The organism is Micromonospora noduli, assembly GCF_003264365.1.
GTDB lineage: Bacteria > Actinomycetota > Actinomycetes > Mycobacteriales > Micromonosporaceae > Micromonospora > Micromonospora noduli.
Genome location: NZ_PYAK01000003.1, coordinates 225,416 through 282,487, shown reverse-complemented (window position 1 = coordinate 282,487; position 57,072 = coordinate 225,416). Strand labels below are relative to the sequence as shown.

The 57,072-nt window shown below is 71.1% G+C and carries 51 protein-coding genes and 1 tRNA gene (2 of these 52 only partly in view); 30 read left to right on the top strand and 22 right to left on the bottom strand.

Translation table 11 applies throughout. The annotated features are described in order from the left end of the window. Window positions 1–654 carry the 3' portion of an FHA domain-containing protein gene (locus tag GUI43_RS04290; RefSeq protein ID WP_181541694.1) on the top strand. The gene continues 501 nt to the left of window position 1, outside the view, so 654 of the gene's 1,155 nt are visible here — the last part of the coding sequence; the start codon falls outside the window, past its left edge; it ends in the stop codon at window positions 652–654. 53 nt (window positions 655–707) lie between these two features. Here the strand turns inward: GUI43_RS04290 and rocD are convergent, their stop codons facing one another. From rocD to GUI43_RS04275, 3 genes are all read right to left on the bottom strand, one after another. Next, complete coding sequence (gene rocD / locus GUI43_RS04285) at window positions 708–1,922, bottom strand: ornithine--oxo-acid transaminase (RefSeq protein ID WP_211326639.1); 1,215 nt, start codon at window positions 1,920–1,922, stop codon at window positions 708–710. Further along, a complete protein-coding gene (gene ddaH, locus GUI43_RS04280; protein WP_181518433.1) occupies window positions 1,922–2,737 on the bottom strand; it encodes a dimethylargininase in 816 nt (271 codons plus the stop codon). The genes rocD and ddaH overlap by 1 nt, the downstream gene beginning before the upstream one ends. A gap of 344 nt (window positions 2,738–3,081) precedes the next feature. Beyond that, window positions 3,082–3,993 carry a DMT family transporter gene (locus tag GUI43_RS04275; protein ID WP_249037646.1) on the bottom strand — a complete coding sequence of 304 codons (912 nt, stop codon included), beginning with the start codon at window positions 3,991–3,993 and terminating at the stop codon, window positions 3,082–3,084. A gap of 347 nt (window positions 3,994–4,340) precedes the next feature. On the opposite strand from GUI43_RS04275, the gene GUI43_RS04270 reads away from it, so the two are divergent. Further along, window positions 4,341–5,150, top strand: a complete 810-nt coding sequence (locus GUI43_RS04270; protein ID WP_112698037.1) for an Fpg/Nei family DNA glycosylase — start codon at window positions 4,341–4,343, stop codon at window positions 5,148–5,150. 137 nt (window positions 5,151–5,287) lie between these two features. On the opposite strand, the gene GUI43_RS04265 is transcribed toward GUI43_RS04270, so the two are convergent. Continuing rightward, a complete protein-coding gene (locus tag GUI43_RS04265) occupies window positions 5,288–6,169 on the bottom strand; it encodes an aminoglycoside phosphotransferase family protein (RefSeq protein ID WP_112698015.1) in 882 nt (293 codons plus the stop codon). A 99-nt stretch (window positions 6,170–6,268) separates the two neighbouring features. Between GUI43_RS04265 and GUI43_RS04260 the strand changes: the two genes are divergently transcribed. The 4 genes from GUI43_RS04260 (at window position 6,269) to GUI43_RS04245 (ending at window position 9,991) form a co-directional block, all read left to right on the top strand. Then, complete coding sequence (locus GUI43_RS04260; RefSeq protein WP_112583634.1) at window positions 6,269–7,120, top strand: LLM class flavin-dependent oxidoreductase; 852 nt, start codon at window positions 6,269–6,271, stop codon at window positions 7,118–7,120. Beyond that, a complete protein-coding gene (locus GUI43_RS04255; RefSeq protein WP_091405997.1) occupies window positions 7,117–7,542 on the top strand; it encodes a nucleoside deaminase in 426 nt (141 codons plus the stop codon). Before GUI43_RS04260 ends, GUI43_RS04255 begins: the two co-directional genes overlap by 4 nt. A gap of 236 nt (window positions 7,543–7,778) precedes the next feature. Next, window positions 7,779–9,044, top strand: a complete 1,266-nt coding sequence (locus GUI43_RS04250) for an AGE family epimerase/isomerase (protein WP_112698014.1) — start codon at window positions 7,779–7,781, stop codon at window positions 9,042–9,044. Then, window positions 9,041–9,991, top strand: coding sequence for a carbohydrate kinase family protein (locus GUI43_RS04245; protein ID WP_112698013.1), 951 nt, complete (start codon window positions 9,041–9,043; stop codon window positions 9,989–9,991). Before GUI43_RS04250 ends, GUI43_RS04245 begins: the two co-directional genes overlap by 4 nt. Here the strand turns inward: GUI43_RS04245 and GUI43_RS04240 are convergent. The 3 genes from GUI43_RS04240 to GUI43_RS04230 all read right to left on the bottom strand — a co-directional run bounded on the left by GUI43_RS04240 (window position 9,988) and on the right by GUI43_RS04230 (window position 13,574). Further along, the gene (locus GUI43_RS04240; protein ID WP_112583783.1) at window positions 9,988–10,956 is read right to left on the bottom strand and encodes a LacI family DNA-binding transcriptional regulator; all 969 of its coding nucleotides are present in this window, start codon (window positions 10,954–10,956) and stop codon (window positions 9,988–9,990) included. The two genes, GUI43_RS04245 and GUI43_RS04240, sit on opposite strands and share 4 nt — an antisense overlap. A 72-nt stretch (window positions 10,957–11,028) precedes the next feature. Beyond that, window positions 11,029–12,408 (bottom strand): FAD-dependent oxidoreductase, encoded by a 1,380-nt coding sequence (locus tag GUI43_RS04235; protein WP_112583631.1) that lies wholly within the window; start codon window positions 12,406–12,408, stop codon window positions 11,029–11,031. Between the two features lie 23 nt (window positions 12,409–12,431). Further along, complete coding sequence (locus GUI43_RS04230; protein WP_373861176.1) at window positions 12,432–13,574, bottom strand: carboxylate-amine ligase; 1,143 nt, start codon at window positions 13,572–13,574, stop codon at window positions 12,432–12,434. Window positions 13,575–13,731: 157 nt separating this feature from the next. On the opposite strand from GUI43_RS04230, the gene GUI43_RS04225 reads away from it, so the two are divergent. From GUI43_RS04225 to GUI43_RS04205, 5 genes are all read left to right on the top strand, one after another. Further along, window positions 13,732–14,025, top strand: coding sequence for a DUF6412 domain-containing protein (locus tag GUI43_RS04225; RefSeq protein WP_249037645.1), 294 nt, complete (start codon window positions 13,732–13,734; stop codon window positions 14,023–14,025). A 101-nt stretch (window positions 14,026–14,126) separates the two neighbouring features. Next, entirely contained in the window at window positions 14,127–14,879 is a 753-nt protein-coding gene (locus tag GUI43_RS04220; protein ID WP_112583630.1) for a YidC/Oxa1 family membrane protein insertase, read from the top strand. Window positions 14,880–14,945: 66 nt separating this feature from the next. Continuing rightward, window positions 14,946–16,361 carry a carbohydrate-binding protein gene (locus tag GUI43_RS04215; protein WP_373861050.1) on the top strand — a complete coding sequence of 472 codons (1,416 nt, stop codon included), beginning with the start codon at window positions 14,946–14,948 and terminating at the stop codon, window positions 16,359–16,361. A 122-nt stretch (window positions 16,362–16,483) separates the two neighbouring features. Then, entirely contained in the window at window positions 16,484–17,896 is a 1,413-nt protein-coding gene (locus tag GUI43_RS04210) for a chitinase (RefSeq protein ID WP_112698011.1), read from the top strand. Window positions 17,897–18,044: 148 nt separating this feature from the next. Next, entirely contained in the window at window positions 18,045–19,610 is a 1,566-nt protein-coding gene (locus GUI43_RS04205; protein WP_112698010.1) for a cellulose binding domain-containing protein, read from the top strand. A 12-nt stretch (window positions 19,611–19,622) separates the two neighbouring features. On the opposite strand, the gene GUI43_RS04200 is transcribed toward GUI43_RS04205, so the two are convergent. Both GUI43_RS04200 and GUI43_RS04195 read right to left on the bottom strand, forming a co-directional pair. Next, the gene (locus tag GUI43_RS04200) at window positions 19,623–20,294 is read right to left on the bottom strand and encodes a DedA family protein (protein ID WP_112583626.1); all 672 of its coding nucleotides are present in this window, start codon (window positions 20,292–20,294) and stop codon (window positions 19,623–19,625) included. A 69-nt stretch (window positions 20,295–20,363) separates the two neighbouring features. Further along, a complete protein-coding gene (locus GUI43_RS04195; protein ID WP_112583625.1) occupies window positions 20,364–20,978 on the bottom strand; it encodes a DUF1349 domain-containing protein in 615 nt (204 codons plus the stop codon). 86 nt (window positions 20,979–21,064) lie between these two features. Between GUI43_RS04195 and GUI43_RS04190 the strand changes: the two genes are divergently transcribed. Then, window positions 21,065–22,717 (top strand): alpha-amylase family protein, encoded by a 1,653-nt coding sequence (locus tag GUI43_RS04190; RefSeq protein WP_112583624.1) that lies wholly within the window; start codon window positions 21,065–21,067, stop codon window positions 22,715–22,717. Between the two features lie 43 nt (window positions 22,718–22,760). Continuing rightward, complete coding sequence (gene fabG, locus GUI43_RS04185; RefSeq protein ID WP_112583623.1) at window positions 22,761–23,519, top strand: 3-oxoacyl-ACP reductase FabG; 759 nt, start codon at window positions 22,761–22,763, stop codon at window positions 23,517–23,519. Between the two features lie 104 nt (window positions 23,520–23,623). Here fabG and GUI43_RS04180 read toward each other — a convergent pair whose 3' ends face one another. The 3 genes from GUI43_RS04180 to GUI43_RS04170 all read right to left on the bottom strand — a co-directional run bounded on the left by GUI43_RS04180 (window position 23,624) and on the right by GUI43_RS04170 (window position 24,926). After that, window positions 23,624–24,040: a hypothetical protein gene (locus tag GUI43_RS04180; RefSeq protein WP_091405972.1), complete on the bottom strand. Its 417-nt coding sequence runs from the start codon at window positions 24,038–24,040 to the stop codon at window positions 23,624–23,626. Continuing rightward, on the bottom strand, window positions 24,033–24,425 hold the full coding sequence (locus GUI43_RS04175) for a hypothetical protein (protein ID WP_181518429.1): 393 nt from the start codon (window positions 24,423–24,425) through the stop codon (window positions 24,033–24,035). Before GUI43_RS04175 ends, GUI43_RS04180 begins: the two co-directional genes overlap by 8 nt. Before the next feature lie 138 nt (window positions 24,426–24,563). Beyond that, a complete protein-coding gene (locus tag GUI43_RS04170; RefSeq protein WP_112583621.1) occupies window positions 24,564–24,926 on the bottom strand; it encodes a cupin domain-containing protein in 363 nt (120 codons plus the stop codon). A 258-nt stretch (window positions 24,927–25,184) separates the two neighbouring features. On the opposite strand from GUI43_RS04170, the gene GUI43_RS04165 reads away from it, so the two are divergent. Beyond that, on the top strand, window positions 25,185–26,087 hold the full coding sequence (locus tag GUI43_RS04165) for a Gfo/Idh/MocA family protein (RefSeq protein WP_167457764.1): 903 nt from the start codon (window positions 25,185–25,187) through the stop codon (window positions 26,085–26,087). Window positions 26,088–26,222: 135 nt separating this feature from the next. Here GUI43_RS04165 and GUI43_RS04160 read toward each other — a convergent pair whose 3' ends face one another. Continuing rightward, window positions 26,223–26,414, bottom strand: a complete 192-nt coding sequence (locus tag GUI43_RS04160; RefSeq protein WP_112583620.1) for a DUF2795 domain-containing protein — start codon at window positions 26,412–26,414, stop codon at window positions 26,223–26,225. Between the two features lie 127 nt (window positions 26,415–26,541). Between GUI43_RS04160 and GUI43_RS04155 the strand changes: the two genes are divergently transcribed. Beyond that, window positions 26,542–27,798, top strand: coding sequence for an erythromycin esterase family protein (locus GUI43_RS04155; protein WP_091405962.1), 1,257 nt, complete (start codon window positions 26,542–26,544; stop codon window positions 27,796–27,798). Window positions 27,799–27,850: 52 nt separating this feature from the next. Here GUI43_RS04155 and GUI43_RS04150 read toward each other — a convergent pair whose 3' ends face one another. From GUI43_RS04150 to GUI43_RS04140, 3 genes are all read right to left on the bottom strand, one after another. Next, window positions 27,851–30,052: an MMPL family transporter gene (locus tag GUI43_RS04150; RefSeq protein WP_112698009.1), complete on the bottom strand. Its 2,202-nt coding sequence runs from the start codon at window positions 30,050–30,052 to the stop codon at window positions 27,851–27,853. Next, the gene (locus GUI43_RS04145; protein WP_112698034.1) at window positions 30,052–30,639 is read right to left on the bottom strand and encodes a TetR/AcrR family transcriptional regulator; all 588 of its coding nucleotides are present in this window, start codon (window positions 30,637–30,639) and stop codon (window positions 30,052–30,054) included. The genes GUI43_RS04150 and GUI43_RS04145 overlap by 1 nt, the downstream gene beginning before the upstream one ends. A gap of 102 nt (window positions 30,640–30,741) precedes the next feature. After that, the gene (locus GUI43_RS04140; RefSeq protein ID WP_249037644.1) at window positions 30,742–31,176 is read right to left on the bottom strand and encodes a winged helix-turn-helix transcriptional regulator; all 435 of its coding nucleotides are present in this window, start codon (window positions 31,174–31,176) and stop codon (window positions 30,742–30,744) included. Window positions 31,177–31,250: 74 nt separating this feature from the next. On the opposite strand from GUI43_RS04140, the gene GUI43_RS04135 reads away from it, so the two are divergent. From GUI43_RS04135 to GUI43_RS04115, 5 genes are all read left to right on the top strand, one after another. Continuing rightward, complete coding sequence (locus GUI43_RS04135; RefSeq protein ID WP_249037643.1) at window positions 31,251–32,735, top strand: MFS transporter; 1,485 nt, start codon at window positions 31,251–31,253, stop codon at window positions 32,733–32,735. Between the two features lie 31 nt (window positions 32,736–32,766). Next, window positions 32,767–33,726, top strand: coding sequence for a DNA polymerase domain-containing protein (locus tag GUI43_RS04130; RefSeq protein ID WP_112698007.1), 960 nt, complete (start codon window positions 32,767–32,769; stop codon window positions 33,724–33,726). Window positions 33,727–33,829: 103 nt separating this feature from the next. Continuing rightward, a complete protein-coding gene (locus GUI43_RS04125; RefSeq protein ID WP_112583614.1) occupies window positions 33,830–34,279 on the top strand; it encodes a helix-turn-helix transcriptional regulator in 450 nt (149 codons plus the stop codon). A 5-nt stretch (window positions 34,280–34,284) separates the two neighbouring features. Beyond that, window positions 34,285–34,695 carry a VOC family protein gene (locus tag GUI43_RS04120; RefSeq protein ID WP_181518427.1) on the top strand — a complete coding sequence of 137 codons (411 nt, stop codon included), beginning with the start codon at window positions 34,285–34,287 and terminating at the stop codon, window positions 34,693–34,695. Between the two features lie 29 nt (window positions 34,696–34,724). Next, window positions 34,725–37,106, top strand: a complete 2,382-nt coding sequence (locus tag GUI43_RS04115; RefSeq protein ID WP_112698006.1) for an ATP-binding cassette domain-containing protein — start codon at window positions 34,725–34,727, stop codon at window positions 37,104–37,106. A gap of 20 nt (window positions 37,107–37,126) precedes the next feature. On the opposite strand, the gene GUI43_RS04110 is transcribed toward GUI43_RS04115, so the two are convergent. Further along, window positions 37,127–37,585, bottom strand: coding sequence for a hypothetical protein (locus GUI43_RS04110; protein ID WP_146765857.1), 459 nt, complete (start codon window positions 37,583–37,585; stop codon window positions 37,127–37,129). A gap of 319 nt (window positions 37,586–37,904) precedes the next feature. Between GUI43_RS04110 and GUI43_RS04105 the strand changes: the two genes are divergently transcribed. Continuing rightward, window positions 37,905–39,134 carry a tyrosine-type recombinase/integrase gene (locus GUI43_RS04105; RefSeq protein ID WP_211326638.1) on the top strand — a complete coding sequence of 410 codons (1,230 nt, stop codon included), beginning with the start codon at window positions 37,905–37,907 and terminating at the stop codon, window positions 39,132–39,134. Between the two features lie 219 nt (window positions 39,135–39,353). Here the strand turns inward: GUI43_RS04105 and GUI43_RS35065 are convergent, their stop codons facing one another. From GUI43_RS35065 to GUI43_RS04065, 5 genes are all read right to left on the bottom strand, one after another. Beyond that, on the bottom strand, window positions 39,354–39,701 hold the full coding sequence (locus GUI43_RS35065) for a peptidase inhibitor family I36 protein (RefSeq protein WP_428842201.1): 348 nt from the start codon (window positions 39,699–39,701) through the stop codon (window positions 39,354–39,356). Window positions 39,702–40,436: 735 nt separating this feature from the next. After that, window positions 40,437–40,511: transfer RNA gene (locus tag GUI43_RS04085), tRNA-Arg, on the bottom strand. Between the two features lie 92 nt (window positions 40,512–40,603). Then, entirely contained in the window at window positions 40,604–41,299 is a 696-nt protein-coding gene (locus GUI43_RS04080) for a winged helix-turn-helix domain-containing protein (RefSeq protein WP_091405941.1), read from the bottom strand. Between the two features lie 375 nt (window positions 41,300–41,674). Further along, entirely contained in the window at window positions 41,675–42,343 is a 669-nt protein-coding gene (locus GUI43_RS04070; RefSeq protein WP_091405938.1) for a DUF305 domain-containing protein, read from the bottom strand. Window positions 42,344–42,351: 8 nt separating this feature from the next. Further along, entirely contained in the window at window positions 42,352–43,149 is a 798-nt protein-coding gene (locus GUI43_RS04065) for a thioredoxin-like domain-containing protein (RefSeq protein ID WP_112583607.1), read from the bottom strand. Between the two features lie 97 nt (window positions 43,150–43,246). Between GUI43_RS04065 and argS the strand changes: the two genes are divergently transcribed. From argS to rho, 9 genes are all read left to right on the top strand, one after another. Further along, a complete protein-coding gene (gene argS, locus GUI43_RS04060; RefSeq protein ID WP_112583606.1) occupies window positions 43,247–44,914 on the top strand; it encodes an arginine--tRNA ligase in 1,668 nt (555 codons plus the stop codon). A 1-nt stretch (window position 44,915) separates the two neighbouring features. Further along, window positions 44,916–46,301, top strand: coding sequence for a diaminopimelate decarboxylase (gene lysA / locus GUI43_RS04055; RefSeq protein WP_112698003.1), 1,386 nt, complete (start codon window positions 44,916–44,918; stop codon window positions 46,299–46,301). Window positions 46,302–46,309: 8 nt separating this feature from the next. Continuing rightward, window positions 46,310–47,620, top strand: a complete 1,311-nt coding sequence (locus tag GUI43_RS04050; RefSeq protein WP_181541704.1) for a homoserine dehydrogenase — start codon at window positions 46,310–46,312, stop codon at window positions 47,618–47,620. A 139-nt stretch (window positions 47,621–47,759) separates the two neighbouring features. Beyond that, a complete protein-coding gene (gene thrC, locus GUI43_RS04045) occupies window positions 47,760–48,809 on the top strand; it encodes a threonine synthase (protein WP_112625875.1) in 1,050 nt (349 codons plus the stop codon). 141 nt (window positions 48,810–48,950) lie between these two features. Then, entirely contained in the window at window positions 48,951–52,229 is a 3,279-nt protein-coding gene (locus tag GUI43_RS04040; RefSeq protein WP_112698002.1) for an efflux RND transporter permease subunit, read from the top strand. A gap of 160 nt (window positions 52,230–52,389) precedes the next feature. Then, window positions 52,390–53,208 carry a polysaccharide deacetylase family protein gene (locus GUI43_RS04035; RefSeq protein WP_112583601.1) on the top strand — a complete coding sequence of 273 codons (819 nt, stop codon included), beginning with the start codon at window positions 52,390–52,392 and terminating at the stop codon, window positions 53,206–53,208. Window positions 53,209–53,219: 11 nt separating this feature from the next. Then, a complete protein-coding gene (locus tag GUI43_RS04030; protein WP_112583600.1) occupies window positions 53,220–54,464 on the top strand; it encodes an MFS transporter in 1,245 nt (414 codons plus the stop codon). A 64-nt stretch (window positions 54,465–54,528) separates the two neighbouring features. Then, window positions 54,529–55,473: a homoserine kinase gene (gene thrB / locus GUI43_RS04025; protein ID WP_112583599.1), complete on the top strand. Its 945-nt coding sequence runs from the start codon at window positions 54,529–54,531 to the stop codon at window positions 55,471–55,473. 297 nt (window positions 55,474–55,770) lie between these two features. Further along, window positions 55,771–57,072, top strand: the 5' portion of a protein-coding gene (gene rho, locus GUI43_RS04020; protein WP_112698001.1) for a transcription termination factor Rho. It continues 921 nt past the right edge of the window; the window shows 1,302 of its 2,223 coding nt (coding positions 1–1,302); the start codon lies at window positions 55,771–55,773; its stop codon lies off the right edge, out of view.

Sequence of the window (57,072 nt, the reverse complement as noted above, 5' to 3'; positions counted from 1 at the left end):
AAGCGGTCGCCGACCGGCGTCAAGCTGCTGGCCCGCCAGTGGCGCTGCCCGGAGTCGGGCTGCGCGCTGTTCGGCGGTGGCGGTGGGGGTGGCGCGTTCGCCGACCTGGCCGGGGGCGCAGACCGCAGCCCCGCAGCGCAGCCGCCGCCCGCCCTGCGCAACGGCGTGCCGACCTGCCCGCGGCACGGCGTACGGCTCGGTGACGGCGGCCCGCGTCCGCGTACCGAGGTGCTCGCGGTGCGCGTCGGCGGCCTGGTCCGGCGGCGGTTCGTGCTCAGCGAGGAGCAGCCGATCGTGGCCGGTCGGGCTCCGGAGCAGGACGGCGGGATCATGCTCGGGCAGTGGCTCAACGACGAGGCCCGTCGCTGGATCAGTCGTGGTCACGTCCGCTTCGAGCTGCGGGTCGGCGAGGTCATCGTGACCGACGTCAGCACCAACGGCTCCGGCATCCGCCCGGCCGGTTCGATGGCCGAGTCCGACCGGATCCCGCTGGCCCCGCAGCAGTCCCGGGTGCTGGGCGAGAACGACATGGTGGAGCTGTATCCGGGGGTGCAGATCGGTCGGGCCGAGGAGTTGCCCACCGGCGCCCCGTTCACCCCCACCTCGGTGATGGCCGAGGCCCCGACCATGGCCATGCGCCTACCCCGCCCCTGACACGAAAGGCGGGCGCCGGAACCCCGACGCCCGCCTTTCACCACGTTCCCGGGTCAGCCGGCCAGCACCTCGGCCAGCTGGGTCACCGCCAGGTCGATCTCCTCCTCGGTGATCACCAGCGGCGGGGCGAGCCGGATGGTGGAGCCGTGGGTGTCCTTGGCGAGGACTCCGCGCGCGGCGAGCCGCTCACACGCCTCCCGACCGCTCATCAGCGCCGGGTCGATATCCAGACCGGCCCACAGGCCACGGACGCGTACCCCCACGAGGCCCTTGCCGACCAGCCCTTCCAGGCCGGCCCGCAGCCGCTCACCCAGCTCGGCCGAGCGGCGCTGGAACTCGCCGGTGGCCAGCAGCCGGACCACCTCGATCGCCACCGCGCAGGCGAGCGGGTTGCCGCCGAAGGTGGAGCCGTGCTGGCCGGGCTTGAGCACGCCGAGCACGTCGGCGTTCGCGGCCACCGCGGACACCGGCACGATGCCGCCGCCGAGCGCCTTGCCGAGCAGGTACATGTCCGGCACCACGCCCTCGTGGTCACAGGCGAAGGTCGCGCCGGTACGTCCCAGACCCGACTGGATCTCGTCGGCTATGAACAGCACGTTGCGCTCGGTGCAGACCTGGCGTACACCCGGCAGGTAACCCTCCGGCGGCACCACCACACCCTGCTCGCCCTGGATCGGCTCCAGCAGCACGGCCACTGTGTTCTCGTCGATCGCGGCGGTCAGCGCGTCCAGGTCGCCATACGGCACGACAGTGAACCCCGGGGTGTACGGCCCGAAGTCGGCGCGGGCGTCCTCGTCGGTGGAGAAGCTCACGATGGTGGTGGTCCGCCCGTGGAAGTTGCCCTCGGCGACCACGATGTTGGCCTGCCCGGCGGCCACGCCCTTGACCTGGTAGCCCCACTTGCGGGCCACCTTGATCCCGGTCTCCACCGCCTCGGCGCCGGTGTTCATCGGCAGCACGAGGTCCTTGCCGCACAGCTCGGCCAGCTCCCGGCAGAAGTCGGCGAACTGGTCGTGGATGAACGCCCGGCTGGTCAGCGTCAGCCGGTTCAGTTGGGCGTGCGCGGCGGCGATCAGCTGCGGATGCCGGTGGCCGAAGTTCAGCGCCGAGTAGCCGGCCAGGCAGTCCAGGTAGCGGCGGCCGTCCACGTCGGTGAGCCAGGCGCCCTCGGCGGACGAGATAACCACCGGCAGCGGGTGGTAGTTGTGCGCAGTCCAGCGCTCGGCGTCCCGGACCGCTCCCGGCGTACGCAGCTTGTCATCCACTATCACTTGCTTGCCTTTCCCTGACGGAGTCGCAGCGTGCAGCACTTCGGTCCGCCGCCGGCCTTACGTAGCTCGGACAGGTCGACCCCGATGGTCTCGTAGCCCCGGTCGCGCAGCTTGGCGGCCAGGTCGGTGGCCTGCGCGGGCAGCACCACGTGCCGCCCGTCGCTGACCGCGTTCAGCCCCAGCACCTCGGCGTCGGCCATGGTGGCGTGCACCGCGTCGGGGAACAGCCGGCGCAGCACAGCCTGGCTGCCCGGGGAGAACGCCTCCGGCAGGTACGCCACGGTCCGCTCGTCGAGCACTGTCAACGCGGTGTCCAGGTGGTAGAAGCGCGGGTCGACAAGCTGCATGGTGATCACCGGGTAGCCGAAGACCTCCTGCAACTGGGCGTGTGCGGCGTGCGCCGTGCGGAAGCCGGTGCCGGCCAGCAGGTGGTCACCGGCCAGCAGGACGTCGCCCTCGCCCTCGTTGACGTGCTTCGGGTCGTACATCTCGAAGCCGGCGGCCTCGAACCAGGCCCGGTACGCCGGCGCCTCGTCGGCGCGCTGCGGGTCGCGGAACTGCACGGCCATCGCCTTGCCGTCGATCACGGTGCCGCCGTTGGCGGCGAAGACCATGTCGGGCAGGCCGGGCACCGGAGTGATCTCCTCGACGGTGTGGCCCAGGTCAAGGTACGTCTGGCGCAGCTGCTCCCACTGCCGGACGGCCAGCGCGGCGTCGACCGGCGCGCTCGGGTCCATCCAGGGGTTGATCGCGTAATCGACGGCGAAGTACGTCGGCCGGCACATCAACAGGCGCTGGCTGGTGGCGTCCATCGTCATTGTCCTGCTCCCAGGGGTCGGGCGCGCCCGGCCACCGTGGCCCACGGGCTGGCGCCGTTGCTCAACGGTATGCGGCGTCAGCGGCAGGATCCACCACCGAGAGTTGCGCAGACCGAATATTCGTTGCGTCTGGGCGCTCTCCAACTGTGAATCATTGCGTTGGGGCCCACCTGGGGCGGGAGTTGTGTTTCGGGCCTGGCCCCGGAAACACTTCAGGGGCGGCGAACCGCCGCCCCTGAAAGGGTGTCGCCCGGCCGGTGAACCACCGGATGAGATCGGGCTGCCGGCGAACCGCCGGCTGTTCGCCGGTGCATCACCGGCGAGCGGAACAGTGCCCGCTAGAAACGATCCACAAACTGTGAGTCAAGCCACTCTCGGAAGCGCGGCACCCAGTCGCCGTCGGTGGTTGGCCAGTCGAACTGGCCGGTCATCGCGAGCACCCCGATCACGACCGCGGCCAGCCCGATCAGCACGCCGAAGAGCGCGTCGGTCTTGCCGGCGACATGCCGACGACGGGTGGCCATCAGGCCGAGCACCGCGAGCACCGCACCGAACGCGCCGAGCCCGATGCCGTACCCGGCCAGGGTGCCGGTCAGCACGAACATCGCGCCGGCGACCGACACGATCAGGCCGAGGGTGGCGAGCAGGCTGGCCCGCGGCTTCGGGCCACGCGTCACCGGCGGCTCGGGCGTGCTCACGCCCGGGGTCGGGTCGACCGGGCGGTCGGTGGTGACCCGGTCGGTGGTGTCCGGCCGACGGGTGGTGCTGTCGGGGTCGGCGTCCCGCTCGGCGGCGCGCGCCGTGGTCGGGGCGACGGTGGGCCGGGACCCGGTCTCCACCTTGTTGGCGGTGCCGGTGCGGGGCTCGGGTGTGACCGGGCTGGTCGTGCCGTTCACCGGCTCGGGTGCGACCGGCCGTGCCGTGCCGCCGTTCACGGGCTCGGGTGCGACCGGGCGGGAAGCGGTGCCCCGCGACTCGGTCTCCACCGGTCGCGCGGTGGCGGCTCGGGCCACCGCCGCCCGCTCGTTGGCCCGCCGCTCGGCCTCGCTGGTCTGGCCGCCGGTCGCGCCGGCGCTGCGGTACGTCGTCTGGTCGGCGTCCCGGTCGGTGACCACCGGGCGGCCGACGCTGTCGTCGGACTGACCGGTCTCGGTGACCGGGGTGTCGCGGCCGTCAACGCGGCCGTCGAGGTTCTCGTCCCGCGTCGGTGCCGGCTCGGACCGGCGGGACAGCGAAGGAATCCTGACCACTACACACCTCCTGATGAATGCGTGGTGGCCGACGGAAAGGGTGGCACCCACGCGGTGTCGGCCCTCAAATACCCACCTGGGCGTTTCCTGACACCAATCCTGGGTACGGCCGCCGAGACCGGCCTTGACCGGCCCTGGTCCCGGTTGGGTCCGGCCTTGATCGACTCGCCTTCCTGGAAGTCGGGGTGTCCCGCTCCTTGCAACACCGCGGTTTCCTGGAGCCCGAGTCGATCAACGCCGCAGGGACCGAGTGGATCGACGTGGCGAGGGCTGGGTCGGTCGAGGCGGCGCTGGGCCGAGCCGATCAGCGCGCTCCCATCGGGCGGGGCTGGCTATCCTTGGCACCTGTGCCAGAGGGACACACGATCCATCGCCTGGCGGCCCGGCACGCCGAGTTGTTCGCCGGGGACAAGCTGCACGTCGCCAGCCCGCAGGGCCGCTTCGCCGAGGGTGCCGCCCGGCTCTCCGGGACGGTGCTGGAAGGCACCGAGGCGTACGGGAAGCACCTGCTGCACCACTACGCCGGCGAGCTGACGTTGCACGTACACCTCGGGTTGTACGGCAAGTTCACCGACGGGCCGGGGGAGCCGCCGGAGCCGGTCGGGCAGGTGCGACTACGGCTGGCCAGCGACCGGCACTGGCTCGACCTGCGCGGGCCGACGGCCTGTGAGCTGCTCACCCCACCCGAGGTGGCCGCGCTGCGGGATCGCCTCGGGCCGGACCCGTTGCGCGCCGACGCCGACCCGGAGCAGGCGTACGCCCGCATCGCCCGCAGCCCCACCCCTCTCGCCGCGCTGCTGCTGGACCAGTCGGTGGTGGCCGGCACCGGTTTGATCTTCGTGACCGAGGCGCTGTTCCGGGCGGGGCTGCCGCCGACGATGCCCGGCCGACAGTTGACCAGGACCGGCTGGGACGCGCTCTGGGGCGACCTGGTCGGCTTGATGCGGCTCGCGGTCGAGCACGGCCGGATCGACACGGTCCGCGACGCGCACCTGCCGGAGGCGATGGGCCGGCCGGCGCGGGTGGACCGGCACGGCGGCGAGGTGTACGTCTACCGCCGCCCGGGAGCGCCCTGCCACGTCTGCGGCACCGAGGTCAGTCGCGGCGAGTTGGCGGGCCGCAACCTGTACTGGTGCCGTACCTGCCAGGCCGGCTGAACCGCCCTGCCCGTCCCGCGCCCCGGTGCCCGCCTCGCGGCGATCTTGCAGTTTCTGTTGTTGGCATGGGTGGATATGCACCTTGGGTCGGGACAGCGAGTGCAAGATCGCGGAGCTGGGTCGGGCCGAGCCGGAGCTCAGTCGGTGTCGAGCAGCCAGCGGACCACTTCGATCTTCTCGGGGAAGACTGTGTCGTCGGCGACGCTCCAGGCCAGCGTGTGCCCGATCGTCCAACCTCGGACCCGTTCGGGGTCCAGCCCCAGTCCGGTGCTGAGCCGGTGCAGCCGATGCCGGACGGCGGCCGGTGAGTGGCCCAACTCCGGGCCGCGCACCATCGGTACGACCGAGAACTCCCGTTCCCCGGTCAGCGGCTTCGGGTCGATCGCCAGCCACGGCCCTCGGTAGGCGGCGAGCGTGTCGGTGGCGAGGATGTTGCCGGCGTGCAGGTCCTGGTTGACCAGCACCTGCTCGCCCTGGCTCGACGCCAGGCCGGTGAGCAGGTCGAGCGCCGCGTCGAGCAGCCGTCGCTCGTACGGTCGGCCGGCCCGTTCCCAGGCCCTGGGCATCCGGTTGATCCAACCGGCGGCCTCCTGTGCCAGCGGGGTGAACGGCGCGCCGGCCGGTCGCCAGAGCCGGGGGAGCAGTCCGATCACCACGTCCAGCGCTCGGTCCGGCGGAAGGTCGTGCAGGGGAGTGCCGGGCTGGCAGCGTTCGAGCAGCAGGGCACGCCGCCCGGGGTCGTGGGCGAGCAGACGAATCGCCGCGTCGCCGTCCCAGCGGGCCAGGGCGTCGGCCTCGTGCCGGCTTTCCTCGTCGGGGTACTGGAGTTTCAGCACCGCCGCCGTGCCGTCGGGCAGGTGGGCGGGGAGCGCCAGTGACGCGTACGCCTGCCGGAAGGGCGGGTCGACCCGCAGCGACCACCGTTCGGCGCACTCCGTCAGCCACGTCGGGAGTGCGGCCAGCCAGGCGCGACCGGCGGGTGTCCCGCGTACCCAGTCGAGTCCCTCGGGCAGATCCATCCGGCGCTCCTGAGTCGTACGGCGATTCGTGTCGGCTGCCAGGTGATTCAGCCGGGCCACGGCGTTCACACACCGGTCCGCAGTGGCTAGCGTGGACGGGTGCAGATTGGCGTGAACGTACCGAACTTCGCACCGGGCACCGACCCCGACGTCCTGCGTCGGTGGGCGCAGACGGTGGAGGGTCTCGGCTTCGACCTGTTGATGGTCTCCGATCACATCGTGGTGACCGCGGACGTGGCCGAGCAGTATCCGGCGCCGTTCTACGAGCCGTTCACCACGCTGTCCTGGCTGGCCGGGGTGACCAGCCGGGTTCGGCTGGGCACCACGGTGCTCATCGTCCCGTACCGGCACCCGCTGCTCACCGCCCGGATGGCGGCGAACCTCAACCGGCTCAGCGGCGGCCGGCTCGTTCTCGGTGTCGGCGTCGGCTGGGCCCGGCAGGAGTTCGAGGCGCTCGGCGTGCCGTTCCGGCAGCGCGGGGCGCTGACCGACGAGTACCTGCACACCATGCGCGAGGCATGGCAGGACACCGACGACTACGACACGGCTGCGATCCCGATCTGGGTCGGTGGCAACAGCGAGGCCGGCATGCGGCGCGCGGTACTGCTCGGTGACGCCTGGCACCCGCTGCGGGTCACGCCGGCACGGCTGGCCGAGGCTGTCGGACGGCTGACGGACATCGCTGACGAGTTGGGTCGTCCGGTGCCCGCGTTGGTGCCGCGGATCGCGCTTCAGGAGACCCGAGAACCGATCACCGACCCGGACCGGCTCGCCGGTGTCGGCACCATCGATCAGATCGTCGCCGACCTCGACCAGCTTCGTGCGCTCGGCGCGGAGACGGTGGTGCTGGACCCGTTCAACGGCGACCTGACCGAGATCCGCCAGCCCGAACGCGCCTGGCGGACCCTTGCGGCCGTGGCCGCACATCACGCAACCCAGGAGGACCGATGACCCCCGACGACGAGAAGTTTCTCCGCCACGCAGTGGAAATCGCGAGGCGGGCGGGGGCTTCCGGCGAACGGCCGTTCGGCTCTTTGCTGGTCGACGCGGCCGGCGTCGTCCTGATCGAGGACCACAACACAGTGGTCTCCGACGCGGACATCAGCGCCCATCCGGAGTTGAAGCTGGCCCGCTGGGCGGCTCGGGAACTCTCCCCCGAGGTCGCCGCCGGCACCACCATGTTCACCAGTTGCCAGCCCTGCGCGATGTGCGCGACGGCGATCGACCGGTCCGGCCTCGGGCGGGTGGTGTACGCGCTGTCCACCGAGCAGTTCGAGGAGGTCAAGCCGGCCACCCCACCGCTGCCCCCGGTCCGCTACGAGGGGCCGGCGCTGTTCGACGAGGCACGCCAGCCGATCGACGACTACTACTGACCGGAGCTGCCCCGGGGCGGTGTGACGCAGCCGGAATTGACAGTCGGCCGGCTGCCAGAGCAGGGTTGAACGGTGACAACGATGTCAACGGGCAAATGGGAGGAAAAGCCTCCCGCCGCGTGCCGACCCTGGCCAGTCGATTCGTGGCGTACCGTTGGCGGTTTTGCGGCGCGGACCCGGTCCGTCCGCCGATCCTGGCCGTATGTCCCTTTCCTACCCGACGGTGACCAGCTGAAATGACCGACGTGCCCCGATCCGACGCCGCAACGACCCCTGCTCCGGCGGGGTCACCAGACCTGCCCGATCTGGACGAGTTCCTCGTCGACCAGACCCGGACGCTGCTTGACACCGCCCGCCGCTCGGTCCGGCCCGAGGGCGGCTTCTGGTGGCTCACCGACGACCGCACTCCGGATCGCGGCGAACCGATCCACACCTGGATCACCTGCCGGATGACCCACGTGGCCGCCCTCGCCCACCGCAACGGCGATCCGGACGCCGCCGCCCTGGTCGACCACGGGATCGCCGCGCTCAGCACGCTGCTGCGTGACGACAGGTACGGCGGCTGGTTCGGCGCGGTGGACCAGCAGGAAGTGCCAGTCAACGACCGCAAGGCCGGCTACGACCACGCGTTCGTGCTGCTCGCCGCCTCCAGCGCCGTGCGCGCCGGACGGCCCGGCGCGGACCGGCTGCTCGCCGACGTGCTGACCGTCGTGCGGGACCGGTTCTGGGACGACGACGCCGGCGCGGTCCGCGAATCGTGGAACCGGGACTGGACGGTCACCGAGGACTACCGGGGCGCCAACAGCAGCATGCACATGGTCGAGGCTTTCCTCGCCGCTGCCGCCGCCACCGGCGACGCGAGCTGGGCCGACCGGGCCCTGCGGATCGCCACCCACCTCGTGCACGGTGAGGCGGCCCGACACGACTGGCGGCTGCCCGAGCACTTCACCACCGACTGGACGCCGCTGCCCGACTACAACCGGGACCAGCCCGCCGACCCGTTCCGGCCGTACGGCTCCACGATCGGGCACTGGCTGGAGTGGGCCCGGCTGCTGCTGGAGTTGGAGGCGGTGCTGCCGCAGCCACCCCGCTGGCTGCTCACCGACGCCCGCGCCCTGTTCGCCGCGGCCGTGCGGCGCGGCTGGGCGGTCGACGGCGCGGACGGCTTCGTCTACACCATCGACTGGGACGACCGGCCGGTGGTGCGCTCCCGGATGCACTGGGTTCTCGCCGAGGCCATCGGCGCGGCGATCACTCTGCACCGCCGTACCGGGGACACGGTCTACCTCGACTGGTACCGGGTCTTCTGGGCGTACGCCCGCCGCAGTCTCATCGACCAGACCGGATGGCGGCACGAGTTGGACGCGCAGAACCTGCCCGCCGACACGGTCTGGCACGGCCGACCGGACGTCTACCACGCCTACCAGGCGGTACTGCTGTCCCGCGCGGCCGACGGGCTCGGCGGCCCCGGCCCGCTCGCAGCGGGGGAGGTGACCGCGTGATCGTCGTCGCGGGTGAGGCGCTGATCGACCTGGTCGTCACCGCCGAGGGGCAGCGGGCCGTGCCCGGTGGCTCCCCGGCGAACGTCGCGGTCACCCTGGCCCGGCTCGACCAGCCGGTACGGCTGCTGGCCCGGCTCGCCAGCGACGACTACGGTCGGCAACTCGTCGAGCATCTGAGCGCCAACCGGGTGGACCTGGAGTGGGCGGTGCGCGCCGAGGAGCCCACGTCGGTGGCGGTGGCCACCCTGAACGCCGCCGGGCAGGCCAGCTACGAGTTCCGGCTGGCCGGTGCCGCGGACTGGCAGTGGACGCCGCAGGAGCTGCCCGAGCTGGCCGGGTCACCGGCGATCGCGCTGCACAGCGGCTCCCTGGCGCTCGCGTTGGCACCCGGCGCGGAGGCGCTGGAGGGCCTGCTCGCCCGGGAACGTCAGCGCGACGGGCTCACCGTCTCCATCGACCTCAACCTGCGCCCGAGCATCGTCACCGACCGGGCGGCGGAGCAGGAGCGGGTACGCCGGCAGATTCGCCTCGCGCACCTGGTCAAGGCCAGCGACGAGGACCTGGCCTGGCTCTACCCGGACCGTTCGGTGGCCGACGTGATGACCGAATGGCGTACGGCCGGTGTGTCCTGCGCCGTGGTGACCCGGGGCGGGGATGGCGCCTGGCTGCTCGCGCCGGACGGCTCGCTGCACGAGGAGCCGGCGGTCCGCACCACGGTGGTCGACACCGTCGGTGCCGGCGACTCGTTCACCGGTGGCCTGCTGGCCGCACTGGCCGACCTCGACGCGCTCGGCGACCGCCCGGCCGACCGGCTCGCCGCAGTGACCGGGCCGCAGTGGGGTGCTGTGCTCCGACAGGCCGCCAATGTGGCCGCGCTGACCTGCGCCCGCCGAGGCGCCAACCCACCGACCCGCGCCGAGGTGGAAGCACTGCTCGAGGCCGCTTAGGCCAGGCCGCGCTTCAGCAGTCTGGTGGGCAGGACCGTGGTGGAGGGTGGGGTGTCGTCGCCGGCTACTCGTTGGAACAGTCGCTCGGTGGCGACCCTCGCCAGCTCCCGGGTGTCGTACGCGACGACGGTCAGCGGTCGGGGCATCAGGTGGGCCAGCTCGAAGTCGTCGAAGCCGACCAGCGCGGCGTCACTGCCCCTCCGGTGCAGCTCCTGGAGCGCGCCGACGGTGAGCCGGTTGTTGGCGCAGAAGAACGCGGTGGGCGGCTCTGGAAGGTCGAGCAGCGCGGCCACCGCCCGGCCGGCCTCCTCGGGAGCGATGAGCCGCTCACGGATCAACGACTCGTCCGGCTCGACCCCTGCAGCGTCCAGCGCCGCCCGTGCCCCGGCCAGCCGCTCCCGCATCGTGGGCACGCTCGGAGCGCCCAGCAGCAGCCCCACCCGTCGGTGCCCCTCGTCGAGCAGCGCGCTCACCCCGGCGTGGCTGCCGCCCCGGTTGTCCAACAGCACGGCGTCGGCCTGCAGCCCCTGCGGCGGCCGGTCCAAAAACACCACAGGCATGCCCAGCTCGACCTCGCGACGCAGGAACGAGTGGTCGAGCCCCGCCGGCACCACGAGCAGGCCGTCGACCCGACGCTGGGTGAAGTCCTGGAGCAGGGCGCGTTCCCGCTCCGGGTCCTCCTCCGACGACGCGGTGATCAGCATGGTGCCGTGGGCGGCGGCGATCTCGGCGGCGACGCTGGCGATGGTCGCGTAGAACGGGTTGGCGATCTCCTCGATCAGCAGCCCGACGGTGGCGTTGAGCTGCCGGGAGCGCAGGTTACGAGCGATGTCGTTGCGCCGGAAGCCCAGCTCGGCGATCGCGGCCAGCACCCGGCCGACCAACTCCTGCCCCACCGGCTCGTCGTTGACGACCCGGGAGACCGTCTTCAGGCTGACGTCGGCCCGCCGGGCCACGTCGACCATCGTGGGACGCCGACGCACGGTCGGCCGGGTCGGGGTCTGGGTCACGGGGTGGTCCTCCACGGCGGGCGCGGGTCAACGGTCGAGGGCGGCGAGCGCGTCGACCGCTTTTCGGGCGGCGATGAGCACCGGATCCCACACCGGCGCGTACGGCGGAGCGTAGCCCAGGTCCAGCTGCGTCATATCGTCCACCGTCATGCCGTTCCACAGCGCCACGGCCAGCGAGTCGATCCGTTTGGCAGCCTCGGACCAACCGACGATCTGCGCGCCGAGCAACCGGCCGCTGGGACGCTCGGCGATCAGCTTGACCGTCATCGGCCGGGCACCCGGGTAGTAGCCGGCCCGGTTGGTCGACTCGGCGATCACCGACACGAACTCGAAGCCGGCAGCCGTGGCGTCGCGCTCGCGCAGACCCGTCCGACCCACCTCCAGGTCGCAGACCTTTGTCACCGCCGTGCCGATCACGCCCGTGAAGGTGGCGTACCCGCCACCGATGTTGATTCCGGCGACCCGGCCCTGCTTGTTGGCGTGCGTGCCGAGCGGCACGTGCACCGGCAATCCGCTGACCCGGTGCAGGGTCTCCACGCAGTCACCGGCCGCCCAGACCCCGGGGTGCCCGGGCACCCGCATCCGGCGGTCCACCCGGATCGCGCCGGTCGGCCCGAGGGGCAGCCCGGCCGCTTCCGCGAGCGCGGTGTTGGGGCGTACGCCCAGACCCATGACCACGACGTCGGTCGGAATCGGCCCCTCGGCGGTGACCACGGCGGACACCCGGCCGTCCCGCTCCTCCAGGCCGCTCACCGGCAGGCTGCCGCGGATCGTGATGCCGAGGCCGCGCATCGCCTCGGCGACCAGCTCGCCCATGTCGCTGTCGACAGTCGACATGGGCTGCTCGCCGGCTTCGACCAGGGTCACCGAGAGGCCGCGTTGGATCAGGGCTTCGGCGATCTCGACGCCGATGTACCCGCCGCCGACCACCACGGCCCGGCGCGGCTGCGGGTCGGCGTCCAACCAGTCGCGTAGCGCCGCACCGTCGTCGAGGGTCTGCATGCCGAACACGCCGCCCGCGTCGGTGATCGCCCACGAAGGTTTCACCGGCACCGCGCCGGTGGCGTACATCAGGTCGTCGAAGCGTTCGCGGACCTCGCCGCCGCCCTTCAGGTCCCGTGCCACGACCTCGCGGCGTTCCAGGTCGATGGCCGTGACCTCGTGGCGCATCCGGACGTCCATCGCGTACTCGGTGCGGAACGTCTCCGGGCCCCGGGCGATCAACGCCTCGGGGCCGGGCACCAGGCCGCTGATCCAGTACGGGATGCCGCACGCCGAGTAGGAGGTGAAGTGGCCCCGCTCGAAGACCACGATCTCCAGGTCGCCGCGGTCACGGCGGCGTCGGGCCTGGGACGCCGCCGACATTCCGGCGGCGTCCCCGCCGATGACGATCAGCCGTTGCGCCACGGGTTCATCCTGTCACGCGGTGATCAGCCGCGGGTCTGCCGTGCGACGTCCTGCACCACGTCGGTGAGTCGGCCGGTGCGCTCGAACACCGCGCGCTGCCGTGCCGCGCCGCTGCCGTGCCGCCGCAACCCACCCAGCAGGTCGGTCACCTCGGCCCAGTCGCCGTGCTGCTCCAGCGCCGGCCGCATCCGCTCCACGAACCGGTCCAACAGTTCCCACGCCGGGCGCAGCTCGCCGTTGGTGACGTCGACGGCCTCGCCTTCCAGCCCGTCATGGGCGGCCCGCCAGTGCGCGCCGACCAGCAGGTGGTGGTCGGTCTGCAACGCCGGCCGGCCCGCCTCGACATCCGCCATGGCGGTGGCCACCAGCGCCCGGACCAGCGCGGCGACCAGCACCGCGTCGTCCACCGACGGGCAGACGTCGCCGATCCGCAGCTCCACCGTCGGGTACTTCGCCGACAGGCGGGCGTACCAGTAGAGCATCCCCTCGTCGAGCATCACCCCGCTGGAGATCAACTGGCGGATCAGTCGCTGGTAGTGCTCGTGCGACTCCAGGAACGGCGTCGGCGCCACCGACGGCCAGCGTTCCCACTCCACCGAGCGCCAACTGGCGTAGCCGGTGTCCTCGCCCCGGGAGAACGGTGAGTTGGTGGTCACCGCGTGCAGCATCGGCAGCCACGGCCGTACGTGGTTGAGCACCTGCACGCCGGTGTCCGGGTCGGGCACCCCGACGTGTACGTGCATGCCGTTGTTGCCGGGGCCGGGGACGAGCAGCCGGAAGCGCTCGATCATCCGGTCGAAGCGGGGCTTGTCCACCACCGGCGGCACCGGGCCGTCCACCGGGCCGGTGCCGATGGCGAGCAGGCGTACGCCGGCCTTCTCGGCGGCGTCGGAGAGCGCCCGACGCAGGACCCCGAGGGAGTGCCGGATCGACGAGAGCTCCAGGCCGGGCGGGCTGCCGATCTCGATCTGACTGGTCTGGAACTCCCGCTCCACCTGCCCGCGAAGTTCGGCCGGCACCTGCTCCATGACCAGGTCCACGGCCGGAACCGCGGCCCCGGTGTGCGGGTCGACGAGCAAAAACTCCTCCTCGACACCCACGGTGAGCAACCCGGTCGCCGCAGCCATGTCGCTGGGCGCCTCCGCCACCTGACCGGTCATCGACATCACCCGTCCGTTTCCTGCCGTTCGCGGTCCGTCCGCGTTGGTCCGCCGTTGGTTACCCAACGTGGCGATGCCGGGAAACGTGGCGGCGGCGCGTCGTACTCGGGGCGGGCCGCCGGATTCGGCTGGCTGACGTGACAGCGGGTCCTATGCTGAGCACGTGCCGGTGCTGCTGGGCTATGTCGGGGTCGCGTGGATGTCCGCGTACGCCCAGCTCACAGTGCTGGCGGGCCGACCGGCCGACCTGCTGGCGGGCGCCGCGTTGACCGCACTGGTGCTGCTCGCGGTGGTGCTGGCGGCCCGGGTGCACGACCGGGCGGGCGCGCCCGGTGCCGGGCCGCGGTGGGCCGGCCTGCGGGCCCGCTCCCGAAGTCGCCGAATGCCTCGCCAGATCGACCCGGATGCGGCCGGTCGTCCTCGTCCCCGCGCCCCGGGGCACCCCTCGGCCGCGTAGCGCCTCGCCGCCGCGCGGCCGATCCCGCCGTCACCGGCCCCCTTGCTGAGCGGATACCGCCAGGGGGAGGGCCTCACCGGAATCGGACCGAGGGGTTTCCCATGCTTGCCTTCGCACCACTGCACGACACTGTCGCCGCTGCCGGCAGCGCGTTGTCCTGGCTCACCGAGTTGCTCGAACCACTGGCCGGCGGCGGAGCGACCGCAGCCGCCATCGTGCTCTTCACCATCGCCGTCCGCCTGCTGATCTCACCGCTGACCGTCGCGCAGGTCCGTGGCGAGCGGCGCCGCGCGGCGCTCGCCCCACAGGTGCGTGACCTCCAGCAGCGGTACGCGGACGACCCGGCGACGCTTCAGCGCGAGGTGTTCACGTTGTACCGCGAGGCCGGCGCGAACCCGATCGCCGGCTGCCTGCCGCTGCTCATCCAGGCACCGTTCCTGCTGGTGCTGTACCGGTTGTTCAGCACCAGTGAGGGCGGCACCGGGTTGCTGGACGAGCGGTTGGCCGGCGTGCCACTGGGTCACCATCTCAGCGACGGGCTGGCCGGTGCGGCCGGACCGCTGTTCGGCGTACTGCTATTGGTGTTGCTGGTGGTGGCCTGGTGGTCGTCCCGGCGGGCCCGCCGGGCGTCGGCGGCGGTGGGCACGGTGGCCGGTACGCCGACCGAGGGGCCGGGGGCGGCCACGCTCGGCCGGCTGCTGCCCCTGCTGCCGTTCACGACAGTGCTGGTGGCGCTGGTGCTGCCGCTCGCCGCGGTGATCTACCTGGTGACCACGAGCGTGTGGTCGGCCCTTGAGCAGGCGGTGCTCCGCCGCCCGCAGGCAACTCCAGCGGCCGACACAGATCGACGTTGACAACTGTGTTGACGGGACGTACAACTCTGAGAGAGCGCTCTCTCGACCCGTCCCCCGCAGAGAGGCATGTCAATGCCACCTCCCCTGGCGGTCACCGCCGCCCCACCCGTCCGCCGCCGATTGTTGGCGTCCGTCCTGCTCGCAGCTACCACCATCGCCCTGGCCGGCGTCACCATGACCGCGCAGGCCGCCGTCCCGCCACCGCCCGCCGGCTGGAGCACTGTCTGGAGCGACGACTTCACCGGCGCGGCCGGCACCCTGCCGTCGGCCGCCAACTGGATCATCGACACGGGGCACAACTACCCGGGCGGCCCGGGCAACTGGGGCACCGGCGAGATCCAGAACTACACCGCCAGCACCGCCAACGTGAGCCACGACGGCGGCGGCAACCTGCGGATCACGCCGCTGCGCGACGGAGGGGGAGGCTGGACCTCCGCCCGGATCGAGACCGTGCGCAGCGATTTCAAGGCCCCGGCTGGCGGCGTGCTGGCGATCGAGGGCCGGATCCAGATGCCGAACGTCACAGGTGCGGCGGCGTCCGGCTACTGGCCGGCGTTCTGGGCGCTGGGCGCGCCCTACCGGGGCAACTACCAGAACTGGCCGGGCATCGGCGAGTTCGACGTGATGGAGAACGTCAACGGCATCAACTCCGTCTGGGGCGTGCTGCACTGCGGCGTGGCCCCGGGCGGACCCTGCAACGAGTCGAACGGCCTCGGTGCGTCCCGGGCCTGCCCGGGCGCCAGCTGCCAGTCGGCGTTCCACACGTACCGGTTCGAGTGGGACGCCTCGATCAGTCCCCAGCAACTGCGCTGGTACGTCGACGGGCAGCTCTACCACACCGTGACGCAGAGTCAGGTCGGTGCGTCAGCCTGGTCGCAGATGACCTCGCACGCCGGCTACTTCCTGCTGCTCAACGTGGCGATGGGCGGCGCCTTCCCGAACGGGGTGGCCGGCAGCGGCACGCCGACCGCGGCGACCATCCCGGGTCGACCGATGCTGGTCGACTACGTGGCCGTGTACCGCCGGGGTGGTGGGACCACGCCGCCGCCGACCACCCCGCCGCCGGGCGGGACGAGGGACGCGTACGGGCAGCTCCAGGCCGAGTCGTTCAACGCCCAGAACGGGGTGGCTGTCGAGGCGTGCGCCGAGGGCGGGCAGAACATCGCCGCCCTGCGTAACGGGGACTGGGCGCGCTACGACGGCGTCGAGTTCGGCTCCAGCGGGCCTCGCGACTTCGTGGCCCGGGTCGCGTCCGGCGCGGCGGGCGGGGTGAGCGGTCTGGTGGAGGTGCGGCTGGACAGCCCGACCGCGGCTCCCATCGGCAGCTTCGCGGTCGGCAACACCGGCGGCTGGCAGAGCTGGCGCTCGGTGCCCGGCAACGTCGGCGGCGGGGTGACGGGCCGGCACACCGTCTATCTCACCTTCACCAGCGGCCAGCCCAACGACTTCGTCAACGTCAACTGGTTCACCTTCCGCCGCTGAGGCGGACGCCCTGCGGCCTCCCGTCGCGCCGCCCGCGCGACGGGAGGTCCGCTCACCCGGGCCACCCCTGGACAGAAACAGTTAACTGTCTTAATAATTAGCAGTGACGTTGACGTCCATGGATGCCCGTTGCCGGGCGTGGAGGGTCGCATGAAGCTGCCAGATCCCTTGTCCTGTCCCTCGTCGCCGCCCTGGCGGCGACACTCGGCGCGGCCTGGGTGGCGCTGCCCGCGTACGCCGCCGGGGCCACCGCCAGCTTCGTCAAGACCGCCGACTGGGGCTCTGGCTGGGAGGGGAAGTACACCATCACCAACGGCGGCAGCTCGACCATCAACGGCTGGAGCCTCGCCTTCGACCTGCCGTCCGGCACCACCCTCGGCAGCTACTGGGACGCGTTGCTCAGCTCATCCGGCCAGCGGCACACCTTCACCAACAGGTCCTGGAACGGCACGATCGCCCCGGGCGCGTCGGTCTCCTTCGGCTTCCTGGCCAGCGGCTCCGGCTCACCGGGCGGCTGCCAGCTCAACGGCGCGTCCTGCGGCGGCGGCACCCCGCCCACCACGCCGCCGCCCACCACCCCACCGCCCACCACGCCGCCCCCGACGACCCCGCCGCCGACCGACCCGCCCACCGGTGGACTGCCGAAGCACCTGCTCACCGGTTACTGGCACAACTTCGACAACCCCGCCGTCGAGCTGCGGCTACGCGACGTGCCCGCCGAGTACGACCTGGTGGCGGTCGCCTTCGCCGAGGCCACCGCGACGCCGGGAGCGCTCACCTTCGGCATCGACCCCGGCCTGGCCGCCGCGCTGGGCGGCTACACCGACGCGGACTTCACCGCCGACGTGCGCACCCTGCACAGCCGGGGCAAGCGGGTCATCCTCTCCGTCGGTGGCGAGACCGGCCGGGTCGCCGTGAACAACGCCGCCTCGGCCACCGCGTTCGCCGACACGGCCGCCGCGTTGATCGCCCGCTACGGCTTCGACGGGATCGACATCGACCTGGAGAACGGGCTCAACCCCACATACATGGCGCAGGCGCTACGCGCGCTGCGGGCCACTGTCGGGTCGGGGCTGATCATCGCGATGGCGCCGCAGACCATCGACATGCAGAACCCGGCCGGTGGCTACTTCAAGCTGGCGCTCGACATCAAGGACATCCTCACCGTCGTCAACACCCAGTACTACAACTCCGGCGCGATGCTCGGCTGCGACCAGAACGCCGCGTACGGCCAGGGCACCGTGAACTTCATCGTCGCGTTGGCCTGCATCCAGTTGGAGGCCGGGCTGCGCCCCGACCAGGTCGGTCTCGGCCTGCCCGCCGGAGCGGGGGCGGCCGGCGGTGGCATCGTCGCGCCCAGCGTGGTCAACGCCGCCCTGGACTGCCTGGCCCGGGGCACCAACTGCGGCAGCTTCCGGCCGCCGCGCACCTATCCCGGCATCCGGGGCGCGATGACCTGGTCGGTGAACTGGGACGTCAGCAACGGCAACGGCTTCGCCCGCACTGTGGCCCCGCACCTGGACACCCTGCCCTGAGCAGTGCCGACGCCCGCACCGGCGTCGGCGCCACCACCTGCGCGGCCGGCACTCCCGCTCGCGCACGGCATCGGCACCATCCGCCCGCGCCGAGCGCCGCTCGACGACGCAGGCGAAACCCCCACCACACCGGTCCCTGGAGGCCACCATGAAACTCCGATCCCCCCGCGCGGCGACCTTCGCCGTCGCGCTGGCCGCCGCACTGGTGGCGGCCACCGTCGTGGCACCGCAGGCCGCGTCCGCCGCCACCGCCGCCTTCGCCCGCACCAGCAGCTGGAGCAGCGGGTACGAGGCGAAGTTCACCGTCACCAACAACACGTCCACGGCGATCACCTCCTGGGACGTCCAGTTCGATCTGCCCGCCGGCAGCACGGTCGGGTCGGCGTGGGACGCCCTGGTGAGCAGTTCGGGTCAGCACGTGACCGCCCGAAACCAGTCCTGGAACGGCGCGCTGGGGGCTGGCGCGAGCACCTCGTTCGGCTTCATCGTCGCCGGCACCGGTGACCCCACCAACTGCACTGTCAACGGTTCGCCCTGCGCGGGCGGCCCGACCACCCCACCAGGTGCCCCCGGCACTCCGGGCGGCCTGCGCGTCACCGGCACCACCGCTTCGGCCGTCTCGCTGGCCTGGAACGCCGTCGGCGGCACGGTGACCGGCTACCGCGTGTACGAGGGCTCGACGGTCCGCGCCACCCTCACCGGCACCTCGACGACCGTCTCCGGCCTGGCCGCTTGCTCGGCGCACAGCTACACGGTCGCCGCGTACAACTCCGCGGGGGAGTCGGCGCGGTCGACGGCGGTCGCCGCGAGCACCACCGGCTGCACCGGTGGCGGCGGTTCGATGGCCGTCGCGCCCTACCTCTACCCGGGCTGGGGTGACCCGCCCGCCCCGGCGACGGTCATGTCGGCGACCGGCGTGAAGTGGTTCACCATCGCGTTCGTGCTCTCCGGCGGTGGCTGCACCCCGGCCTGGGACGGCGGTGGCCCGCTCACGGGGGGCGCGCACACCAACACCATCGCGGCCATCCGGGCGGCCGGCGGCGACGTGATCCCGTCCATCGGCGGTTGGAGCGGCAACAAGCTCGGCCCGAACTGCTCATCGGCCAGTGCCCTGGCCGGGGCGTACCAGCAGGTGATCAACGCGTTCGGGCTCAAGGCGATCGACATCGACATCGAGAACAGCGACGAGTTCGAGAACGAGGTCGTGCAGGACCGGATCCTCGGCGCGCTGAAGATCGTCAAGCAGAACAACCCGGGGCTGAAGACCATCATCACGTTCGGCACCACGACCACCGGCCCGTCGTACTACGGCACCCGGCTGATCAACCAGGCCGCCGCGCTGGGCGTCAACATCGACACCTTCACGATCATGCCGTTCGACTTTGGTGGCGGGGCCAACATGTACCAGAGCACCGTCAACGCCGCCGAGGGGCTGAAGAACACGCTGAAGACGGCCTTCGGTTGGTCCGACGCGACGGCGTACGCCCACATGGGCATCTCCGGGATGAACGGGCTCTCCGACCAGCAGGAGCTGACCTCACCGGCCACCTGGACCCAGGTCCGTGACTGGGCGAAGGCACGCGGGCTGAGCCGGTTCACGTTCTGGTCGGTCAACCGGGACCGGCCGTGTCCGGGCGGGGGCGTCGTCTCCAACTGCTCCGGCATCGCACAGAACACGTGGGAGTTCACGTCGATCAGCGCCCAGTTCGGCTGAGCGGGACGCGGATCAGCGACCGGCGGTCACCGACCGCCGGTCGTCGCGTGCCCGACGCTTGCGAACCTTGCGGATCACCCAACTGGCCACCATCACGACGAAGACGGCGACGATCGCGTAGTTGAACCAGTCGCTGTAGCGCTCGACGTCCTGCCAACGGCTCCCGAGCGCGTAACCCGCGCCCACGATGAGACCGTTCCACACCCCGCTGCCGATGGTGGTGAGCAGGATGAACTCACCCAGCGGCATCCGGTTGGCCCCGGCCGGCACGGAAACCAGGCTGCGGACCACCGGCACCACCCGGCCGATCAGCACCGCCCACCGACCGTGCCGCTCGAACCACTTGTCGGCCTTCTCCAGGTCGTCGCTGTCCACCAACGGGATGTGGTCCAGCCAGCGCTTGAGCCGCTCCTCGCCCAGCGCCGCGCCCAGCCAGTAGAGCACCAACGCGCCGACCAGCGAGCCGACCGTCGCGGCCAGCACCACGACGACGACGTTGAACTTGCCCTCGTGGGCCAGGAAACCGGCGAGCGCCAGCACGATCTCGCTGGGGATCGGCGGAACGATGCTCTCCAGCGCCACCAGCAGCGCCACGCCGACCGGGCCCATCACCTCGATCACCGAGGCCACCCAGCCGGTCAACCCGGTGAACTCGGACGGGTCGCCAGCCTGGGCGTACGCCATGGTCGTCCTTCCGGTCGGCTGTCGGGGATCGGAGGGTCATACCCAGCGGGCCCCGAACTACACCTGCACTCAGTGCTCCGGGTGCAGTGCGGTGTCCGCCGGTCCCTGCCGCCAACCGGTGAACACCACTGTCAGACCGGCGCGGGACGGCGCACAGCAGAACGGGCCGGCGACGGCCTCGGCCGTCGGGTCCAGCGGGGCGAGCCGGACCAGTTGCCACGGCTCGTCGTCGACCCGGGCGCGGATGGTCAGCGCGTCGCCGGCCCGGCTGACCCGGACTGTCACCTCCCGGCCCGCCCACTCCGGCACCGGCCCCACCGACCAGTCGGAGAACTCCCGGGTCACCACCGCGCCGAGCTGCACCTCGCCGTCGCTGATCTCCACACCGGCCTTGGTCCAGGTCCGTTCGTCGACGCGGACGAACGCACCGGCCTGGTCGAACTGCGCCGAGAAGTCGAGCCGGAAGCTCACCTCCATGGCGGCTCCCACCGGCAGCGGCGCCAGCAGGGCCGGGCCGTTGTCGTGCACGAAGCCGTAGCTGGTCCGACGCCAGAAGTCGCTGTCCGCGGCCGGCTCGACGACCAACTCGCCGGCCGGGCCCTCCTCGACGCGTACCGGCGGGTGCAGCCAGCTGCCCCGGGACCAGTCCAACAGTTCGCTCGGCGGTACGAGGTCGTTCTCCATGACCGGCACGGTAACCAACGCCGCGCGCCGCCCGGCGCCCGCCGGACGGGTTTGCCGCGGTGATCGAACGGAGATGTTCCTTCGGCATGGGTGACCGTTGGTATTCCGAAGCCGTCGTCTACTGCCTCGACATCGACACGTACGCCGACTCCGACGGCGACGGGGTCGGTGACATCCGTGGGCTGATCGGGAGGCTGGACTACCTGGCCCGACTCGGGGTGACCTGCCTGTGGCTGCACCCGATCCACCCGTCGCCCAACCGCGACGACGGCTACGACGCCACCGACTTCTACAACGTGGACCCGCGCTTCGGCACGCTGGGCGACTTCGCCGAGCTGCTGCACCAGGCGCAGAACCGGGGCATCCGCGTGATCATCGACCTGGTGGTCAACCACACCTCCGACGAGCACCCGTGGTTCCAGTCCGCCCGCTCCTCGCCGGACTCGCCCTACCGGGACTGGTACGTCTGGTCCGACACCGAACCGGACGACCGGCACCAGGGCATGGTCTTCCCCGGCGAGCAGAACGAGACCTGGAGCTACGACCGGACCGCCAAGGCGTGGTTCTACCACCGGTTCTACAAGTTCCAGCCGGACCTCAACTTCGCCAATCCGCAGGTCCGGGACGAGATCAAGAAGATCATGTCGTTCTGGCTCCAGCTCGGCGTCTCCGGCTTCCGGATGGACGCGGTGCCGTTCATCATCGAGCTGACCGAGCCGGGCAACCCGAACTCCCCGAAGGACTTCGAGTTCCTCACCGAGATGCGCCAGCACATCCAGTGGCGTCGCGGCGACGCCGTCCTGCTGGCCGAGGCGAACGTCGAGCCGGACCAGCTACCGACGTTCTTCGGCGACGCCAGCGGTTCCGGCAACCGGATCCACATGCTCTTCGACTTCATGCTCAACGGTCGACTCATGCTCTCCCTGGCCCGGCAGGACCCGGAGCAGCTGATCGACGCGTTGCACGACACCCCGAAGCTGCCGGTCGGCGGGCAGTGGGCCACCTTCCTGCGCAACCACGACGAGATCGACCTGTCCCGGCTGACGACCGAACAGCGCAACCAGGTGTACGCCGAGTTCGGCCCGGACGAGAACATGCGCATCTACGACCGGGGCATCCGTCGCCGGCTCGCCCCGATGCTCGGCAACGACCGACGGCGCATCGAGCTGGCGTACGCCCTGCAGTTCTCGATGCGCGGCACGCCGGTTCTGCGCTACGGCGAGGAGATCGGGATGGGCGAGGACCTGTCGCTGCGCGGTCGGGACGCGATCCGTACGCCGATGCAGTGGTCGTACCAGCCGAATGCCGGCTTCTCCACGGCGGACCCGGAGAAGCTGGTCCGCCCGGTGATCGACAAGGGTGAGTTCGGCTACCAGAACGTCAACGTCACCGCCCAGCGCAGCGACGCCAAGTCGCTGCTCGCCTGGTTCGAGCGCATGATCCGTACGCTGCGGGAGGCGCCGGAGATCGGCTCCGGCTCGACCAGCCATATCGACGTGCCGGTGCCGCCCGGCGTGCTGACGCACCGGGCGGACGGGCCGACCGGGACGATGGTCTTCGTGCACAACCTGGGCACCGACGACGTCGAGGTGGATCTCAGCAGCCTCGAACCGGAGGCCGACCTGCCGATCGACGTGCTCGCCGACCGTGGCTACGGAGAGTTGGGCAAGCTCGGTGCGGTGAAGGTCTCCGGCTACGGATACCGGTGGATTCGCCTATGCCGAGGGTCGGCCTGTTGAGGTTAAGCTCCTCCGATCGACCCCAAGTTACCGGGAGGTAATCATGTCGGAGGAGTCCCGCGTCGCCATCGTCACCGGAGCCGCACGCGGCATCGGCGCGGCCACCGCCCGACGGCTGGCCGCCGACGGAATGGCTGTCGCCGTGGTCGACATCGAGGAGGCGGCCACCAAGGAGACGGTGGACGCCATCGCCGGTGCCGGTGGCCGGGCGCTCGGGGTGGGCGCCGACGTGTCCGACCGGGACCAGGTCGAGGCGGCGGTGAGCCGGGTCGCCGCCGAGCTGGGCGCACCCACAGTGCTGGTCAACAACGCCGGTGTGCTCCGCGACAACCTGCTGTTCAAGATGACCAACGCCGACTGGGACACGGTGATGGGCGTGCACCTGCGGGGCGCGTTCCTGTTCAGCCAGGCCGCCCAGAAGCACATGGTGGACCGGAAGTGGGGGCGGATCGTCAACCTCTCCAGCACCTCCGCGCTGGGCAACCGGGGCCAGGCGAACTACGCCGCCGCCAAGGCCGGTCTGCAGGGCTTCACCAAGACGCTCGCCATCGAGCTGGGTCCGTTCGGGGTGACAGTGAACGCGGTCGCGCCCGGCTTCATCGTCACCGACATGACCGCGGCCACCGCGGCCCGCATGAAGGTCGACTTCGAGGACTTCCAGAAGCACGCCGCCGCCGAGATCCCGGTACGTCGCCCGGGCCGGCCGGAGGACGTCGCGCACACCATCTCGTTCCTGGCGAGCGAGGGCGCAGGCTTCGTCTCCGGTCAGGTCATCTACGTCGCGGGTGGCCCACGGGACTGACCCGTACTCCCGACGAGGGCGCTCCGGCAGGTGAGCCGGCGCCCTCGTCGCCGGTCTGCGCCCGATCGGGCGCAGGTGCGCGGCGGGTCAGCGGGTGCGGCGGATCAGGCGGGTGCGCGGCGGGTGCGCCAGAGCCAGATCAGGCCGAGCACCGGCAGCACCAGTGGGATGTAGCCGTACCCGCTGCCGAACTGCGACCAGACCGTCTCGTCCGGGAAGAGGTCCTTGTCGACCAGGCTCAGGATGCCGACCGCGACCACACCGACCAGCTCCACCGAGCAGCACGCCAGCGCGACCCGACGGCCGGTGTGCCCGGCGCGGGCCAACCCCACCGCCGCCACGATGTAGATGAGCGCGGCCACCCCGGAGAGCAGGTACGCCACCGGCGCCTCGTCGAACTTGGTGGCGAGCTGCAGACCCGCCCGACTCGTCGCCGCGATCGCGAAGAGCAGGTAGACCGCGATCAACAGCCGACCCGGGCCGGAGTTCGTACGCTGCCGAGCCGATCCTGTCTCAACCACCGAGCACCTCCCAGGTCTGCTGCAACCGGACCACCACCACCGGGGCCACCAGGCAGACCGCGCACACGATCGCCGAGCCCCAGCGGGTCGGTTCCATCCGGGCCAGCACCCAGGCCAGTGGCGGCAGGCACACCAGCGTGACCAGGTAGCCGAAGAAGGCGCCGGGCTCGCCGGGCCGATCCCCGCCGCCGACCGCGACGAGCGCCAGCACGCTCAACACCAGCAACGCCACTTCGAGTACGGCCAGACCGACGAACTGCACCCGGTCCGGCGGCCGGTGGCGTACCGCCGCCACCAGTGCCCACACCGCCACGAGCAGCGACAGCACGATCGGCACGGTCGCGACGATCCCGTCCACCGGAGAGTCGGCGCCCACGCTGGTCACCGGCACCACCCGGTCGTTGCCTCGGTCACCGGCACAGCCTACTAACCGTCGTAGTAAACGGGTGCCCTGCCTCTCCGCGTGTGACACGCGCCCGTCGAGGTGCCCGCAGTCCCGGTGCCCGCGCCTCTCGGGTGGGCGTCAGTCGTCTGCTTGCAGCCAGTAGACGGAGATGGCAACGAGCGGGTCCGGTCCGTCGTTCCGAATCTGGTGCGGCACCCTGCTGTCGAACGCCGCGACGTCGCCGGCCCGCAGGACGCCCGTCTGGTCGGCGAACGTCAAGGTTCCCGTCCCGGACACGATGATCCACACCTCACGAGACCGATGGACGTCGAGGTCGTTGGAGGTGTTCGGGGCCACCGACCAGCGAGCGACCTCGAACGGGGCGGGCGCTGTTGACGGAAACGGCAGCAGCGCGCGGTGCACCGGGCCGCCCTCGGTGAAGTCGTACCAGTGGTCGAACGTCGCGACACCGCTGGTGGTCGCTGGATTCGTGCTCTGCATGCCGTCGAGACTGCCTCGCCGCACCTGGTGCGTCTGGCGGCGATCGGACCTGACGCTACCGAGAGCGGTGCAGGCGGTGCCGGCAGACCACGGGCGGACCGCTGCACCGACAGCCGGGCGGGTAGCTCGACCACCGACCCGGAAATGAAGGTGAGCTGCTTCGATTGGTCGAACCCGCCGCCGTCATGGCCGCCCGGGCGACTAGCGTGGATCACGTCCGTGGCGTTGCCGCGGTGCGGGGAAACAGCGGAGGTACACGTGCTGCGGTTCGGCTTGTTCGGCACCGGTCACTGGGCGATCGAGACGCACGGGAAGGCGCTGCACGCACATCCCGACGCGGAGCTCGTCGGTGTGTGGGGTCGCAACCCGGAGCGGGCCTCCGCGCTGGCCGAGCGCTACGGGGTGCCCGCCTACGCCGACGTCGACGCGCTGATCGAGCAGTGCGAGGCGATCGCCGTCGCGCTGCCGCCGGACATCCAGGCCGACATCGCCGTCCGGGCCGCCCGCGCCGGTCGGCACCTGCTGCTGGACAAGCCGCTGGCGCTCAGCGTGGCCGACGCCGACCGGGTCGTGGCCGCCGCCGAGGAGTCCGGGGTCGCCTCGGTCGTCTTCTTCACCCAGCGGTTCCAGCCGAACGTGACCGCGTTCCTCGCCGCCACCGCCGCCGCCGGGGGCTGGCAGCACGGTCGGACCACCGCGTTCGCCTCGATCTTCCAGGACGGCAGCCCGTACGGTGGCTCGTTGTGGCGTCGGGAGCACGGGGCGCTCTGGGACATCGCCCCGCACGCGCTCTCCATCCTCCTGCCGGTGCTGGGCCGCGTGACGCAGGTGGCGGCGATGGACGGCCCGAGCGGGATGGTGCATCTGCTGCTCACCCACGAGGGCGGTGCCACGAGCAGCGCCTCGCTCTCCCTGGATGCCCCGACCGAGTCGATGGCCCGGGAGTTCGTGTTCTACGGCGAGAACGGCATCGAGAACGTCCCGTTCGGCGAGAACGACGCCGCCACCGCGTTCGGCGTCGCCATCGACCAGCTCGTCGAGCAGGTTCAGGCCGGCACCCGGGACCACCGTTGCGACGTCCGCTTCGGCCGCGAGGTCGTCGCCATCCTCGCCGCCGCCGAAACCGCCCGAGCAGAAGCCCGCACAATCCAGATCCCCTAACCCCACCCCACCCCCACCCCGCCAGCCCAGGTTGATCAAGAGGTTTGCGTCACGGCACACCGCTCGGCATGACGCAAACCTCTTGATCACCGGGCCAGGCTCGGGCCGGGCCGGGGCCGGGCGGGGTTGGGCCGGTCAGGAGGAGGTGGAGAGGGCGGCGTTCAGCTCGTCGGGGGAGTTGAACTGCTCGGGTGGTAGGGCCTGGAGCATCTGCAACATCGCCGTGCTGGCCCCGTTCTCCTGACCCCAGCGGATCAGGTCCTCGCGGGAGACCGGGTAGTCGAGCCCGGCGAGGTACTCCTGCAACTGAACCCCGGTGACGGTCATGTCGGCCGGCTACCCGCTCGCGGTGGTCGTACACCGGCTTGGTTGGGGCCCACGACGGCCCGGCGGCCGGCGTGTCGCCCGCGACGCGCGCACGGTTTGCCGCAACGGCGGCCGGGTAGCCGCTGACATGCTGGTTCAGCGGCTCGGCGCGCCGAGCGATTTCGACCCGTTGCTGGAGCGCGTCCGGAACGCCAGGGTGGTGATGATCGGTGAGTCCACCCACGGCAGTTACGACTACTACCGGTTGCGCGAGCAGCTCACCCGCCGGTTGATCGCGGAGTGCGGTTTCTCCTTCGTCGCCGTGGAGGGTGACTGGCCCGACTGCGACCGGGTGCACCGGTCGGTGACGGCCGCGCCGGGCGGCGCGCTCGAACCGCAGGTCGCACTCAACCAGTTTGAGCGATGGCCGACCTGGATGTGGGCCAATGCCGAGGTGGCCCGGTTCGCCAGTTGGCTGCGGGCCTGGAACGTGGAGCGGCCGGAGGAGCAACGGGCCGGGTTCCACGGCCTCGACGTGTACAGCCTCTGGGAGTCGATGCAGGCGATCTTCGACTACCTGGGGGAGGAGGACCCGAAGTCGCTGGAGGCGGCGCAGGACGCGTACCGGTGTTTCGAGCCGTACGGCAAGAGGGTCGAGGAGTACGGCGCGGCCAGCCGGTTCGTCTCCGCCCGGTGCGAGGAGGAGGTTGTCCGGTTGCTCGCCCGGACCCGCGAACACGCCCTCTCCGACGGGCCGGACCGCTTCTCGGCCTGGCAGAACGCGGAGGTGGTGGCCGGCGCCGAGCGGTACTACCGGGCGATGGTGGCCGGCGGGCCGGACTCGTGGAACATCCGCGACACCCACATGCAGGACACCCTGGACCGGCTGCTGGACCGCTACGGTCCCGACGCCCGGGGCATCGTCTGGGCGCACAACACGCACGTCGGGGATGCGCGGGCCACGGACATGGCCGCCGACGGGATGATCAACATTGGTCAGTTGGCTCGGGAGCGGCACGGCGAGGACGCGGTGGCCCTGGTCGGCTTCGGCAGCTACCGCGGCACGGTGATCGCCGCGCCCCGCTGGGGCTCGCCGCCCGAGGCGATGGTGGTGCCCCCGGCTCGGGAGGGCTCGATCGAGCGGCGGTTGCACGAGTTGATGCCGGAGCGGGCGGTGCTGATCTTCGGCGGTGACGACCAGCCGGGCTGGGTCACCGAGACCGTTGACCACCGGGCGATCGGGGTCGTCTACGACCCGTCGTTCGAGTCCTGGGGCAACTACGTGCCCACCCGGCTCGGCGACCGCTATGACGCCTTCATCTGGTGCGACGACACCACGGCCCTGCACCCGCTACCGGTGCCAGCGGCCCCCGGCGAGATGGAAACCTACCCGGCGGGCGTCTGACGCAGTGGAGGTGTGGTGCCCACCGGGCACCACACCTCCACCTTCGGGTGGGTCAGACCCTCGTGGGGGTCCGGTCCTCCAGGTGTTCGCGCAGGCCCTCGCCCTCGATGTCCACGTTGGGCAGGGCGCGGTTGAGCCAGCGGGGGAGCCACCAGGCACGGTCGCCGAGCAGGGACATCACCGCCGGGACGATGGTCATCCGGACCACGAACGCGTCGATTGCCACGCCGATGGCGAGCGCGAAGCCCATCGACTTGATGATCGGGTCGTCGAGGAACACGAAGCCGCCGAAGACGGACATCATGATCAGCGCGGCGGCGGTGACCACCCGGGCACCGTGGCCCATGCCGCTGATCGTGGCCTCACGCGCGGTCTCGCCGTGCACGAAGTCCTCCCGCATCCGGGAGACCAGGAACACCTCGTAGTCCATGGCCAGGCCGAACAGGATGCCGATCAGCAGGATGGGCAGGAAGCTGACCAGCGGGGCCGGGCTGTCCAGGCCGACCAGGTCGGCGAGGTGGCCCTGCTGGAAGATCGCCACCGTGATGCCGAACGTGGCGGCCACGGTGAGCAGGAAGCCCAGCGCCGCCTTGAGCGGCACCAGCAGCGAGCGGAACACCAGCATCAGCAGCAGTACCGAGAGCCCGACGACCAGCAGCAGGTAGATCGGCAGCGCGTCGGAGAGCTTCTCCGAGACGTCGATTCCGATCGCCGTGGCGCCGGTGAGCAGCACCTCGGCGCCCTTGACCCCGCCGACCGCGTCGCGGACGTCGTGCACCAGGGTCTCGGTGGCCTCGTCGGTCGGGCCGGTCTTCGGCACCACGCCGAGCAGAGCGGTCCGACCGTCCGGACTCAGCTGCGGTGGCGCCACCGCGAGGACGTTCTCGGTGCGCTGGATCATCGCGGTCACCTGCGGCACCGCGGCTGCGGTCGCCTGCGCGTCGTCGCCCGCCACGACCACCGCGAGCCGGCCGGTGAAGCCGGGACCGAAGCCCTCGGTGGTGAGGTCGCTCGCCACCCGGGCCGGGGAGCCCACGGTCGCCGTGCTGGCGTCCGGCAGGGCCAGCCGCATGTCCGGCGTGGGCAGCGCGAGCAGCCCCAGGCCGAGCAGCGAGACCAGGATGACCGGCACCCGGAAGCGGGTGACGAACCGCGCCCAGCGGAAGCCGAACCCGGAGCGGTCCTCGACCGGCAGCGTCTCTTCGCCCACCGGCTCACCCGGCGCGGCGGAGGCGACAGTGGAGCGCAGCCGGCGCGGGAGCACCCGGTTGCCGGCGAAGCCGAGCAGTGCGGGCTGGAGGGTGATCGCCACGAGCACGGCGATGGTGACCGTACCGGCGGCGGCGAGACCCATCACGGTGAGGAACGGAATGTTCACCACGGCCAGGCCGGCGAGGGCGATGACCACTGTGGCGCCCGCGAAGACGACAGCGGAGCCGGCGGTGCCCACGGCCCGGCCGACCGCCTCCTCCGGAGACAGGCCTTCGAGCAGGTTCTGTCGGTGCCGGGAGGTGATGAACAACGAGTAGTCGATGCCGACGGCGAGGCCGAGCATCAGCGCCAGGATCGGCGCGGTGCTGGTCAACTCGACGACACCGCTCAGCGCGAACAGACCGGCCATGCCGACGCCCACGCCGATCAGCGCGTTGAGCATCGTCATGCCGGCGGCGACCAGGGAACCGAACGTGATGATCAGGACGATCGCGGCGACCAGCACGCCGAGCGCCTCGGTCGAGCCGATCTCCGGCTCACCACCCAGCACCTCGCCGCCCGGGGCGACCTGCCAACCCTTCGCCTCGGCGGAGGCGCCGACCTCCTCGTACGCGGTGCGCTGCTCGTCGGTCACCTCGTCGCCGCCGGTGGCGAACTGAACCTGGACCAGCGCGTACCGGCCGTTGGGTGAGACCGCGCCGACCTGGAGCGGGTTGACCGCGCCGACCACGCCGGGCAGTGTCGAGGCCTCCTGGACGAGCTCCTGCACCACTGCCTGACCCTGCGGGGTGGCCAGTTGGCCGTCGGCGGGCGCCTTTACCGCGATGGTGCCGGTGGCGCCGCTGGCCGCGGGGAACTGGTCGGCCAGCAGGTCGAGGGCGCGCTGGCTCTCGGTGCCGGGCATGGTGAAGTTGCTCGCCGTCGGGCCGCGCAGGGTCGCCGCGGCCAAGCCGGCGACGACGAGTACGACGAGCCAGAGCGCGACGACGAGCCGTCGCCGGCGCAACGCGCCCCGGCCGAGCCGGTAGAGCAGGGTGGCCATCAGGAGTCCTTGTCCTCGGTCGTGGGTTGTTGGGGCGGGAGTGCGTCGACGGGTTCGACGGCCCGTCGGACGAGGGTGAGCAGGGCGAGGCGCAGTTCGTCGTCGGTGATGTCGGCGAACTCGCCGCACGCCTCGGAGATGCCGGCGAGCAGCACCAGCGCGGCGATCCGGGCGCCCGGCCGGTCGGAGTGCCCGGCCAACGCGTCGCGCAGCCGGTCGGAGATCTCCTGGATGTGCGCGAAGGCCGGCTGGCACAGCAGCTCCGGGAACTCGCCGCGCAGTACCGCGATCTCCTGCCGGAACCGGACTGCGAGGTCGACGAAGCCCTGTGCGGCGACCTCCTGGGCGGCTGCTCCGGTCAGGCCGGTGAGCTGCTCGTCGAGGCTGCGGAGCACCTCGATCGCGGGGGCCATCAGCTCGGCGAGCAGGGCTTCCTTGTTGGCGAAGTGGTAGAGCACTGTCGCCTTGGAACAGCCGACCTCCCGGGCGATGTCCTGCAGGGAGGTGCCCCGGTAGCCGGTCACCGTGAACTGCCGCGCCGCTGCGGCGAGGATCTCACCGTGCGTGTCTGGTACCGCTCTGACCATGCGCTGGTCCACCTCCCGCAGACCAGCATGCCTGACCGATCGGTCAGACCCTGACCGATCGGTCAGATGGAAGCGGTGGCGTTCACCACACCACTGGTCGGTTTATTCCGCGTGCTGGGCGTCGTACCTGGTCCGCGCCTCGGCGATGGCCCGGCGATGCCGCTCGGCCCAGCTGGTCAGCGCGACCAGCGACTCGTATAGCTCCAGCGCCATCGGGGTGGCGGTGTACTCGACCTTGGGTGGAACGGTCGGGTAGACCGTGCGGTGCAGCAGGCCGTCCCGTTCCAGGTTGCGCAGCGTCAGCGTGAGCATCCGGCGGCTGATGCCCTCGATGTGCCGCTCCAGCTCGGTGAAGCGCACCGGCCCGTGCGAGGCGGCGACCAGGATGCCAATGCTCCACTTGCCGCCGACCCGGTCGAGCACCTCGCGGACGGTGCACGCCCGGGCCTGACCCGGGGTGAACGGCACGTTCTCGGCCGCGCAGGTTAGCTCGGCCTCGACCAGCGCGGACACATCGCTGTTCCTCTGGGACATCAAAGTGCCTCCTTCCGCTCCGGTTCATGGTCACAGACGATGACCTCGGTAACAAACCGTGCACCAAGGAGGGTTCCGTGGAGCGTGTCGTCCCATCCCGTTGGCCGGCGTTGCTGGTGCTCTGCGCCGGCAGCCTGATGATCATCCTGGATGGCACCGTCGTCGCGGTGGCGCTGCCCGCCATCCAACGCGACCTGGGCTTCAGCGCCGCCGGCCTGGCCTGGGTGGTGAACGCCTACCTGGTCGCGTTCGGCGGGCTGCTGCTGCTCGCCGGCCGGCTCGGTGACCTGCTGGGCCGGCGCAGGGTCTTCCTGGCCGGCGTCGCGCTCTTCACGGTGGCCTCGCTGGCCTGCGCGGTCGCCACCGGGCCGGCCCTGCTGGTGGGCGCGCGGTTCGGGCAGGGCGTCGGCGGCGCGTTGGCCATGGCGGTCAGCCTCGGCATGATCGTCCGGCTCTACCCCGAAGCGGCCGAGCGGGCCCGCGCCATCGCCGTCTTCAGCTTCACCGGCGCGGCCGGTGCGTCGGTCGGCACGGTCGCCGGAGGGGTGCTCACCCAGGCCGCCGGGTGGCGGACGATCTTCCTGGTCAACGTGCCGATCGGGGCGGCCATCCTCATCGCTGCCGTCCGCCGGCTCCCGGCCGAACGAGGGGTCGGCCTGCGCGCCGGCCTGGACCTGCCCGGCGCGCTTCTCGCCACCGCCGGTCTGATGGCCACCGTGTTGGGCATCGTCGGAACGGGAGAGCACGGCTGGACCAGCCCTCGGACGCTCGGCGCGGTGGCCCTCGCGGCGCTGCTGCTCGGCGGGTTCGCGCTGCGCCAACGCGTGGCGGCGGCCCCGCTGGTGCCGTCCCGGGTGCTGCGCGTCCCGGGCCTGGTGGCGGCGAACGCCGTCCAGTTCCTCATGGTCTGCGCGTACTTCGGGTTCCAGTTCCTGCTCGCCGTGGAGCTGCAACTGGTGCTGGGGCTGGACGCCGCCGCGACCGGCTGGGCCTTCCTGCCCACCCCGGTCGTGATCGCCGTGGTCTCGCTCGGCCTGGCCGGTCGGCTGATCGCCCGCTTCGGTGCCCGGATGGTTCTGCTGGTCGGGCTCGGCCTTGCGACCGTCGGTTTCCTCCTGCTCGCCCGGCTGCCCGCCGACGGCGCCTACCTCGCGGACGTACTCCCCGCGATGTTGATCTTCGGGGTGGCCGGCGGCCTGACCCTGCCGGCGGTCACCACAGTCGCCATGGCGGGCGCGACCGACACCGACGCCGGGCTCGCCTCCGGCCTGGCCAACACCACCCAACAGGTCGGCGGAGCGGTCGGCCTGGCCGCGCTGGCCACCCTGGCCGCCACCCGCAGCGACGGGCTGCGGGCCGCCGGCTGGGCCGAGACGGCAGCGCTTGCCGGCGGCTACCGGACCGCGTTCGCCGTGGCCGCCGGTCTGGTGGTCGCCGCGTGGCTGGTGGCGCTGACCACAGTGCCCCGACATTCGGCCCGGCCGTCGTCGGTCACCGATCCATCGGGACCGGCCGGGGTGGGTGCCGGAACAGATCCGTACGGAAGCGCCGCGTCCAGTTGACCGACGGCAGCGGGGCCGGGAGGGTGGTCGGGTGAGCGAGGCTGACGAGACCCGGGACGGCGTGGCCCTGACCAACCTGGACCAGCCGTTGTCCGACCGCGATGACGCGACAAAGCGTGACCTGGTGGACTACCTCGACGCGGTCCGGGACCGGCTCCTCCCGCAGCTGCGGGGCCGACCGCTCTCGGTGATCAGGGTCCGCCCCGGCCAGCCGCCGTTCATGCAGAAGAACCTGCCCCGCTACACCCCGGACTGGGTCGGCCGGGCGCCGGTCTGGGCGGAGGCGTCGCATCGGGAGATCTCGTACGCCCTCTGCGACGACCGCCGCACCCTGCTCTGGTTCGCCAACCAGCGGGCGGTGGAGTACCACCCGACGCTGGCCACCGTGGCGGATCTGCACCGCCCGACCCACCTGGTCCTCGACCTGGACCCGCCGGACGGCGACGGGTTCCGCGCGGCGGTCGCCGCCGCCCTGCTGGTCCGTCAGGCGCTCGCCGATGCCGGCCTGGCCGGTGCCGTCAAGACCAGCGGCGCCAAGGGTGTGCACGTCTTCGTGCCGGTGACGGACGAACCGACGGCCGAGGAGTTGGCCGCCGCCACCCGGGCGCTCGCCGTCCGCGCCGAGCGGCTCGACCCGGCGCTGGCCACCACGGCGTACATCAAGGAGGACCGGGGTGGCCGGGTCTTCGTGGACGCCACCCGGGCGGGCGGGGCGACAGTGGCCGCCGCGTACAGCCCTCGCCTGCGCCCGGGGATGCCGGTCTCGTTCCCCGTCGACTGGGCCGACCTGACCGAGGTGACCCCCGCCGACTTCACCATTCGGACCGCGCCCCCACTGCTCGCCGACGGCGACCCGTGGGCCGCGCTGATGCCGGCCCCGCAGTCGCTCCCCGCCGAACTGGTCGCCGAGGGCCGGACCATCCCGGTGGCCCGGGTGCAGGCCATGCATGAGGGGAAGCGCCGGGCCCGCGCCCGCCGCGAGGCCGGCTGACCGGCGCGTCGGCCCCCGGCTCGGCCCGTGCTCGGCCCCGGATCGACCCCGCTCGCGCCCGGCGGGCGGCCGATTGTCGGTGGGTTGTGGCACGATTTCGCAGGTGAGCAGCAAAGCCGACGCGACCCAGCGACTGGCCGACCTGGCGCGGCTGCGCCGGGTCCGCGACCGGATCGACCGGGAGTACGCGAAGCCGTTGGACGTCGAGGCGCTCGCCCGTGGCGCGCACATGTCGGCCGGGCACCTCAGCCGCGAGTTCCGCCTCGCCTATGGCGAATCTCCGTACAGCTACCTGATGACCCGACGGATCGAGCGGGCGATGGCCCTGTTGCGCCGTGGCGACCTGAGCGTCACCGACGTCTGTTTCGCGGTCGGTTGTTCGTCGTTGGGCACCTTCAGCACCCGCTTCACCGAGCTGGTCGGCGTGCCGCCCAGCGTCTACCGGCGGCAGGCGGCGCAGGCGACGGCGGGGATACCGTCGTGCGTGGCGAAGCAGGTGACCAGACCGGTCAGGAATCGAGAAGCGCGGGCCACCGAGCCGCAACTAGCGTGACCAGCATGGACATCACCATTCACTCGAGTTTTCTTCCGCACACCGATCCGGAGGCCTCGCTGGTCTTCTACCGCGACATCCTCGGCTTCGAGGTCCGCCTCGACGTCGGGTACGAGGGGATGCGGTGGATCACGGTGGGGCCGCCCGGCCAGCCCAGCACGGCCATCGTCCTGCACCCGCCGGCCGCCAATCCGGGCATCACCGACGACGAGCGGCAGACCATCCTTGAGCTGATGGCCAAGGGCAGCTACTTCGGCGTCAACCTCGCCACCACCGACCTCGACGCCACCTTCGCCAAGCTGGAGGCCAGCGACGCCGAGGTCGTCCAGGAGCCGACCGAGCAGCCGTACGGCGTGCGCGACTGCGCCTTCCGGGACCCGTCGGGCAACATGGTCCGCATCCAGGAAGTGCGCTGAGTCCTGCGCGCCCGACAGATGGAGTCACGATGAGCACGGCCAGCCAGCCGTCCGCGCCGCACGTCGCCGACAGCCACGACCTGATCCGGGTGCAGGGCGCGCGGGTGAACAACCTCAAGGACGTCAGCGTCGAGATCCCGAAGCGGCGACTGACGGTGTTCACCGGTGTCTCCGGCTCCGGCAAGAGTTCGCTGGTGTTCGGCACCATCGCGGCCGAGTCGCAGCGGATGATCAACGAGACCTACAGCGCCTTCGTGCAGGGCTTCATGCCGACGTTGGCGCGGCCGGAGGTCGACCTGCTGGATGGCCTGACCACGGCGATCATCGTGGACCAGGAGCGGATGGGTGCCAACTCCCGCTCCACCGTCGGCACCGCCACCGACGCCAACGCGATGCTGCGCATCCTGTTCAGCCGGCTCGGGCAGCCGCACATCGGCTCGCCCAACGCGTACTCCTTCAATGTTCCCTCGGTGAAGGCGACCGGGGCGATCACCGTCGATCGCGGCGCAGGCAAGACGAAGACCGAAAAGGCGACCTTCAACCGTCTCGGCGGCATGTGCCCGCGGTGCGAGGGCATGGGTGCGGTGACCGACATCGACCTGTCGGCGCTCTACGACGACAACCTCTCGCTCAACGAGGGCGCGATCACCATCCCGGGTTACAGCATGGAGGGCTGGTACGGCCGGATCTTCCGGGGCTGCGGCTACTTCGACCCGGACAAGCCGATCGCCAAGTTCAACAAGCGGGAACTGCAAGACCTGCTCCACCGGGAGCCTACCAAGATCAAAATCGACGGGATCAACCTGACGTACGCGGGCCTGATCCCGTCGATCCAGAAGTCCTTCCTCGCCAAGGACATCGACGCGTTGCAGCCGCACATCCGCGCCTTCGTGGAGCGCGCGGTGACCTTCACTACCTGCCCCGAGTGTGCCGGCACCCGGCTCAGCAAGGAGGCCCGGTCGTCGAAGATCAAGGGCAAGAACATCGCCGACGCGTGCGCGATGCAGATCAGCGACCTGGCCGCCTGGGTGCGCGGGATCGAAGAGCCGTCGGTGACCCCGTTGCTGGCCGGCCTGCAACACCTCCTCGACTCGTTCGAGGAGATCGGGCTGGGCTACCTGTCGCTCGATCGACCGTCGGGCACCCTCTCCGGCGGTGAGGCGCAGCGCACCAAGATGATCCGCCACCTCGGCTCCTCGCTCACCGACGTCACCTACGTCTTCGACGAGCCGACGATCGGGCTGCACCCGCACGACATCCAACGGATGAACGAGCTGTTGCTCCAGCTGCGCGACAAGGGCAACACCGTGTTGGTCGTGGAGCACAAGCCGGAGGCCATCGCCATCGCCGACCACGTCGTCGACCTCGGGCCCGGCGCGGGCACGGAGGGCGGGACCGTCTGCTACGAGGGCACCGTGGAAGGTCTGCGGGCCAGCGGCACCATCACCGGTCGCCACCTCGACGACCGGGCGGCTCTCAAGGAGACGGTGCGGACGCCCACCGGCAAGCTGGAGATCCGGGGCGCCACGGCCAACAACCTCCAGGACGTGAACGTCGACGTACCCCTCGGGGTGCTCGTCGTCGTGACCGGCGTCGCCGGCTCCGGCAAGAGTTCGCTCGTGCACTCCTCGATTCCAGCCGGCGCGGGCGTCGTTTCGATCGACCAGGGGGCGATCCGCGGTTCACGGCGCAGCAACCCGGCCACGTACACCGGGTTGCTCGACCCGATCCGTAAGGCGTTCGCAAAGGCCAACGGGATGAAGCCGGCGTTGTTCAGCGCCAACTCCGAGGGTGCCTGCCCGAGCTGCAACGGTGCTGGCGTCATCTACACCGACCTGGGGATGATGGCGGGCGTCGCCGCACCCTGCGAGGACTGCGAGGGCAAGCGGTTCCAGGCATCAGTGCTGGAATACCGCTTCGGCGGTCGCGACATCAGCGAGGTGCTCGCGATGTCGGTGACGGAGGCCGAGAAGTTCTTCGGCGCCGGCGAGGCGCGTACGCCGGCAGCGCACGCCATCCTCGACCGGCTCGCCGACGTCGGGCTCGGTTACCTGAGCCTGGGGCAGCCGCTCACGACTCTCTCCGGCGGGGAGCGGCAACGGCTCAAGCTGGCCACTCACATGGCTGAGAAGGGCGGCGTCTACGTCCTCGACGAGCCGACCACCGGCCTGCACCTGGCCGACGTCGAGCAACTGCTCGGCCTGCTCGACCGCCTGGTCGACGCCGGCAAGTCAGTGATCGTCATCGAACACCACCAGGCGGTCATGGCGCACGCCGACTGGATCATCGATATCGGTCCCGGCGCCGGCCACGACGGTGGCCGGATCGTCTTTGAGGGCACACCTGCGGACCTCGTCGCCGCCCGCTCCACCCTCACCGGCGAGCACCTGGCGGCGTACGTCGGCACCTGACCCGCCGCCTCCGGCGGCGCTCACGTCACCGCTTGTCGGGCGCGCCGAGCCGTCGTGGTGGCGAGGACTCCGCAGGTGGCGGCGACCAGACCGAGGCCGGTCGTGCCCGGGTTGACGTACCCGGGCACGGACGAGGTGACGTACGTGCCGCCACCGCTGAGGCGGCACTCGAAGTGGAGCGGTAGGAAGCTGATGTCGTAATCGACGACCCGGCTCGCCACCTGTGGTCCGGCCTGGCGACAGGGTCCGACCGGGGCGGATCCGGCACCACCGTCCTCGGCCTGCATCACCGCGTAGCCGAGGTGGAGCAGACCCCAGGCGTACAGGGCGACGGCACCCGCGCCGACGAGCAGCGCGGCGGTGCGCACGCGACCCGATCGTTCGCTGTTCCTGAGCATCGCGCGGAAGCCACGGACGGTGAGGACGGTCGCGATGACCGCCCCAGCCAGCGCGGCGAGGAGCAGACCGAGAAACAGCATGATCGACATTCTGGCGGATGTTCCACCAACACGATGAAGGCCCCTGACCGAATTTCTGGTCAGGAGCCCCTGGTGCTGGTCGAACTTTTTAGCAAGTGTGCCCCCGGCAGGATTCGAACCTGCGCCCCCGCCTCCGGAGGGCGGGCACTTTGCGTGCCTCAACCCGTCTCCGACCTGGGGAAAGTCATCCCACGGCCGAAAGCTCAGGCAACTTTGGCACGTATATGGCACAACCCGCCTCGGCTCACGCGCGGGCGGACGGGCGGGATGTTGAACGTGCTGAAAAGTCTTCGGTGCAAGCAGGAGTGCGGCCCGCACAGTGAACCAAAGCCTGGTAACGGCTTCCCGAAAGGGTGAAGCGTTTGACGTTGAGTCGGGGCGTCCGGTCACCATGCGGCGTGAAACAGTCGCCATGTCGTGGTATGACCTGGCGTGTTCTTTCGCCGACATGAAATGGCCGCACGTAGCCGCCACGACTAGGCGCACTCACGCCGAAGCACTGACCGCGCTTACCGTGCTCATGCTGACCAATGGAAAGGGTCGACCGGACGGCAAGTTACTTCGCCACGCGCTAGGCCGGTGGGCATTCAACACTGCCCGCCGCAGCGCTGAAAACATGCCCGCCGACGTGGCGAAGGTGCTCAGTTGGGTGAAGCGGAACGCCCGAGACGTGGCAAGCCTTAGCCGCCCGGAAGTGCTGCGGCCGGTGCTGGATGGCCTCACAGTGCGACTCGACGGCGCACCGGCCGCGCCGAGCGTCATCAGTCGCCGCCGGAAGATTTTCAACACGGCAATCGAATACGCAGTGGAAAGACGTGCGCTGCTGGCAAACCCGCTGCCGCAACTGAAGTGGAAGCCACCAAAAACCGTTGTGACGATCGACCGGCGATCAGTGGCAAACCCGGTTCAGGTACGGACTCTGTTAAACGGGGTCCGAGAGCAGGGGCGCATCGGTCCGCGCATGGTCGCCTTCTACGCCTGCCTCTACTACTCGGCTATGCGACCGGAGGAAGCGGTTCACCTCGCAAAGCCGAACCTTCACCTACCGGAGAAGGGCTGGGGAGAATTCACGCTCGACGGAGCTAACCCACACGCGGGTCGGGAATGGACCGACAGCGGAAAGAATCGGGACAGCCGCCAACTCAAGCAGCGCGCCCGAGGGGAGACACGAACGGTTCCCTGCCCACCCGAACTAACCGCAATCATCAACGCCCACATCGAGCTATTCCGATACGGCCCGGACGGCCGGTTGTTCGTGGGGGAGCGCAACAAAGAGGAATTGCCCAAGGGGACAATCAACCGCGTCTGGCGGGGGGCGCGCGCGGCCGTGTTCACGCCCGAGGTCTACGCCTCCCCGCTGGCACGCACCCCGTACGACCTGCGGCACGCCGCCGTGTCGACACAGCTCAACGGGGGAGTGCCGCCGACCCAGGTAGCCGACTGGGCCGGACAGTCAGTGGAGGTGCTGCTCAGGATCTACGCCAAGTGCCTAGACGGCGGTGAGGCTGCTCTCCGGCAACGCGTCGAACGAGCGTTCGGCCACGGCTGACCCGTGCCGAACTTCGGCACTCAGGACTGCGATGGCCGGCCGCTTGCGTGCGGGCGATTGCGCGACGTATAGCCGATGCTAACAAGCCGAGAGCCGCCCTACTGGTACTCGATTCGGGCGGGTCCATCCGTCCACCCTGATTCCTGAGGTGACTGGACGACGCGCGGTTGGACGCGTCGTCCAGTACCACCTTGTGAGTTGCCAGCCGTCAGGTAGGGATCATTGCCAACGGTGTGACCGTGCGTAGTAGTAAACGTCGCTGCTTTTCAAGCCTTGCGCAAGATAATGTTGAACAGTCACATAATTCGCGCCTTGGTAGAGTGTGACGCCACGGTAGGCCGAGCTGGTCCCGCGGTTGTAGACCGAGCGCACTGGCCAATTGAGAGACCAGGAGCAAGTGATACCGCTGCGCCAGTCGGGGTCGGCGTCACTCCAAAGGCAGCGCGCGCCCGTTCCACCCGTGCCGTCCCAGACGCAGAGGTTTCCGGAGGGGCAATCCCAAGCTGCCAGGGCTGCTGCCGGCTGCGGGGTGGCGGCTTGAGCGGCTACGGGTGGCGCGACGGCCATGCCTAGCGCTATAAAGCCCAAAACGGCAATGGCTTTTCGGATGATCCTCATATGCGCTCCCCGTTCGTTGTGCCCGCACTCGATTTTCCGGCGATCTCAAGCTGAAGATGCTGCGAAGTTATCAGTACACCAGACCTTCACTATTGATTCCGCGCCATATATCGAAATATAGAAGTTCACAAGATCCTACTAAGGGTATTTTGATGTGTCAAGGACTGGGGCGGAGGTAGCAAAGCGCTCTCGTGCCCACTTCACGCGTCGGCGCGCCGGGTATTCGGCGAAGCTGCCGCACACCGAGCCGTCGATGTTGAGCAGCGCCGCGCCTACCTCGCCGAGCAGCCGCCCGAGGTAGGCGTTCATCCATCGTGCCGGAAGGTGACGGTCGGCCATGCCGAGTCGAACCACGCTGGCCCCTTAACGGCCGGCGATACATGCGCCGTGTTGACCTGGTTCAACGGGGGAGTCTTGCCGATCCAGGTAGCCGGCTGGGCCGGGCAGTCGGTGGAGGGGGTGCTGCTCAGCATCTACGCCAAGTGCCTAGACGGCGGTGAGGCTGCTCTCCGGCGACGCGTCGACCGAGCATTTCGGCCACGACTGACCGAGCGGCCGAACTTTGGCACGGATATGGCACAGACGCCCGCCACGCGCCGCTGACGGCCGGACACAGCCGGACACACGAGTAAGGCCCTTGACCGGGTTTCCCCTGGTCAAGGGCCTTTTCGTGCTGGTCATTGATGGTGCCCCCGGCAGGATTCGAACCTGCGCCCCCGCCTCCGGAGGGCGGTGCTCTATCCCCTGAGCTACGGGGGCTCAGCGACTGGAGAAGACTAGCAAACCTCCCCTGCGTACGCCGAATCGGTATCGGGTGAGCCGATCGTGTCGGCAACCGGCTCACCCGGTGCTCAGGCCGCCGCGATCGCCCGCCCGCAGCTGGGCAGTGGGTGCAGGACGATTCGCCGAGGGAGCCGGCGCGGCCACTCGTTGCGCGGCCAGGAGCCGTCCACAATCAGGTGGACGGTGCGCTGCTCCTCGCCACTGAGCCGCAGCACGAAGTCGCGGGGGAGCGGCGGGTCCACCGTCGGCGTAGTGATCATGAAGCGCACCCGACCGCGGGACGAGACAGCGGAGATCACGTCGGCGGCCGGCATCGTGCCGCGCAGCCGGACCCGGCCGATCCAGTAGACCTCCGCGAGGTGCTCCTGGGCGGCCCGGGTGATCCCCGGGTACTCGCTGCGGACCCAACGCTCGACCGCGCTGACGCAGAGCCCGCAGGCCCGCTCGCGCGGCTCCCGCGGACCCAACCCCCAGGCCCGCAGGTACGCCCCGACCGCGCCGGTGTCCAGCGGCAGCTCGAAGCGCCGCTGGATGAGCGTGGTGAGGCTCTGCCGCGTCCACAGCTCCTCGTCCAGGCCGAACTCGTCGGGATGGACGCCCCGCAGCGTGTCGATCAACTCGAGTTCCTGTTCGCGGCTGAGCATTCCCGGCTCGCCCTGCCGCTGTCCGCGACGGACGGCTGCCACCGCCCCGTCACCACCGATGGTGTGGCGTCGGCACCAACTGGTGACCGAGCGCCGTGCGTCTCTGAGTGCAACCCCCACGTCTTGGGCAACGAGCCCGAATCGCAACTGGTCACGATATGTGGGGAGAAAACTCTCTAAGCAACGTAATCGCCTGTGCCACGCAAAACGCCCACAAGGGACGAGAGGGGTGTTCAGGTCATACGCGACGGGCGGCCGCCTTGATCGACTCGGGTTCCTGGAAACCGGGGTGTCCCGATGGCGTCGACCGCCCGGTTTCCTGAAAGCCGAGTCGATCAAGGCCGGGGCTTGCGCTGGGGCCCCGGCGGGGGCGAGGGCTCGCGTCGGTGGCGGGCGGCGCAGGTCGAGCGGCGTGGTGCGTTGCGTCGGCACGGTGCGGCACGCGTCACCGCCACGGAGCAGCGGGGACGCGGGCCGGGTGCGCCGTCCGGTCGGTCAGCCCTTGGCCTGCGCCTGGAGCTGCCGGAGGTTGTTCAACTCGGTCTGCTGGGTGGCCTTCATGGTGTTCGCCACCCGCAGCACCTCGGCGTTGTCGGTCGCGCCGAGCGCCGCGTCGATCATGTGGATGCCGCCCAGGTGGTGGGCGTACATCAGGGTCAGGAACTGCCGGTCGACCTCGATGCCCTGAGCGTTGCGCAGGGCGGTCATCTGTTGCGGCGTGGCCATGCCCGGCATCAGGCCGTCCTTGACGGTGGCCCCGTCGGACATCCACGACATCGGCGGCTTGGACCCGGTCGGGCTGAGGCCCCATTCGCGCAGCCAGGTCTGCATCGCGCCGATCTCGCCCTGCTGCCCGGTGGCGATGTCGACGGCGATCTGCCGCACCTCGGGGAGGGTCGCCGACCGGTACGCGATCAGGCTCATCTCCACCGCCTGCGCGTGGTGGGTCGTCATGTCCCGGGCGAAGCCCGCCTCGACCGAGGCGTCACCGGGCCGGGTGATCCGTGGGGTGAGCAGACCGCCCGCGTACCCGAGGAGGAGCCCCACCACCAGCATGATGGCGAGCGCCAGCACGCCGTAGCGCGACGCCGGGGCCCGGCCGCCCTCGTCCGGGGCGGCCGGGATCTCGTCGTACTCGCTGTCGGTGGTTGCCGGAGCGGTCATTGCCGTCCTTACTGGGTGGGCTGCTGCTGGAGTTCACGCGGCGTGGTGCCGGTGGCGGTGATGCCGGTGTTGCAGAGCGCCGTCGGGCCCTCGACGGAGGCGTTCACCCGCAGGTCCTTGATGAACTCGTCGATCCGCGAGTCGTCAGCGTTGTCGACCTTGAGCTGGTAGCCCCAGGCCTGAAGCGAGATCGGCTTGTCCAGGCCCTCGTACGGGCTCATCAGCGTCTTCTCGACGCCGCGCACCTTGCTGGCGAGCTTGTCGACCTGGTCCTTGGGCAGGTCCGGGCGGTAGGTGATCCACACCGCGCCGTGCTCCAGGCTGTGCACCGCGTGCTCGTTGGCGATCGGGGCGTCGTACACGTCGCCCATGCAGTTCTGCCAGGCGGCGTTGTGCACCCCGCCCACCGGCGGCGAGTAGTTCCAGGTCAGCGGACCCGACTTGTGCGACTCGTACTTCAGGCTGTCCGGGTCGGACTTGCGGATGTTGGCGATGCCGTCGATGGCGTTGGCCCGCTTGTCCCACGGCTTGGAGCCCTGGAACGACGCCCAGGCGCCGTAACCGATGATGCCGGCCGCGAGCACGCCAACCGCGACGAAGAGCGCGATCGGCCCCCACGCGCGGCCCTGGCTCACCTTGACCGGGGTGACCGGCTTGCGCGGGCCCTTGCCCCCGGCCCGGGGGGAGCCCGTCGGCTTGCCGGAACCGGCCTTGGCGCCGGACGCCGGCCGGCCCGCGGCCGGCTTCTTGCCGGTGCTGACCACGGTCGGGCGGCGCTCAGGGCCACCCGGGGTGCTGATGCTCATCGTGCCTCGTCAAGTCGGTCGGTCAGGGGAGTGGCGGGCCGGATGACGCGCAGGGGAGCCGCCGAGTGCCCGAGTCTACCCCCGATAACATGGTTGGGTGACTCCTGCAGAACTAGCCTCGGTCGTCCTTGCCGCCGCCCACGCCGTCTTCGAGCAGCGTGGGCTGGACCGCGCCGCGCTGCCGGCGAGCACGGTGGTGGAGCGACCGCGCAACCCCGAGCACGGCGACTACGCCTCGACGCTCGCGCTGCAGTTGAGCAAGAAGGTGGGCGTTCCGCCCCGGGAGCTGGCGACAGCCCTGGCCGACGAGCTGGGCCGGGCACCGGGGGTCAAATCGGTGGAAATCGCCGGGCCTGGCTTCCTGAACATCCGGCTCGACGCCGCCGCGGCCGGTCAGCTCGCGCGGGTGATCGTCGAGACCGGCGCGGAGTACGGCCGCAGCGACCGGCTCGCCGGCGAGAGGATCAACCTGGAGTTCGTCTCGGCCAACCCGACCGGGCCGGTGCACATCGGCGGGGTCCGCTGGGCGGCCGTCGGTGACGCGCTGAGCCGGCTGCTGCGGGCCACCGGCGCCGACGTCGGCACGGAGTACTACTTCAACGACGCCGGTTCGCAGATCGACCGGTTCGCCCGGTCGCTGCTCGCCGCCGCGAAGGGTGAGTCGGCGCCGGAGGACGGCTACGGCGGGGCGTACATCGCCGAGATCGCCAGCGAGGTGCAGGCCCGCCGGCCGGAGGTGCGCTCGCTCGACGACGACGCCGCCCAGGAGGTCTTCCGGGTCGAGGGCGTCGCGCTGATGTTCGACGAGATCCGCACCTCGCTGCGCGACTTCGGGGTGGAGTTCGACACCTACTTCAACGAGAAGGACCTGCACGACCGGGGTGAGCTCGACCTGGCGTTGAACCGGCTGCGCCAGCAGGGGCACCTCTACGAGTCCGAGGGCGCCACCTGGCTGCGCACCACCGACTTCGGCGACGACAAGGACCGGGTGCTGCGCAAGTCCAACGGCGAGTGGACGTACTTCGCCGCGGACTGCGCCTACTACCTGGACAAGCGCGAGCGCGGCTTCGATCGGGTCGTGATCATGCTGGGCGCCGACCACCACGGCTACATCGGCCGGATGAAGGCGATGTCCGCCTGCTTCGGCGACGACCCGGAGCGCAACCTGGAGATCCTCATCGGGCAGCTGGTCAACCTGCTGCGCGACGGCGCCCCGATGCGGATGAGCAAGCGGGCCGGCACCGTGATCACCCTGGAGGACCTGGTCGACGCGATCGGCGTGGACGCCTCCCGCTACGCGTTGGCCCGTTACTCCAGCGACTCCCCGATCGACATCGACATCGAGCTGTGGACCCGGGCGACCCGCGACAACCCGGTCTACTACGTGCAGTACGTGGCAGCCCGGACGGCGGGCGTGGCCCGCAACGCCGCCGAGGTGGGGCTGGTTCCGGGCGACGCCGACGCGTTCCGCCCCGAGCTGCTCGACCACGAGAAGGAGAACGAGCTGCTCAAGGCCCTCGCCCAGTTCCCCGCGGTGGTGGCGACGGCCGCCGAGCTGCGGGAGCCGCACCGGGTGGCCCGCTACCTGGAGGAGAGCGTCGCCGCCTCCTACCACCGGTTCTACGACAACTGCCGGGTGCTGCCGCTGGGCGACGAGGAGATCACCGACCTGCACCGCGCTCGGCTCTGGCTCAACAACGCCACCCGCACGGTGATCGCCAACGGCCTGCACCTGCTCGGCGTCTCCGCACCCGAGAGGATGTGACATGAGGGCTCATGAGGCCGGTGCGCTGCACGCGGACATCAGCAACCAGGGGCCGGCCTGGCTGCGTACCCCGGCCGACGTCAACGCCCTCGTGCCGGCGCTGTGGCCGCGGTCGGTGACGCGTGGCGCCGACGGCGCGGTCGCCGTCGCGGGCCTGAGCGTCCGCGACATCGCGGCCGAGTTCGGCACCCCGGTGTACGTCCTCGACGAGGCCGACCTGCGCTCGCGCTGCCGCGACTTCCGGGCGGCCTTCCCGACCGAGGACGTGTTCTACGCGGGCAAGGCGTTCCTCTGCCGGGCGGTGGTCCGGATGATCGCCGAGGAGGGGCTGCACCTGGACGTCTGCACCGGTGGCGAGCTGGCCACCGCGCTGTCGGCCGGAATGCCGCCGGAGCGGATCGGCTTTCACGGCAACAACAAGTCGGTCCCCGAGCTGGGCCGGGCGCTGGACGCCGGGGTGGGCCGGATCATCGTCGACTCGTTCACCGAGATCGACCGGCTCACCGCGCTGGCCCGCGAGCGCGGGGTCCGGCCCCGGGTGCTGGTGCGGGTCACTGTGGGCGTCGAGGCGCACACCCACGAGTTCATCGCCACCGCCCACGAGGACCAGAAGTTCGGCTTCTCGCTGGCCGGCGGTGCCGCCGCCAACGCCGCGTTCAAGATCCTCGACGAGGGTGTGCTGGAGCTTCGCGGGCTGCACTCGCACATCGGCTCGCAGATCTTCGACGCCAGCGGCTTCGAGGTCTCGGCCCGGCGGGTGCTCGCCCTTCAGGCGCAGATCCGCGACGCGCGCGGAGTGGAGCTGCCCGAGCTGGACCTGGGCGGCGGCTTCGGCATCGCGTACACCACCCAGGACGACCCGGCGACGCCGCAGGATCTGGCCAAGCGGCTTCGCAAAATCGTTGATTCGGAGTGCGCGGCGGAGAACCTGGCCGTGCCGCACCTGTCGATCGAGCCGGGCCGGGCCATCGTCGGGCCGGCCGTGTTCACCCTCTACGAGGTCGGCACGGTCAAGGACCTCGACGGCCTCCGGACCTACGTCAGCGTCGACGGCGGGATGAGCGACAACATCCGCACCGCCCTCTACGACGCGTCCTACTCGGCGACGCTGGCCTCGCGGGCCTCGACCGCGCAGCCGTTGCTCGCCCGCGTGGTGGGAAAGCATTGTGAGTCCGGGGACATCGTGGTGAAGGATGAATTCCTGCCCGCCGACGTGCAGCCCGGAGATCTTGTCGCAGTGCCCGGCACCGGTGCGTACTGCCGAAGCATGGCCAGCAACTACAACCATGTGCCCCGGCCACCGGTGGTCGCGGTGCGCGACGGCCAGGCGCGCCTGATCGTCCGGCGGGAAACCGAAGAGGACCTGCTCGCATTGGATGTTGGATGACGTCACCTGTGCGCTTGGCGCTGCTCGGCTGTGGCACTGTCGGCCAGGAGGTGGTCCGGCTGCTGCACGAGCAGTCGGCCGACCTCACGGCACGGATCGGCGCTCCGCTGGAGATCGCCGGCATCGCCGTCCGTCGGCTCGGCCGCGACCGAGGTGACCTGCCGGTCGACGAGGACCTGTTCACCACCGACGCGCTTGGCCTGATCAAGCGCGACGACGTGGACGTGGTGATCGAGGTGATCGGTGGTATCGAGCCGGCCCGGAGTTGGCTGGTCGAGGCGCTGCGCGCCGGCAAGAGCGTGGTCACCGCCAACAAGGCGCTGCTCGCCGAGGACGGCGTGGCCCTGCACGAGGCGGCGGCCGAGGGCGGCGGCGACCTCTACTACGAGGCGTCAGTGGCCGGGGCCATCCCGCTGCTGCGTCCGCTACGGGAGTCGCTGCACGGCGATCGGATCAACCGGGTCACCGGCATCGTCAACGGCACCACCAACTTCATCCTCTCCGCGATGGACGCGACCGGCGCCGGCTTCGCCGAGGCTCTCGAAGAGGCCACCGCCCTGGGGTACGCGGAGGCCGATCCGACCGCCGACGTGGAGGGCTTCGACGCGGCGGCGAAGGCGGCGATCCTCGCCTCGCTGGCGTTCCACACCCGGGTCGGCGCCGCCGACGTGCACCGTGAGGGCATCACCGAGGTGACCGCCGCGGACATGGCCAGCGCCCAGGCGATGGGCTGCACGATCAAACTGCTCTGCATCGCGGCCCGGGGTGTCGACCCCACCGGCCGGGAGACGGTCAGCGTCCGGGTGCACCCGGCGATGATCCCGCGCAGCCACCCGCTGGCCAGCGTCGGGGACGCGTTCAACGCGGTCTTCGTGGAGGCGGACGCGGCCGGGCAGTTGATGTTCTACGGTCGGGGCGCCGGTGGCGCGCCCACCGCCAGCGCGGTGCTCGGTGACGTGGTCGCGGTGTCCCGCAACCGGCTCGCCGGGGTGCGCGCGGCCAGCGAGAGCGCGTACGCGGACCTCGCGGTCCGGCCGATGGGTGAGGCGTTGACCCGCTACCACGTGAGCCTCGACGTGGCCGACCGCCCGGGTGTGCTGGCCTCGGTGGCGAGCGTGTTCGCCCGGCACGACGTGTCGATCGCGACGGTGCGGCAGGGTTCGGCGGGCGGGCCGGCGGGCCGCGACGGCGACGCCGAGTTGGTCATCGTCACGCATGTGGCACCGGACGCCGCGCTCGCCGCGACCGTCGGTGAGCTGCGCGGTCTGGACATTGTCCGTTCGGTGACCAGTGTGCTGCGGGTCGAGGGCGGCGCCTGAGTCGTTGCATCATCGACGGGGTGGCTCGCGCGTCCCGCCAGGTGGGTAAGCCGGGGTGTGCCATTGACCACTCCAGCGGGCTGGTCCAAGGTGGCCCTGACAATCGGGTGGGCGCGGCGGTAGAGGCGAGGAGAGCGACATGTGGCGGGGTCTGATCGAGGCGTACCGGGATCGGCTGCCGGTCACCGCGGCCACGCCGGTCGTGACGCTGCACGAGGGCAACACCCCGCTGTTGCCGGCGCCGGTGCTGTCCGCCCGGCTCGGTTGCGACGTGCACCTCAAGGTGGAGGGCGCCAACCCGACCGGCTCCTTCAAGGACCGGGGGATGACCCTCGCGGTGTCCAAGGCGGTCGAGGCCGGCAACAAGGCCATCATCTGCGCCTCCACCGGCAACACCAGCGCCTCCGCCGCGGCGTACGCGGCCCGGGCCGGATTGACCTGCGCCGTGCTGGTGCCGCAAGGCAAGATCGCGCTGGGCAAGCTGGCCCAGGCGCTGGTGCACGGCGCGAAGCTGCTCCAGGTGAACGGCAACTTCGACGACTGCCTCGCGACTGCCGCCAAGCTCGCCCAGGACTACCCGGTCGCGTTGGTCAACTCGGTCAACATCGACCGGCTGCACGGCCAGAAGACCGCCGCCTTCGAGATCGTCGAGGCGCTCGGTGACGCGCCCGACATCCACTGCCTGCCGGTCGGCAACGCCGGCAACATCTCCGCGTACTGGATGGGATACGCGGAGGAGTTGGCCGCCGGCGCCACCACCCGCACCCCGAAGATGTACGGCTTCCAGGCCGCCGGGGCGGCCCCGATCGTGACCGGTCAGGTGGTGCCGGAGCCGTCGACCATCGCCACCGCGATCCGGATCGGCAACCCGGCGAGCTGGACCAAGGCGTTGGATGCCCGGGACGCCTCCGGTGGCCTGATCGCGTCGGTGACCGACCGGGAGATCCTCTCCGCGTACCGTCTGCTCGCCCGTGAGGTGGGGGTCTTCGTCGAGCTGGGCAGCGCGGCCAGCGTGGCCGGCCTGCTGCAGCAGGCCGCGGCGGGCGCGGTGCCGCCCGGTTCCACGGTGGTCTGCACGGTGACCGGCCACGGGCTGAAGGACCCGGAGTGGGCGATCTCCACCGCGCCGGCGCCGGTGACCATCGCGAACGACCCGCTGGCCGCGGCGCGCGCCCTCGACCTGGCCTGAGCGCGCCGCCGTCCGGGTGGTGACCGACGGCGGGTAGCGCGACGGCGGTGCGGCCCGGGGGCGGCGGGGGTCGGGGTATGCGAGTCCGGCACACTTTCGGGTATCCCCGCCCGCATTCTCGTTCAGGAGTGAGCCAGGCCGATGTCGCTGCTCGCCAGATTCAGCCTCGCCAACCGAGGGCTGATTGCCCTCATCGCGGTGGTGACCACGGTGTTCGGAGTGTTCGCCGTGCCGTCGCTGAAGCAGCAACTGCTGCCGTCGCTCGAGTTCCCGGCCGCGTTCATCGTGGCTCCCTACCCCGGCGCCGGCCCCGAGATCGTCGAGTCGCAGGTGACCGAGCCGATCGAGAACGCCCTCCAGGGCATCCCGGGGCTGGACCAGGTCACCTCCACCTCCCGCGAGGGGGCGGCCACCGTCCAGGTGACGTACGAGTTCGGCACCGACCTCGACGACGTGGTCAACAAGATGCAGACCGCGTTGAGCCGGATCGGCGCCCAACTGCCGGAGGGCGTCGACCCGCAGGTCATCGCGGGTAGTACCGACGACCTTCCGGCGGTGGTGCTGGCCGCGGCCGGCACAGCGGACGAGCGGGCACTCGCCGAGAAGCTGCGCGCGACAGTGGTGCCGGAGCTGGAGGGCATCGAGGGGGTACGCACGGTCGAGGTGACCGGCACCCGCGACGACGTCGTGGTGGTCACCCCGGACCCGGCGAAGATGGCCGCCGCGAAGATCCAGCCGACGGCGATCGGCGCGGCGCTGAAGACCAACGGCGTGGCGGTTCCGGCCGGCGCGGTGACCGACGGCGCCCTGGCCCTCCCGGTGCAGGTCGGCACCCCGATCTCCACCCTGGAGGAGCTGCGCGGCATCGTGGTCGTCCCGGCTGCGGCACCCGTTCGCCTCGGTGACGTGGCGACGGTCGAGCAGCAGCTCGCCCCGGCCACGGCAATCACCCGGACCAATGGCAAGGACAGCCTCGGTATCGCGGTCACCGCGGCACCGGACGGCAACGCCGTGGAGATCTCGCACGAGATCCGGGACCGGCTCGACGACCTGAAGGACGCCTCCGGCGCGGAGCTGACAGTGGTCTTCGACCAGGCGCCGTTCGTCGAGAAGTCGATCGAGTCGCTGACCACGGAGGGTCTGCTGGGCCTCGTGATGGCGGTCATCGTCATCCTGGTCTTCCTGCTGTCGGTGCGCTCGACGGTGGTCACCGCGGTCTCCATCCCGCTCTCCGTGCTGGTGGCGCTGATCGCCCTGTGGATCGGTGACTACTCGCTCAACCTGCTCACCCTCGGCGCGTTGACCATCGCGGTGGGTCGGGTGGTCGACGACTCGATCGTGGTGTTGGAGAACATCAAACGACACCTGGAGTACGGCGAGGAGAAACGGCACGCCATCATCACCGGCGTCCGCGAGGTCGCCGGTGCGGTGACCGCGTCCACCCTCACCACGGTGGCGGTGTTCGCGCCGATCGCGCTGGTCGGCGGGTTCGTGGGTCAGCTCTTCGCGCCGTTCGCGATCACTGTGACGGTGGCCCTGCTCGCCTCGCTGCTGGTGTCGCTGACAGTGATCCCGGTCCTCGCGTACTGGTTCCTCAAGCCGCGCGGCGGCACCGCGGACGACGAGGCGGTACGGCACGCCGCGGAGGAGAAGGAGCTGCGCAGCCCGTTGCAGCGGGCGTACCTGCCGGTGATCGGGTTCGCCACTCGCAAGCGGTCGACCCGTTGGATCACCGTCGGGCTCGGCCTGCTGGTGCTCTTCGGCACCTTCGGTCTGGCGCAGAAGTTGGAGACCAACTTCCTGGACGACTCCGGCCAGGACACCCTTAACATGAGCCAGGAGCTGCCGGCCGGCAGTGGCCTGGCGGCCACCGACGCGGCGGCCAAGCAGGTCGAGTCGGTGCTGTCCCGCACCGACGGCGTCGAGACGTACCAGGTGACCGCGGGCGGCGGGGACAACCCGTGGGCGGGCGGCGGCGGCAACAACGTCGCCAGCTGGTCGCTGGCGCTCGACGGTGACACCGACGCGAAGCAGATGCGTGAGGTGCTGCGCAAGGAGTTCGACAAGCTCGGCGCCGGTGTGGGTGAGATCAGCTTCGGTGGCGGGCAGGAGGCGTCGACCAGCCAGCTGGAGGTGATCGTCCAGGCCAGCGACCCGGAGGCGCTGACCCGGGCCGCCGAGGAGGCGCGGGCCGCGATGGCGGGAGTCCCGGACGTCGAGGACGTGTCCACCAGCCTTGCCGCGCGGGTGCCGCGGGTCGACGTGGTGGTCGACCGGGTCGCCGCCGGTCGGGTCGGGCTCACCGAGGCCGCCGTGGGGCAGCTCGTGTCGCAGGCGTTCCGGGGAGCGCCGCTGGGCCAGGTCGCGCTCGACGGCCAGCAGCAGAACGTGGTGCTGCGGTTGGGCACGCAGCCGCCGGTGACCGTGGAGGAACTGCGGGCACTGCCGGTCGGTCCGGTGAAGCTGGGCGACATCGCGAAGGTCACTCAGGGCGAAGGCCCACAGCAGGTCACCCGGATCGACGGTGAGCGCAGCGTGTCGGTGACCGGCGCGGCGACCGGCTCGAACCTGGGCGCGACCAGCCAGGAGTTGCAGAAGCGTCTGGACGGCATCAACGTGCCGGGTGCGAGCTTCACCATCGGCGGTGTCAGCGCGGATCAGGCGGATGCCTTCGCGGACCTGGGCCTGGCGGTGCTGGCCGCGATCGCCATCGTCTTCCTGATCATGGTGGCCACGTTCCGCAGCCTCACCCAGGCGCTGATCCTGCTGATCTCCATCCCGTTCGCGGCGACCGGCGCGATCGGTCTGCTGTTGATCACCGGGACGCCGCTCGGTGTGCCGGCGCTGATCGGCGTACTGATGCTGGTCGGCATCGTGGTGACCAACGCGATCGTGTTGCTCGACCTGATCAACCAGTACCGAGCACAGGGCATGGGGGTCCGGGAGGCGGTGGTCGAAGGTGGCCGTCGCCGGCTGCGCCCGATCCTGATGACGGCGGTGGCGACCATCTTCGCGCTGCTGCCGATGGCGTTCGGGTTGACCGGTGAGGGCGGCTTCATCTCTCAGCCGCTGGCGGTCGTGGTGATCGGTGGTCTGCTCAGCTCGACGCTGCTCACGCTGATCCTGGTGCCGACGCTGTACACGATGGTGGAGCACACCAAGGAGTCGCTGCGGGCTCGGCGCGCACGGCGGCGCTCCGGAGGGTCGGCGGTGACCACGACGGAGGCCGACGAGGTGCCAGCGCCGAACCAGGTCGCGGTGCCGAGCGGCGCGCCCGCCCCGGTCGCGGCCGAGGGTGTGCAGCCGGCCGGGCGGCCCGCGCCGTCGGCCGCGTTGGTGGAGGGCACGGACCAGTTCGAGGTGCTGCGGCTGCCGCGTAGCCGTACCTCGCCGCTGCCTCCGGCGGAGCCGACCGAGTAGGTCGCAGCGTGGTTCGGAACGCCCCCGGCGGATTTTTCGCCGGGGGCGTTCCAGGTTCATTCGACCGAAAACACTCCGACTCGACGACCCCACACTTTGTGTAACTTCTTGCATACTCCTCGTAGGCAGGTGGGGGTGTGGGTGAAGCGAGGGCGGGCGGATGGCCGAGGGCGCGCGCGGGTGGGGACGGCGCGATCTGCTGCGCCGTGGCCTGCTGGTGGTGGGCGGCGTGGCCATCGGTGCCGGGACGTCGGAGGCGTGGCGGATCACCCATCGCCGGACGCCGATCGCCGGCGGCCCTGCCGGCACCACCCTCGGTAACGGCCAGCAGGACGTCGGCAGCGGCGCGCTGGAGGTCGTCTGGTCGGGGCGGACCAACCAGCGCCTGGTGGCCCTCACCTTCGACGACGGCCCGGCACCACAGTGGACTCCCATGGTGCTCGACACTCTGGCCCAGCACCGGGTTCCGGCCACCTTCTTCATGGTCGGGGCGCAGGTCCGCCGGCACGCCGACGTCGTCCGCGACCGGCTCGCCGGGCACGAGGTGGGAAACCACAGCTGGGAGCACCGGGACCTGGCCGCACTGGACGCCGCCGAGGCGTACGACGACCTGCGCCGCAGCCACGACGCGATCGCCGACCTGACCGGGGTGCCGCCGGCGCTCCTCCGCCCGCCGTACGGCCACCTGGGCGGGGCGGTGCTGCACGCGGCGGCCCGGCTGGACTATCGCCTGGTGCTCTGGTCGTTGCAGATGGTGGAGCGCGAGTTCCCCGACGATCCGGCCGGTCACGCCCGACGGATCGTGGCCGCGGTCCGACCGGGAACGATCGTGCTCGGCCACGATGTGGGGGCGCGCCGACGGCTGGTCGCACTGCGAGGGCTGACCGACATGATCAACGGGCTACGGTCGCGCGGCTACACCTTCGTCACGGTCTCGGCGCTGCTGGGAGCGGGTATGGCTTCGACGACGACCAGGTAGGGTCGCGCTCCGTGGCGTCCACCCTCTCGGTTCTGACCGGCAATCGGAGCTTCCGCAACCTCTTCCTCGCCGAGCTGGTGGTCTTCGGCGCCGACTGGTTCGTCATGGTGCCGCTGCTGGTGCTGCTGCCGCACCTGACCGGCAGCGGCGTCTGGGGCGCGCTGGTGTTGGCGGTCGACACCGGCATCGTGGCGTTGCTGCTGCCGTACACCGGCACGATCGCCGACCGCTTTGACCGCCGGAAGATCATGATCGCCGCGAACGTGGCCGCGCTGGCGGGCGTGCTGCTGCTGCTCGGCGTGCGCAACGCCGGAACGGCCTGGCTGGCGCTGGTCGCGATCGGCGTGGTGGCGGTCGCCAAGGCGTTCTACTCGCCGGCCGCCCAGGCCGCCCTGCCCAACGTTCTGGAGCCGCACGAGCTCGCCGCTGGCAACGCCGTCGCCGGCTCGGCCTGGGGCACCATGACAGTGGTCGGTGCGTCGCTCGGTGGCGTGCTCAGCACCGCTGCCGGCCCGTACGTCTGCTTCTGGGTCGCGGCGGCGGGCCTCGCGGCGGCTGCGGCCCTCGCCACCCGGATCCGCCGGCCGTTGCAGGCGCCCCGGGACGCCGACCAACCGGCCCAGCGGACCTGGTCGGCGGTCCGCGAGGCGCTCGGCTACATCGGTCACCGGCCCCGCGTGCTCGCGCTGGTCACCGTCAAGTCCGCGGTGGGCCTGGGCAATGGCGTGTTGACCGTGTTTCCGCTGCTGGCCGGCGTGTACGGTGTCGGCCCGCTCGGTGCCGGACTGCTCTTCGCGGTACGCGGCGCGGGAGCGTTGGTGGGGCCGATCCTGATGCGCCGGGTGTTGACCAACCGGGCCTGGCTACTGCCCGGGCTCGCGCTGTCCATGTCGCTCTACGGCCTGTCCTACCTGGGCACCTCGGTGGTGCGATGGTTTCCGCTGGTGCTGCTGCTGGTCTTCGTGGCGCACTTCGCGGGAGGCAGCAACTGGGTGATGTCGAACTTCGCCCTTCAGGGTGAGGTTCCGGACCGGCTGCGGGGCCGCGTCTTCGCCACCGACATGATGCTGGCGACGCTGGCGATCTCGGTGAGTCAACTGGCGGTGGCCCTGGTGGTGGACTCGGTCGACGAACGGGTGGTGCTCGCCGGCTGCGGTCTGATCACCCTCGTGTACGCGGTGGGCTGGCGGATCGCCACCCGCCGGCTGTCGCTCACCGATCCGGCCGTCGAGCCGGTCCCGGACCCCGCCGGCTGAACTCTGCGGTCCCAGGCAGCGGGCTCGGAACCGGTTCGTCGGTCCCGAGCCCTAGCATGAGCGCGTGCCGACGAACTTCACCGCCGAGCCGGTCCGGGTCCGCGTCCCGGCGACCAGCGCCAACCTGGGCCCGGGCTTCGACGCGCTGGGTCTCGCCCTCGGGCTCTACGACGACGTGGCGGCCGAGGTCGCCTCGGGTGGTGTCCGGGTGACAGTGACCGGGCAGGGCGCCGGTGAGCTGCCCGACGACGACCGGCACCTGGTGGTGCGGGCCATGCGCGCCGCGTTCGACGTGCTCGGGGCCCACCCCGCGGGGCTGAGCGTGGAGTGCGTCAACCGGATCCCCCAGGCACGCGGGCTGGGCTCCTCGTCGGCCGCGATCGTCGCCGGGGTGCTGCTGGCCCGTGCCCTGGTCGTTGATGGGCAGCACCGCCTCGACGACGCCGGCGCGCTGCGGCTGGCCGCCGAGATCGAGGGCCACCCCGACAATGTGGCGCCGTGCCTGCTCGGCGGTTTCACAGTGGCCTGGTCCGAGCCGGGCGGCGCCCGGGCGGTCTCCCTGCCGGTCGCCGCCGCGGTGCGGCCCACTGTTTTCGTTCCGGCGGAACGCGGGTTGACCGCGACCGCGCGGGCCGCTCTGCCGGCAACCGTGCCGCACGGTGACGCCGCGTTGACCGCCGGGCGGGCAGCACTGCTGGTGCACGCGCTCACCACGGATCCGACCCTGCTGCTGCCGGCCACCGTCGACCGGCTCCATCAGGATTACCGTGCAGCCGGGATGCCAGGCACGTCTGCCCTGGTCAGCGCGTTACGAGCGGCCGATGTGGCAGCTGTGGTCAGTGGGGCGGGGCCGACTGTGCTGGCGCTCAGCCAGCCTCCAGCGGGCTTCCCAGTGGGAACAGACTGGGAGATCTGGCAGTTACCGATAGACGTCAGCGGCGCGCGGGTCGCGCGGGGTAGACTTGGACACGCCGAGCGGGACCCTGTTGCCGCAGGTCGGAAGAGTTGATTACGCTCTAGACCTAGCACAGCCGCGAAGCACGCGATCTCCTGCGGGGCGGCGCACCCCCGAAGCTCTCGGCGGTCAGCCCGTCTACCCCTGCCAAAGGCCCACGCCGCACCGCAGTTTCCACAGGTCGCCGCAGACGGCGAGACCTGCTCACCGACGTTGGTGAGTCGGGATACCGACCGGCTGCTGTGTCACAGACTCCCGCGACGCGTCCTTGCGAGGCGGGTGCACCGAGGCCGCCCGGCCACCTGAGCTCCGACTCCGGGCAGTCCCGGCCTTATCGAGGGAAGGAATCCATTGAGCGACACCACCGACGTGACGTCGGATGTTTCCAACGTCGCTGGCGATGCCACCGCCGCCGCTCCCGCCCGTCGTCGGCGTAGCGGCACCGGTCTGTCGGCGATGCTGCTGCCAGAGCTGCAGAGCCTGGCTGCGTCGCTCGGCATCTCCGGCACGGCTCGCATGCGCAAGGGCGAGCTGATCGCCGCGATTTCCGAGCGGCAGGGCGGCAACGCCGCCGGGACCCCTCGACCACGGGCCGAGGTCGCGGCCGCGGCCGCCCCGACCCGCGAGGGGGTGCGCGCCGAGGTGCGGGAGACCGCCGACCGGCCGGCAGCCGAAGGACGCGGTGCCGAGCAGGTGCCGGCCGAGCCGGCCGCCGAGACCGAGGGCCGTAGCCGCACCCGGCGGAGCCGGACCGCAACGGCAGAGGCCCGTACCACCGAGGCTCGCCCCGCTGAGGCACGGGCGACCGAGGCGCGGGCGACTGAGACGCGGGCGACCGAGACGCGGGCGACCGAGGCTCGGACCGACGAGGCGGAAGCCGGCGAGCGGGCCGACCGTGGCGAGAACCGCCGCGAGCGGGCCGAGCGTCCGGAGCGCGCCGAGCGTGCCGACCGGGGCGAGCGGACCGAGCGTGCCGACCGGGGCGAGCGTGCCGACCGGGGCGAGCGGACCGAGCGTGCCGACCGGGGCGAGCGGACCGAGCGTGCCGACCGGGGCGAGCGGACCGAGCGTGCCGACCGTACCGAGCGGACCGAGCGTGCCGACCGTACCGAGCGTGCTGACCGGGGCGAGCGTGCCGATCGTGGCGAGCGCAACGACCGGGGCGAGCGTTCCGATCGTGGCGAGCGCAACGACCGGGGCGAGCGTTCCGACCGGGGCGAGCGTGCCGAGCGCAACGACCGACCCGATCGCGGTGACCGCAACGACCGCAACGACCGTGGTCAGCGTGTCGAGCGGGACAGCGACGACGACGACGAGGGCGGCGGCCGGCGCGGCCGGCGAAGCCGTTTCCGGGACCGTCGCCGTGGGCGCGGCGAGCGCACCGAGACCGGTGCCGACACCGGCGGGCGTGAGCCGCAGGTCAACGAGGACGACGTGCTCGTCCCGGTGGCCGGCATCATCGACGTGCTCGACAACTACGCCTTCGTGCGGACGACCGGTTACCTGGCCGGCCCGAACGACGTGTACGTCTCGATGTCCCAGATCAAGAAGTACGGCCTGCGCCGCGGTGACGCGATCACCGGTGCGGTGCGGGCGGCCCGAGAGGGCGGCAACAGCGGCGACCAGCGGCGCGACAAGTACAACCCGCTGATG

Excerpts from the sequence above, each read along its gene's own strand:
- ddaH (WP_181518433.1), bottom strand. The coding sequence starts at position 2,737 with ATGGACGCCACCAGCCAGCGCCTGTTGATGTGCCGGCCGACGTACTTC.
- GUI43_RS04265 (WP_112698015.1), bottom strand. The coding sequence starts at position 6,169 with ATGGATCTGCCCGAGGGACTCGACTGGGTACGCGGGACACCCGCCGGT.
- GUI43_RS04255 (WP_091405997.1), top strand. The coding sequence starts at position 7,117 with ATGACCCCCGACGACGAGAAGTTTCTCCGCCACGCAGTGGAAATCGCG.
- GUI43_RS04250 (WP_112698014.1), top strand. The coding sequence starts at position 7,779 with ATGACCGACGTGCCCCGATCCGACGCCGCAACGACCCCTGCTCCGGCG.
- GUI43_RS04240 (WP_112583783.1), bottom strand. The coding sequence starts at position 10,956 with ATGGTCGACGTGGCCCGGCGGGCCGACGTCAGCCTGAAGACGGTCTCC.
- GUI43_RS04230 (WP_373861176.1), bottom strand. The coding sequence starts at position 13,574 with ATGTCGATGACCGGTCAGGTGGCGGAGGCGCCCAGCGACATGGCTGCG.
- GUI43_RS04220 (WP_112583630.1), top strand. The coding sequence starts at position 14,127 with ATGCTTGCCTTCGCACCACTGCACGACACTGTCGCCGCTGCCGGCAGC.
- GUI43_RS04215 (WP_373861050.1), top strand. The coding sequence starts at position 14,946 with ATGTCAATGCCACCTCCCCTGGCGGTCACCGCCGCCCCACCCGTCCGC.
- GUI43_RS04210 (WP_112698011.1), top strand. The coding sequence starts at position 16,484 with ATGCCCGTTGCCGGGCGTGGAGGGTCGCATGAAGCTGCCAGATCCCTT.
- GUI43_RS04205 (WP_112698010.1), top strand. The coding sequence starts at position 18,045 with ATGAAACTCCGATCCCCCCGCGCGGCGACCTTCGCCGTCGCGCTGGCC.
- GUI43_RS04200 (WP_112583626.1), bottom strand. The coding sequence starts at position 20,294 with ATGGCGTACGCCCAGGCTGGCGACCCGTCCGAGTTCACCGGGTTGACC.
- GUI43_RS04195 (WP_112583625.1), bottom strand. The coding sequence starts at position 20,978 with ATGGAGAACGACCTCGTACCGCCGAGCGAACTGTTGGACTGGTCCCGG.
- GUI43_RS04190 (WP_112583624.1), top strand. The coding sequence starts at position 21,065 with ATGGGTGACCGTTGGTATTCCGAAGCCGTCGTCTACTGCCTCGACATC.
- fabG (WP_112583623.1), top strand. The coding sequence starts at position 22,761 with ATGTCGGAGGAGTCCCGCGTCGCCATCGTCACCGGAGCCGCACGCGGC.
- GUI43_RS04170 (WP_112583621.1), bottom strand. The coding sequence starts at position 24,926 with ATGCAGAGCACGAATCCAGCGACCACCAGCGGTGTCGCGACGTTCGAC.
- GUI43_RS04160 (WP_112583620.1), bottom strand. The coding sequence starts at position 26,414 with ATGACCGTCACCGGGGTTCAGTTGCAGGAGTACCTCGCCGGGCTCGAC.
- GUI43_RS04155 (WP_091405962.1), top strand. The coding sequence starts at position 26,542 with ATGCTGGTTCAGCGGCTCGGCGCGCCGAGCGATTTCGACCCGTTGCTG.
- GUI43_RS04150 (WP_112698009.1), bottom strand. The coding sequence starts at position 30,052 with ATGGCCACCCTGCTCTACCGGCTCGGCCGGGGCGCGTTGCGCCGGCGA.
- GUI43_RS04145 (WP_112698034.1), bottom strand. The coding sequence starts at position 30,639 with ATGGTCAGAGCGGTACCAGACACGCACGGTGAGATCCTCGCCGCAGCG.
- GUI43_RS04120 (WP_181518427.1), top strand. The coding sequence starts at position 34,285 with ATGGACATCACCATTCACTCGAGTTTTCTTCCGCACACCGATCCGGAG.
- GUI43_RS04115 (WP_112698006.1), top strand. The coding sequence starts at position 34,725 with ATGAGCACGGCCAGCCAGCCGTCCGCGCCGCACGTCGCCGACAGCCAC.
- GUI43_RS04110 (WP_146765857.1), bottom strand. The coding sequence starts at position 37,585 with ATGCTGTTTCTCGGTCTGCTCCTCGCCGCGCTGGCTGGGGCGGTCATC.
- GUI43_RS35065 (WP_428842201.1), bottom strand. The coding sequence starts at position 39,701 with ATGGCCGTCGCGCCACCCGTAGCCGCTCAAGCCGCCACCCCGCAGCCG.
- GUI43_RS04070 (WP_091405938.1), bottom strand. The coding sequence starts at position 42,343 with ATGACCGCTCCGGCAACCACCGACAGCGAGTACGACGAGATCCCGGCC.
- GUI43_RS04065 (WP_112583607.1), bottom strand. The coding sequence starts at position 43,149 with ATGAGCATCAGCACCCCGGGTGGCCCTGAGCGCCGCCCGACCGTGGTC.
- lysA (WP_112698003.1), top strand. The coding sequence starts at position 44,916 with ATGAGGGCTCATGAGGCCGGTGCGCTGCACGCGGACATCAGCAACCAG.
- thrC (WP_112625875.1), top strand. The coding sequence starts at position 47,760 with ATGTGGCGGGGTCTGATCGAGGCGTACCGGGATCGGCTGCCGGTCACC.
- GUI43_RS04040 (WP_112698002.1), top strand. The coding sequence starts at position 48,951 with ATGTCGCTGCTCGCCAGATTCAGCCTCGCCAACCGAGGGCTGATTGCC.
- GUI43_RS04035 (WP_112583601.1), top strand. The coding sequence starts at position 52,390 with ATGGCCGAGGGCGCGCGCGGGTGGGGACGGCGCGATCTGCTGCGCCGT.